Source organism: Pseudomonas delhiensis (assembly GCF_900187975.1).
In the GTDB taxonomy this organism is placed as follows: domain Bacteria; phylum Pseudomonadota; class Gammaproteobacteria; order Pseudomonadales; family Pseudomonadaceae; genus Pseudomonas; species Pseudomonas delhiensis.
This window is the reverse complement of the sequence record NZ_FZPC01000031.1, coordinates 1-54,737: the sequence shown is the minus strand read 5'-3', so window position 1 is coordinate 54,737 and position 54,737 is coordinate 1. Positions and strand designations below refer to the sequence as shown.

Annotated in this window: 57 protein-coding genes (1 of these 57 running past the window's edge); 28 read left to right on the top strand and 29 right to left on the bottom strand. The window is 68.4% G+C overall.

The annotated features are described in order from the left end of the window. Window positions 1-317: the start of an ABC transporter transmembrane domain-containing protein gene (locus CHC02_RS24520; protein ID WP_089394012.1), read on the bottom strand. It extends 1,453 nt beyond the left edge of the window; the window shows 317 of its 1,770 coding nt (coding positions 1-317); the start codon lies at window positions 315-317; the stop codon falls past the left edge of the window. A gap of 157 nt (window positions 318-474) precedes the next feature. On the opposite strand from CHC02_RS24520, the gene CHC02_RS24515 reads away from it, so the two are divergent. The 3 genes from CHC02_RS24515 to CHC02_RS24505 all read left to right on the top strand — a co-directional run bounded on the left by CHC02_RS24515 (window position 475) and on the right by CHC02_RS24505 (window position 2,725). Continuing rightward, the gene (locus CHC02_RS24515; protein ID WP_009621696.1) at window positions 475-666 is read left to right on the top strand and encodes a hypothetical protein; all 192 of its coding nucleotides are present in this window, start codon (window positions 475-477) and stop codon (window positions 664-666) included. Between the two features lie 198 nt (window positions 667-864). Further along, complete coding sequence (locus tag CHC02_RS24510; protein WP_089394011.1) at window positions 865-1,962, top strand: AI-2E family transporter; 1,098 nt, start codon at window positions 865-867, stop codon at window positions 1,960-1,962. 52 nt (window positions 1,963-2,014) lie between these two features. Beyond that, window positions 2,015-2,725: an rRNA pseudouridine synthase gene (locus CHC02_RS24505; RefSeq protein WP_089394010.1), complete on the top strand. Its 711-nt coding sequence runs from the start codon at window positions 2,015-2,017 to the stop codon at window positions 2,723-2,725. 3 nt (window positions 2,726-2,728) lie between these two features. Here CHC02_RS24505 and CHC02_RS24500 read toward each other — a convergent pair whose 3' ends face one another. After that, on the bottom strand, window positions 2,729-3,664 hold the full coding sequence (locus tag CHC02_RS24500) for a p-hydroxyphenylacetate 3-hydroxylase reductase component (protein ID WP_089394009.1): 936 nt from the start codon (window positions 3,662-3,664) through the stop codon (window positions 2,729-2,731). A gap of 171 nt (window positions 3,665-3,835) precedes the next feature. Beyond that, the gene (locus tag CHC02_RS24495; protein WP_089394008.1) at window positions 3,836-5,005 is read right to left on the bottom strand and encodes a p-hydroxyphenylacetate 3-hydroxylase oxygenase component; all 1,170 of its coding nucleotides are present in this window, start codon (window positions 5,003-5,005) and stop codon (window positions 3,836-3,838) included. A gap of 301 nt (window positions 5,006-5,306) precedes the next feature. On the opposite strand from CHC02_RS24495, the gene CHC02_RS24490 reads away from it, so the two are divergent. Further along, window positions 5,307-6,536, top strand: coding sequence for an MFS transporter (locus tag CHC02_RS24490; protein WP_089394007.1), 1,230 nt, complete (start codon window positions 5,307-5,309; stop codon window positions 6,534-6,536). A 1-nt stretch (window position 6,537) separates the two neighbouring features. On the opposite strand, the gene CHC02_RS24485 is transcribed toward CHC02_RS24490, so the two are convergent. The 3 genes from CHC02_RS24485 to hpaR form a co-directional block, all read right to left on the bottom strand. Further along, entirely contained in the window at window positions 6,538-7,743 is a 1,206-nt protein-coding gene (locus CHC02_RS24485; protein ID WP_089394006.1) for a Bcr/CflA family multidrug efflux MFS transporter, read from the bottom strand. Between the two features lie 393 nt (window positions 7,744-8,136). After that, the gene (gene hpaA / locus CHC02_RS24480; RefSeq protein ID WP_089394005.1) at window positions 8,137-9,051 is read right to left on the bottom strand and encodes a 4-hydroxyphenylacetate catabolism regulatory protein HpaA; all 915 of its coding nucleotides are present in this window, start codon (window positions 9,049-9,051) and stop codon (window positions 8,137-8,139) included. A 62-nt stretch (window positions 9,052-9,113) separates the two neighbouring features. Next, window positions 9,114-9,536, bottom strand: coding sequence for a homoprotocatechuate degradation operon regulator HpaR (gene hpaR / locus CHC02_RS24475; protein ID WP_089394004.1), 423 nt, complete (start codon window positions 9,534-9,536; stop codon window positions 9,114-9,116). A gap of 278 nt (window positions 9,537-9,814) precedes the next feature. Between hpaR and CHC02_RS24470 the strand changes: the two genes are divergently transcribed. From CHC02_RS24470 to CHC02_RS24375, 20 genes are all read left to right on the top strand, one after another. Further along, complete coding sequence (locus CHC02_RS24470; protein WP_089394003.1) at window positions 9,815-10,480, top strand: fumarylacetoacetate hydrolase family protein; 666 nt, start codon at window positions 9,815-9,817, stop codon at window positions 10,478-10,480. Between the two features lies 1 nt (window position 10,481). Beyond that, on the top strand, window positions 10,482-11,252 hold the full coding sequence (locus CHC02_RS24465) for a fumarylacetoacetate hydrolase family protein (protein WP_089394002.1): 771 nt from the start codon (window positions 10,482-10,484) through the stop codon (window positions 11,250-11,252). Window positions 11,253-11,271: 19 nt separating this feature from the next. Then, window positions 11,272-12,732 (top strand): 5-carboxymethyl-2-hydroxymuconate semialdehyde dehydrogenase, encoded by a 1,461-nt coding sequence (hpaE, locus tag CHC02_RS24460; protein ID WP_089394001.1) that lies wholly within the window; start codon window positions 11,272-11,274, stop codon window positions 12,730-12,732. 113 nt (window positions 12,733-12,845) lie between these two features. Beyond that, complete coding sequence (gene hpaD, locus CHC02_RS24455) at window positions 12,846-13,769, top strand: 3,4-dihydroxyphenylacetate 2,3-dioxygenase (RefSeq protein WP_089394000.1); 924 nt, start codon at window positions 12,846-12,848, stop codon at window positions 13,767-13,769. Between the two features lie 10 nt (window positions 13,770-13,779). Beyond that, window positions 13,780-14,172, top strand: a complete 393-nt coding sequence (locus CHC02_RS24450) for a 5-carboxymethyl-2-hydroxymuconate Delta-isomerase (RefSeq protein ID WP_089393999.1) — start codon at window positions 13,780-13,782, stop codon at window positions 14,170-14,172. Window positions 14,173-14,215: 43 nt separating this feature from the next. Next, complete coding sequence (locus CHC02_RS24445; protein ID WP_089393998.1) at window positions 14,216-15,520, top strand: MFS transporter; 1,305 nt, start codon at window positions 14,216-14,218, stop codon at window positions 15,518-15,520. A 13-nt stretch (window positions 15,521-15,533) separates the two neighbouring features. Continuing rightward, window positions 15,534-16,337 (top strand): 2-oxo-hept-4-ene-1,7-dioate hydratase, encoded by an 804-nt coding sequence (hpaH, locus tag CHC02_RS24440; protein ID WP_089393997.1) that lies wholly within the window; start codon window positions 15,534-15,536, stop codon window positions 16,335-16,337. 88 nt (window positions 16,338-16,425) lie between these two features. After that, entirely contained in the window at window positions 16,426-17,226 is an 801-nt protein-coding gene (hpaI, locus tag CHC02_RS24435) for a 4-hydroxy-2-oxoheptanedioate aldolase (protein WP_089393996.1), read from the top strand. Between the two features lie 205 nt (window positions 17,227-17,431). Beyond that, complete coding sequence (locus CHC02_RS24430) at window positions 17,432-17,872, top strand: GlcG/HbpS family heme-binding protein (RefSeq protein WP_089393995.1); 441 nt, start codon at window positions 17,432-17,434, stop codon at window positions 17,870-17,872. A 129-nt stretch (window positions 17,873-18,001) separates the two neighbouring features. After that, on the top strand, window positions 18,002-19,300 hold the full coding sequence (locus CHC02_RS24425; protein WP_089393994.1) for an NAD(P)/FAD-dependent oxidoreductase: 1,299 nt from the start codon (window positions 18,002-18,004) through the stop codon (window positions 19,298-19,300). A 36-nt stretch (window positions 19,301-19,336) separates the two neighbouring features. Then, window positions 19,337-19,702 (top strand): cupin domain-containing protein, encoded by a 366-nt coding sequence (locus CHC02_RS24420; RefSeq protein WP_089393993.1) that lies wholly within the window; start codon window positions 19,337-19,339, stop codon window positions 19,700-19,702. Window positions 19,703-19,924: 222 nt separating this feature from the next. Continuing rightward, window positions 19,925-20,593 carry a helix-turn-helix transcriptional regulator gene (locus CHC02_RS24415; RefSeq protein ID WP_089393992.1) on the top strand — a complete coding sequence of 223 codons (669 nt, stop codon included), beginning with the start codon at window positions 19,925-19,927 and terminating at the stop codon, window positions 20,591-20,593. Between the two features lie 59 nt (window positions 20,594-20,652). Further along, window positions 20,653-21,468, top strand: a complete 816-nt coding sequence (locus CHC02_RS24410; protein WP_089393991.1) for a molybdenum cofactor biosynthesis F family protein — start codon at window positions 20,653-20,655, stop codon at window positions 21,466-21,468. Continuing rightward, window positions 21,465-22,259 carry an SDR family NAD(P)-dependent oxidoreductase gene (locus CHC02_RS24405; RefSeq protein ID WP_089393990.1) on the top strand — a complete coding sequence of 265 codons (795 nt, stop codon included), beginning with the start codon at window positions 21,465-21,467 and terminating at the stop codon, window positions 22,257-22,259. Before CHC02_RS24410 ends, CHC02_RS24405 begins: the two co-directional genes overlap by 4 nt. Continuing rightward, on the top strand, window positions 22,256-23,023 hold the full coding sequence (locus tag CHC02_RS24400) for an SDR family oxidoreductase (protein WP_089393989.1): 768 nt from the start codon (window positions 22,256-22,258) through the stop codon (window positions 23,021-23,023). The genes CHC02_RS24405 and CHC02_RS24400 overlap by 4 nt, the downstream gene beginning before the upstream one ends. Before the next feature lie 143 nt (window positions 23,024-23,166). Beyond that, the gene (locus tag CHC02_RS24395) at window positions 23,167-24,153 is read left to right on the top strand and encodes a helix-turn-helix transcriptional regulator (protein ID WP_089393988.1); all 987 of its coding nucleotides are present in this window, start codon (window positions 23,167-23,169) and stop codon (window positions 24,151-24,153) included. 99 nt (window positions 24,154-24,252) lie between these two features. Beyond that, the gene (locus tag CHC02_RS24390; RefSeq protein WP_089393987.1) at window positions 24,253-25,122 is read left to right on the top strand and encodes a transporter; all 870 of its coding nucleotides are present in this window, start codon (window positions 24,253-24,255) and stop codon (window positions 25,120-25,122) included. Between the two features lie 10 nt (window positions 25,123-25,132). Next, window positions 25,133-26,287 carry an MFS transporter gene (locus tag CHC02_RS24385; protein WP_089393986.1) on the top strand — a complete coding sequence of 385 codons (1,155 nt, stop codon included), beginning with the start codon at window positions 25,133-25,135 and terminating at the stop codon, window positions 26,285-26,287. A 32-nt stretch (window positions 26,288-26,319) separates the two neighbouring features. Continuing rightward, on the top strand, window positions 26,320-27,432 hold the full coding sequence (locus tag CHC02_RS24380) for a class II histone deacetylase (RefSeq protein WP_089393985.1): 1,113 nt from the start codon (window positions 26,320-26,322) through the stop codon (window positions 27,430-27,432). A 131-nt stretch (window positions 27,433-27,563) separates the two neighbouring features. After that, window positions 27,564-27,902, top strand: coding sequence for a hypothetical protein (locus CHC02_RS24375; protein WP_089393984.1), 339 nt, complete (start codon window positions 27,564-27,566; stop codon window positions 27,900-27,902). Between the two features lies 1 nt (window position 27,903). Here the strand turns inward: CHC02_RS24375 and feaR are convergent, their stop codons facing one another. From feaR to CHC02_RS24360, 3 genes are all read right to left on the bottom strand, one after another. Further along, a complete protein-coding gene (gene feaR / locus CHC02_RS24370; protein ID WP_089393983.1) occupies window positions 27,904-28,848 on the bottom strand; it encodes a transcriptional regulator FeaR in 945 nt (314 codons plus the stop codon). Between the two features lie 153 nt (window positions 28,849-29,001). Then, window positions 29,002-29,580 carry a DUF3156 family protein gene (locus CHC02_RS24365; protein WP_089394027.1) on the bottom strand — a complete coding sequence of 193 codons (579 nt, stop codon included), beginning with the start codon at window positions 29,578-29,580 and terminating at the stop codon, window positions 29,002-29,004. Then, complete coding sequence (locus tag CHC02_RS24360; RefSeq protein ID WP_089393982.1) at window positions 29,561-31,060, bottom strand: APC family permease; 1,500 nt, start codon at window positions 31,058-31,060, stop codon at window positions 29,561-29,563. Before CHC02_RS24360 ends, CHC02_RS24365 begins: the two co-directional genes overlap by 20 nt. Window positions 31,061-31,379: 319 nt before the next feature. Here CHC02_RS24360 and CHC02_RS24355 point away from each other — a divergent pair, with 319 nt between their 5' ends. Further along, on the top strand, window positions 31,380-32,876 hold the full coding sequence (locus CHC02_RS24355; protein ID WP_089393981.1) for an aldehyde dehydrogenase family protein: 1,497 nt from the start codon (window positions 31,380-31,382) through the stop codon (window positions 32,874-32,876). Window positions 32,877-33,527: 651 nt separating this feature from the next. Here the strand turns inward: CHC02_RS24355 and CHC02_RS24350 are convergent. The 3 genes from CHC02_RS24350 to CHC02_RS24340 are packed head-to-tail and all read right to left on the bottom strand — an operon-like array spanning window position 33,528 to window position 36,427. Further along, on the bottom strand, window positions 33,528-34,850 hold the full coding sequence (locus tag CHC02_RS24350) for a TRAP transporter large permease (RefSeq protein ID WP_089393980.1): 1,323 nt from the start codon (window positions 34,848-34,850) through the stop codon (window positions 33,528-33,530). Next, window positions 34,847-35,383, bottom strand: coding sequence for a TRAP transporter small permease (locus tag CHC02_RS24345; RefSeq protein WP_089393979.1), 537 nt, complete (start codon window positions 35,381-35,383; stop codon window positions 34,847-34,849). The genes CHC02_RS24350 and CHC02_RS24345 overlap by 4 nt, the downstream gene beginning before the upstream one ends. A 12-nt stretch (window positions 35,384-35,395) precedes the next feature. Beyond that, window positions 35,396-36,427, bottom strand: coding sequence for a TRAP transporter substrate-binding protein (locus CHC02_RS24340; protein WP_089393978.1), 1,032 nt, complete (start codon window positions 36,425-36,427; stop codon window positions 35,396-35,398). A 352-nt stretch (window positions 36,428-36,779) separates the two neighbouring features. Between CHC02_RS24340 and CHC02_RS24335 the strand changes: the two genes are divergently transcribed. Continuing rightward, window positions 36,780-38,039: an OprD family porin gene (locus CHC02_RS24335; RefSeq protein WP_089393977.1), complete on the top strand. Its 1,260-nt coding sequence runs from the start codon at window positions 36,780-36,782 to the stop codon at window positions 38,037-38,039. A gap of 3 nt (window positions 38,040-38,042) precedes the next feature. Here CHC02_RS24335 and CHC02_RS24330 read toward each other — a convergent pair whose 3' ends face one another. The 13 genes from CHC02_RS24330 to CHC02_RS24270 form a co-directional block, all read right to left on the bottom strand. Then, complete coding sequence (locus tag CHC02_RS24330) at window positions 38,043-38,864, bottom strand: hypothetical protein (RefSeq protein WP_089393976.1); 822 nt, start codon at window positions 38,862-38,864, stop codon at window positions 38,043-38,045. A 125-nt stretch (window positions 38,865-38,989) separates the two neighbouring features. Next, window positions 38,990-40,126, bottom strand: coding sequence for a flagellar biosynthesis protein FlhB (flhB, locus tag CHC02_RS24325; protein ID WP_089393975.1), 1,137 nt, complete (start codon window positions 40,124-40,126; stop codon window positions 38,990-38,992). After that, entirely contained in the window at window positions 40,126-40,902 is a 777-nt protein-coding gene (gene fliR / locus CHC02_RS24320) for a flagellar biosynthetic protein FliR (RefSeq protein WP_089393974.1), read from the bottom strand. Before fliR ends, flhB begins: the two co-directional genes overlap by 1 nt. Continuing rightward, the gene (fliQ, locus tag CHC02_RS24315) at window positions 40,902-41,171 is read right to left on the bottom strand and encodes a flagellar biosynthesis protein FliQ (RefSeq protein ID WP_009621633.1); all 270 of its coding nucleotides are present in this window, start codon (window positions 41,169-41,171) and stop codon (window positions 40,902-40,904) included. Before fliQ ends, fliR begins: the two co-directional genes overlap by 1 nt. 19 nt (window positions 41,172-41,190) lie before the next feature. Beyond that, a complete protein-coding gene (gene fliP, locus CHC02_RS24310) occupies window positions 41,191-41,970 on the bottom strand; it encodes a flagellar type III secretion system pore protein FliP (protein WP_089393973.1) in 780 nt (259 codons plus the stop codon). Continuing rightward, entirely contained in the window at window positions 41,967-42,452 is a 486-nt protein-coding gene (gene fliO, locus CHC02_RS24305) for a flagellar biosynthetic protein FliO (protein WP_089393972.1), read from the bottom strand. The genes fliP and fliO overlap by 4 nt, the downstream gene beginning before the upstream one ends. Then, on the bottom strand, window positions 42,452-42,919 hold the full coding sequence (gene fliN / locus CHC02_RS24300) for a flagellar motor switch protein FliN (protein WP_009621630.1): 468 nt from the start codon (window positions 42,917-42,919) through the stop codon (window positions 42,452-42,454). The genes fliO and fliN overlap by 1 nt, the downstream gene beginning before the upstream one ends. A 25-nt stretch (window positions 42,920-42,944) precedes the next feature. Then, window positions 42,945-43,916 carry a flagellar motor switch protein FliM gene (fliM, locus tag CHC02_RS24295; RefSeq protein WP_089393971.1) on the bottom strand — a complete coding sequence of 324 codons (972 nt, stop codon included), beginning with the start codon at window positions 43,914-43,916 and terminating at the stop codon, window positions 42,945-42,947. 10 nt (window positions 43,917-43,926) lie between these two features. After that, window positions 43,927-44,439, bottom strand: a complete 513-nt coding sequence (gene fliL, locus CHC02_RS24290) for a flagellar basal body-associated protein FliL (protein WP_089393970.1) — start codon at window positions 44,437-44,439, stop codon at window positions 43,927-43,929. A gap of 298 nt (window positions 44,440-44,737) precedes the next feature. Next, window positions 44,738-46,009 (bottom strand): flagellar hook-length control protein FliK, encoded by a 1,272-nt coding sequence (locus CHC02_RS24285; protein ID WP_089393969.1) that lies wholly within the window; start codon window positions 46,007-46,009, stop codon window positions 44,738-44,740. A gap of 72 nt (window positions 46,010-46,081) precedes the next feature. Then, window positions 46,082-46,432 carry an Hpt domain-containing protein gene (locus tag CHC02_RS24280; protein WP_089393968.1) on the bottom strand — a complete coding sequence of 117 codons (351 nt, stop codon included), beginning with the start codon at window positions 46,430-46,432 and terminating at the stop codon, window positions 46,082-46,084. 53 nt (window positions 46,433-46,485) lie between these two features. After that, window positions 46,486-48,186 carry an ATP-binding SpoIIE family protein phosphatase gene (locus CHC02_RS24275; protein ID WP_089393967.1) on the bottom strand — a complete coding sequence of 567 codons (1,701 nt, stop codon included), beginning with the start codon at window positions 48,184-48,186 and terminating at the stop codon, window positions 46,486-46,488. Between the two features lie 12 nt (window positions 48,187-48,198). Further along, a complete protein-coding gene (locus tag CHC02_RS24270) occupies window positions 48,199-48,504 on the bottom strand; it encodes an STAS domain-containing protein (protein ID WP_089393966.1) in 306 nt (101 codons plus the stop codon). Between the two features lie 214 nt (window positions 48,505-48,718). Between CHC02_RS24270 and CHC02_RS24265 the strand changes: the two genes are divergently transcribed. Beyond that, the gene (locus CHC02_RS24265) at window positions 48,719-49,432 is read left to right on the top strand and encodes a TorF family putative porin (protein ID WP_089393965.1); all 714 of its coding nucleotides are present in this window, start codon (window positions 48,719-48,721) and stop codon (window positions 49,430-49,432) included. An 870-nt stretch (window positions 49,433-50,302) separates the two neighbouring features. Here CHC02_RS24265 and CHC02_RS24260 read toward each other — a convergent pair. Beyond that, complete coding sequence (locus tag CHC02_RS24260) at window positions 50,303-51,301, bottom strand: AraC family transcriptional regulator (protein ID WP_089393964.1); 999 nt, start codon at window positions 51,299-51,301, stop codon at window positions 50,303-50,305. A gap of 129 nt (window positions 51,302-51,430) precedes the next feature. Here CHC02_RS24260 and CHC02_RS24255 point away from each other — a divergent pair, with 129 nt between their 5' ends. Then, window positions 51,431-51,748 carry an Mpo1-like protein gene (locus tag CHC02_RS24255; protein WP_089393963.1) on the top strand — a complete coding sequence of 106 codons (318 nt, stop codon included), beginning with the start codon at window positions 51,431-51,433 and terminating at the stop codon, window positions 51,746-51,748. Window positions 51,749-51,843: 95 nt separating this feature from the next. Here the strand turns inward: CHC02_RS24255 and CHC02_RS24250 are convergent, their stop codons facing one another. From CHC02_RS24250 to CHC02_RS24245, 3 genes are all read right to left on the bottom strand, one after another. Beyond that, window positions 51,844-52,221, bottom strand: coding sequence for an ankyrin repeat domain-containing protein (locus CHC02_RS24250; protein WP_089393962.1), 378 nt, complete (start codon window positions 52,219-52,221; stop codon window positions 51,844-51,846). A gap of 992 nt (window positions 52,222-53,213) precedes the next feature. Beyond that, on the bottom strand, window positions 53,214-53,582 hold the full coding sequence (locus tag CHC02_RS30020; RefSeq protein ID WP_139210279.1) for a hypothetical protein: 369 nt from the start codon (window positions 53,580-53,582) through the stop codon (window positions 53,214-53,216). A gap of 516 nt (window positions 53,583-54,098) precedes the next feature. Further along, window positions 54,099-54,737 (bottom strand): RHS repeat-associated core domain-containing protein (locus CHC02_RS24245; protein WP_141137698.1); only part of this gene is annotated, 639 nt, incomplete at its 5' end.

The following is a 54,737-nucleotide window of genomic DNA, read 5'->3' as shown; positions in this document are numbered from 1 at the left end:
TGGTCGAACACGCGCTGGCGGATGTCGGCGACGAAGCGCTCGCCGATCCACGACACCAGGTAGAAGCGCACGAAGGTGCCGAAGGCCAGGCCCAGCACCAGCAGGAAGAAGATGCCGATGGAACGGTTGAGCAGGTGCTCGGACTGGGTGACGAAGCCCTGGTCCACCAGCAGGCGGATGCCCTGCCCCAGGGACAGGGTGATGGCCGCGGTGAACAGCAGCGCCAGCAGGGCGCCGAGGGCGCGCCAGCGGTAGGGGCCGAGGAAGGCTCGGGCCAGGCGCAGGGCATTGCGCTGGCGGGACGACAGCAGGGGCATGGGCGGCTCGCGGCGACCGGGAATCGGCCGAGGTTAACACCCCGCCGCGGGCCCCGCGATGGCGCTCCAATGGCCCTTCGGTCGATTTTCACCCCGAAGGACGGTCATTTCCTGTACAATGGGCGGCCATTTCGCGAATGAACAGGTAATGGCAAGCATGTCCAGCAAAACCATCTCCCGCCAGAAGTCCGCCCCGAAACCCGCTGCGGCCGTGACCAGCCGCGAGGCCCTGGAAGCCCAGGTGGCCGCCTTCCTCAAGTCCGGCGGCGAGATCCAGCAAGTCGCCAAGGGCGTCACCGGCCAGCCCAACGGCGCCGCCAGCCGCCACATCAGCCTCGGCAAGAAGTAATCCCTCCCCGCTCCCACCGCCCGTGGGAGCGAGCTTGCCCGCGAACCCCGCCCTCCCGGGCCGCCGTTCGCGGGCAAGAGCCCCAAGCCCCCCGCCCGCCTCGCTCGAACCCCATCGATTTCCCCCGCCCGACTTGCATTCCAGCGCGCACGGCCAATGCTCTGAGGAACCCCACGAGGCTTTCCAAGGAGAGATGCCATGCTGCCATCGGCGGACCGGATACTGTCGCGCAACCTGCTGGACGTGCTGATACGCGCCGGGCTCATCCTGTTCCTGGCGGTGTTCTGCTTCCGCATCTTCCACCCCTTCCTCGACCTGATGCTCTGGGCGCTGATCCTCGCCGTCACCCTCTACCCGCTGCAGGGCATGCTGCAACGCGGCCTGGGCGAACGGCCGGTCCTGGCGGCGACGCTGCTGGCGCTGTTCGGCCTGGCCCTGCTGCTGGTGCCGGTGGTGCTGATCGGCTTTTCCATCGCCGACTCGGTGGCCGACCTTGCGCACCGCTTCCAGGCCGGCGGCCTGCGCGTACCGGCGCCGCCCGAGGCGGTGGCGAGCTGGCCGCTGGTGGGGCCCTACGTCTACAACGCCTGGCTGCGCCTGGCCGAGGACTTCCTCGGCGCCGCCCAGCAGGCCGCGCCGCACCTGCAGGGCGTGGCCCGCACGGTGCTGGCCAAGGCCGCCGGCGTGGGCATGGAGCTGCTGCAGTTCCTCGGCGCCTTCCTGGTGGCCTGCGTGATCATGGCCTACGGCCCGCTGGGCACGCGCACCGCCGAGGACATCGCGGTGCGCATCTCCGGCCCCGAGCGCGGCCCGGAGCTGGCGCGGCTGAGCACCGCGACCATCCGCGCGGTGGCCCAGGGCGTGGTCGGCGTGGCCTTCATCCAGACCCTGCTGCTGGGCCTGGGCTTCATCGTCATGGGCATCCCCGCCGCCGGGCTGCTGTCCCTCGGCGTGTTGCTGCTGGGCATCGTCCAGCTGCCCACCGCGGTGATCTCGCTGCCGGCCATCGTCTACGTGTTCTGGAGCGGCGACTACGGCACCGTCAGCGCGGTGGTCTTCACCATCTGGACGGTGCTGGCCGGGCTCTCCGACAACGTGCTCAAGCCGCTGATGCTCGGCCGCGGCGTGGCCGTGCCGATGCCGGTGATCCTCCTCGGCGCCCTGGGCGGCATGCTCACCGGCGGCATCATCGGCCTGTTCATCGGCCCGGTGGTGCTGGCCCTGGGCTTCCAGCTGTTCATGACCTGGGTCCGCGAGGGCGCCCGGCCGCCGGAGCCGGGGGACGTTTCGCCCTGAACGCCCCGGCCGGGAGTACAATGGCGGCCCTTCCCGCCACCGATTCCCCGTCATGACCGAAGCCATCCGCCTGTCCAAGCGCCTCGCCGAACTGCTGCCCTGCTCCCGCCGCGAGGCCGAGCTGTACATCGAGGGGGGCTGGGTGACGGTGGATGGCGAACGCATCGAGGAGCCGCAATACCGCGTGGCGGACCAACGCATCGAGCTGCTGCCCGGCGCCACCCCAGCGCCGATACCGCCGGCCACCCTGCTGCTGCACAAGCCGGCCGGCTGCACCGCCGAGCGGGCCCTGGAGCGGCTCGACAGCGCCCACCACTGGGAAGCCGACGGCGCCGGGCAACGGCCGCTGCGCAAGCACTTCGCCCGCCAGCAGGCCACCACGCCGCTGGAGGCCGCGGCCAGCGGCCTGCTGGTGTTCACCCAGAACCACGGCGTGCTGCGCCGCCTGCTGGACGATGCGGCGAGCATCGAGCACGAATACCTGGTGGAAGTCGCCGGCAGCCTCGACGACGCCGGCCTGGCTCGCCTGCGCCATGGCCTGCAGTACCAGGGCCGGCCGCTGCCGGCGCTGAAGGTCAGCTGGCAGAACGAGACGCGCCTGCGCTTCGCCGGCAAGGGCTTCCGCCCCGGGCAGATCGCCGACATGTGCCGCCAGGTCGGCCTGGCCGTCGTGGCCATCCGCCGCCTGCGCCTGGGCGGCGTGTCCATGGGCAAGATGGAACCGGGGCAGTGGCGCTACCTGCTGCCCAGCGAGCGCTTCTGAGCCTCAGAGCGGCTGGGCCAGGCCGCGCAGCACCGTCTTGAAGGCCTCGATCTGCTCGGCGCTGAAGCGCGCGAAGACCTTGGCCTGCTGTTCCTCGGCGATGCTCCACAGCGTCTCGGCCTGGTCGATGCCGGCCGCGGTCAGCGCGCAACCACCCTCGCCCACCTGCAGCAGGCCCTTGCGTTCGAGGTTGGCGCGGGCCTCCTCGATCTCCCGCAGCGGCATGGCCACCAGCTGCTGCAGCGCCGTGGTGTCCAGGCTGGCGTCCTTCTCCATCACCATCAGCATGCGCGCCTCGCTGGTGCGCAGGCCGCTGGCCATCTGCCGCGGCTGGTAGTCGGCCTGGTAGCGGCGCACGGCCTGGGTCATCAGGTAGTAGAGGTTGTGGTTCAGGCGGCCCTGGAAGGCGGTGCGCGGCACCCCGGCCTGGGCCTCGCGCAGGCGCGGGTGCGGCAGCACGCTGGAGTACACGCCCTGGTGGTAGAGCAGCGGCGCGCGGCCGAGGTCGTCGAAGGCCAGTACGCGGCCGATGAGGATCCAGTGGTCGCCGCCGTCCAGCTTCTGCTGCAGCTCGCACTGGAAACGCGCGGCACAGTCCGGCAGCAGCGGCGCACCGCCGGCGCCCTCCTCGCAGGCCACGCCGGCGAACTTGTCGGCGCTGGGCCGGGCGAACTGGTTGGACAGGTCGATCTGGTCGGCGGCCAGCACGTTCACCGCATAGTGGCTGGCCTTGTCGAACACGGCCAGGCTGGTGGCGCGCTTGTCGATGCTCCAGAGCACCAGGGGCGGGTCGAGGGACACCGAGTTGAAGCTGTTGGCGGTCATGCCGACGCGCTCGCCGTCGGCGGCGGCGGTCATCACGGTGACGCCGGTGGCGAAGTTGCCCAGGGCACGGCGGAAGGCACGCGGGTCCAGGCTCGCTTCGTTGTTCTGGTTCATGGCGGTTCCTCCGCGCCGGCGCGGGGCCGGCGGGATTGAGAAGATTCAGCTGCGGGCAGCGCTTTTGTAGGAGCGAGCTTGCTCGCGAACGGATTCCGCAGCGGGGTCGGTTCGCGAGCAAGAACCAGGCGTCCCCCTCGCTCCTACGAAGAACAGGCTGGGCGTGGCGCCTCAGACCATGCTCGGATCAGGCTCCAGGCCCATCAGCTCGCGGCCGAGGATCTGCGCGCAGACGTCGTAGTCGGTGTAGGCGTGGGCGCCGGTCATGTGCGAGTCGCGGAACAGCCGCTGCATCTCGTTGCTCTCGAACCAGGCGGTGCCGCCGGCGGCCTCGAACAGGCGGTCCACCGCCTGGATGCACATCTTCACCGCGTAGGCCTGGTTGGTGCGCCAGAAGGCCAGGGTCTCGCGGCTGGGGTACTCGTGGCGCTCGCCGTGCTCGGCGTGGTCCTGCCAGGTCTTCTCGAGGAAGGCGCGGGCGGCGGCCACCTGGTGGGTGGACTCGGCCAGGCGCATCAGCGCCGGGGTGGCGGTGCCGACGCTGGCGCCGGTGTAGGCGCGCACGCGGTTGCGCGTCTTCTCCTTGAACGCCTCGAGCATGCGCTCGGCGATGCCCAGGCCGATGGCGGCGAAGCCGCTGGCGAAGTACGGGCGGTACGGGGTGTAGAAGATCTTGCTGTAGGGGTACAGGCCGAAACCGGCGGAGCGGCCCTCCATCATGTCCTTGGCCGCCTGGATGCGGTGGTTGGGCACGAAGGCGTCCTTCACCACCAGGGTCTTGGTGCCGCTGCCCTTCATGCCGGCGGCGTACCAGTCGTCGCGGATCTCGTAGTCGCTGCGCGGCAGCACGGCGAAGCAGTACACCTGCTCGCCCTCGGCATTCTGCCGGCGGCAGCCGAGGATGGCCCATTCGGCGTGGTCGCTGCCGCTGCTCCAGCCCATCTCGCCGTTGAACAGGATGCCGCCCTCGACCTCCTGGATGCGCCCGAACGGGGCGATGCTGCTGCTGGCGGTGGCGTCGGGGTTCTCGCCCCAGACCTCCTCCTGCAGCTGCTTGGAGAACATCGCCAGCTGGTGGCTGTGGGTGCACAGCAGGCTGAAGGCCCAGGCGGTGCTGGCGCAGGCGCCGGCCAGGGCGACCACGCAGTCGGCGAATTCCGGCAGGGATATTTCCATGCCGCCGTAGCACTTGGGCTGGAAGGCGCGGTGCATGCCGATGCCCTTGAGCAGGGCGATGTTCTCGGCGGGGGCGGTGCGCGCCTGTTCGGCCTTGGCAGCATTGGCGGCGATGGCGGGCAGGACGGATTTCAGGTCTTCGAGCAGGGGGTTTGGCTTTTTCATCTTGGCGGCCCTTGATTGTTATTGGAGGCGCGCCGCCGTCGCGATGGTGCCTGGCGACGGCGGCAGGGCTCTCGTGGCGAGAGTGGCAGGGCCGATTATGGGAGCCGTACGACGGCGCCTTGAATGCAACTTCCGCGGACTCGATTGCACTTTTCATGGGATTTCCCGGCCTCCGGAAAGGGCGAAATCGACGCCAGGCCAGGCACCGCGCGGCTTTCATTAACATCTAAACGTTCTGACGGAAAATTTCCGCTATGATGGCCGCCGTCCCTCCTTCATCCTTCGCCCGAGCGAGCCGCCGATGTCCGCTTCCCGTTCCTGGCCGAACAGCCTGCGCGCGCTGCGCCACCGCAACTTCCGCCTGTACTTCGCCGGCCACGCGATCTCCACCCTGGGCACCTGGGTCCAGCAGGTGGCGCTGGCCTGGCTGGTCTACCGGTTGACCGGCTCGGCGGCGCTGCTGGGCATCACCAGTTGCGTGGCGCTGCTGCCGCAGCTGTTCATCGGCCCCCTGGCCGGCGCCTGGATCGACCGCCACGACAAGCGCCGCCTGCTGCTCGCCAGCCAGAGCCTGATGGCCCTGCAGGCCGCCAGCCTGGCCGGGCTGACCGCCGCCGGCCTGATCACCCCGGCGCTGCTGGTGGGCATGTCGGCGCTGCTCGGGGTGCTCAGCGCCTTCGACACGCCGCTGCGGCAGTCGCTGCTCAGCCGCTTCGTCGACGACCGCGCCGACCTGCCCAACGCCCTGGCGCTGAACGCCTCGCTGTTCACCTGCTCGCGCTTCGTCGGCCCGCCGCTGGCCGGGCTGCTGCTGGGGCTGACCAGCGAGAGCCTGTGCTTCGCCCTCAACGCCCTGTCCTACCTGGCGCTGGTGGGCGGCCTGTTGCGGGTGCGCCTGGCGCCCGGCGTGCGCGCCAGCGGCAGCATGGGCAGCGTGTTCCGCGAGGGCCTGGACTACGCCCTGCGCACGCCGAGCGTGCGCCAGCTGATGCTCGGCGTGCTGCTGGTCAACCTCACCGCTTCCAGCTACGCCGCGCTGCTGCCGGTATTCGCCCGCGACGTCTTCGCCGGCGACGCGCGCACCCTCGGCTGGCTGTGGGGCGCGGCCGGCTTCGGCTCGCTGCTGTCGAGCCTGTTCCTGGCGCAGCACCAGGACCCGGCGCGGCTGCCGCGGATCATCCTGCTTTCCGCCCTGGCCAGCGCCGGCGCCCTGCTGGCGTTCGCCCTCAGCCGCAACCTGCCGCTGTCGCTGGCGGCCATGGCGGTGCTGGGCTTCGGCGTCACGGTGAACAACGTCGGCACCAACATCGTCATCCAGAGCAGCGCGCCGGAGGCACTGCGCGGCCGCGTGGTGTCGATCTACACCGCCACGCGCTTCGGCTTCGACGCCATCGGCGGCCTGCTCGCCGGGCTGCTGGCGGCGCGCTACGGCGGCCCCTGGGCGATGACGGTGGCCGGCGCCCTGCTGCTGGCCTACTGCGTCTGGCAGGGCCTGCGCCGGGCGGCGCGGGCGGAGGAACAGCCGGCCTAGGTCAGGCGGCCTCAGCCAGCGGTTGCGGGGCATGCCGGCGGGCCAGGAGGAAGGCCAGCAGGCAGCCGAGGCCGGCACAGCCGACCACCAGGCACATCGGCCAGGGGCTGCCGTCGGAAAGCGCGCCGACCAGGGCGCTGCAGGCCGCCCCCAGGGCGAACTGCCCGGCGACCGCAAGCCCGGCGGCGGCGCCGGCCTCGCGGGGGAACAGCGCCAGCAGGCTGGCCACGCAGTTGGCGCCGAGCAGGCCGGTGACGCTGACGTAGAGCAGCACGCCCAGCACCAGCGCCGGCAGCCCGCCCCAGCCGGCGAAGCCGCAGCCCAGCAGGAGCGCCCCCGACAGCGCGGCCAGGGCAGCGCCGAAGGCGAGCATCCGCTGCGGCCCGAGCCGCCCCACCAGGCGCGCATTGAGGCTGGTGGCCAGGATGATGCCGGCGATGTTCAGGCTGAACAGCCAGGCATAGGCCTGTGGCGAAACGCCGAAATACTCGATGTAGACGAAGGGCGAGGCGGTGATGAAGGCGAACATGCCGCCGAACGACAGGCCCATGCACAGCATGTAGCCCAGCGCCCTGGGCTGCAGCAGGATGCGCCCGTAGGCGCGGAACACCTGCGCCACCGACTGCCCGCGGTGCTCCGCCGGCAGGCTTTCGGGTATGCGCCACAGCACGGTCAGCAGGCACGCCGCGGCGAAGGCGAAGAGCACGGCGAACACCGCGCGCCAGCCGGCGGCCTGGGCCAGCAGGCTGCCCAGCAGCGGCGCCACCAGGGTGGCGAGCATGGTCACCAGGTGCATCAGCGAAAGCACCCGCGCCGACTGCTGCAGGGGGAACAGGTCGCGCACTATGGCCCGCGCCAGCACCGAGGCCGCCGCCCCGCCCAGGGCCTGGAAGAAGCGCCAGGCGATCAGCGCCGGGGCGCTGCCGGCGAACAGGCAGCCGAGGGTGGCCAGCAGGTACAGGCAGATGCCGCCCAGCAGCAGGCGGCGACGGCCGAAGCGGTCCGACAGCGGCCCGTAGAACAGCATGCCCAGGCACAATCCGGCGAGGAACAGGCTGATGGTCAGCTGCACCTCGCCGGCGCCGGCCCCCAGGTCGCCGGCGATCAGCGGCAGGCTGGGCAGGTAGGTGTCGATGGACAGGGGCGCGAAGGCGACCAGCGCGGCCAGGGGCAGGATCAGGCGCTGGGGGTGGGCTGGGGTGGGCATGGGGGACTCCGGGCATGGGGTGCGGACAACGTTAACAAGTTAACCAATAATCCGAAACCCAAGCATCCTTCCTTGTAGGAGCGAGCTTGTTCGCGAATGGAGTTTCCCGGTGGCCGCGGTGCTTTCGGTGGACTCCGTACCCTCTCCCCAGCCCTCTCCCTGAAGGGAGAGGGAGCTTGTCCGTGCCGAGAAGAGGGCAACTTCAGCTTGCAGCCACGGTGCTTGCCGGCTGACTCGAAACTACCCAAATGCACCGAACGGTCCCCTCTCCCTTCAGGGAGAGGGTTAGGGAGAGGGCGCTCTCAAACCCAGCCCCCATAGTCATCGACGAACCCCATTCGCGAGCAAGAACTAGGCGTCCCCCTCGATCCTACGAAAAGCAAAAGCCCCGCCCTAGCGCCAGGCCTCTTCCTTGTCACCCGCCCTACGCTGCCGATACTCCCCCGGCGCCATCCCGGCATTGCGGGCGAAGAAGCGGCTGAAGTAGGCCGGGTCCTTGAAGCCGAGCTGGTAGCAGATTTCGTTCACCGAACTGCCGCTGAACAGCAGCAGGCGCCGCGCCTCCTGCATCAGCCGCTCGTGTACCAGGCGCTTGGAGGGCAACCCGGCGACGCGCCGGCAGATGTCGTTGAGGCGCGCCTCGGTGACGCCGATGCGCTCGGCGTAGGCCGCCAGCGGCCAGTGCTCGGGGTAGTGCTGCTCGATCAGCTGGTTGAAGCGCTGGAACAGGCGCAGGTCCTCGCGCCGCATGGGCTGCGCCTTGAGCGAGCGGGCCGACAGGCGCAGCAGGCTGACGAAGATCAGCCGCACCAGGTCGGCCAGGGCGAGTTCGCGGCCCGGGCGCTCGCCGCGGAACTCCTCGCGCAGCAGGTCGAACAGCCCGTCCAGGCGCGCCACCTCGCTGGCGGAGGTCTCGTCCAGCTGGTCGAAGGCCACGCACACCGGGCCTATGTCCGGTCCGGCGGCCAGGCCCTGCTCGGGCGCCAGCAGCGGCCAGAGCAGTTGCTGGCGCACCGTCAGCACGTGGCCGTCGGCGTCGTTCTCGGTGACGAAGGCGTGGGGGATGGTCGGCGGGGTGAGGAAGAACAGCGGGCCCTGGCGGTGGTAGAGCTGCTCGTCGAGGTAGACGCGCACCGAGCCGCTCTTCACGTAGTGCACCTGGAAGAAGCGGTCGTGGCGGTGCACCGGCATGTTGCGGCCGAAGAAGTCGGCCAGCTTGCCCAGTTCCTCGTAGTGCACCTCGGAATCGCTGTAGCGCAGGTCGTAGACCTGGCCGATGTCGATGTTGGGGATGGGTGCACGGGCCATGGTGTTACCTACCTGCAGGAGCGAGGGGGACGCCTGGTTCTTGCCCGCTCCTGCGAAGCGCCTCAGGGCTTGATCTTCTTCAGCTCGTCGAGCAGCCCCAGCAACTGCTGCAGCTTGTCCTCGCCGAACTGTTCGAGGATGCGCCGGTAGTTGTTCTCCATGTCGCCGCTCATGGCCACGAAGCACTGCTGGCCCTGCTCGCTCAGGCACACCAGCACGCGGCGCTGGTCGTGCTCGGACTTCCAGCGGCGCACCAGGCCGTCGCGCTCCATGCGCGCCAGCACGCCGGTCATGCTCGGCTTGAGGATGCAGGCCTGCTGCGCCAGCTGGTAGATCTCCATCTCGCCCTGCTGGCGGAGGATGCGCACGATGCGCCACTGCTGCTCGGTCAGGTCGTGCTGGTTGAGCGAGGGGCGGAAGAAGGCCATGGCGGCCTCGCGGGCCTGTAGCAGGGTGAGGGTCAGGGACGGACGCGGCGTGGACATGGAAAGAGGCTACTCGACTGAAAGTAGGAAAGATTTTAACCAGCATAGCCCCTCCCCAGGCAAACCCGGCGAAAGCCCGCCCGGCTCCCTGGCAGCGTCGGTCAAGGCCATGGCAGCGCCGGACAATCCCAACATCTGCGTGCCTGCTCCAATGTTCGCAGCGGGATCAGGCCCCGATGGAAGAGGCTTGACCATAGTTAACATATTAACTATAACGCTAACATGTTAACGATAACCGGCCGCCCGCAGGCGGCCGGGCGAAACAGGAGAACCAAGCCATGCGTCGCGCTGTCAGCGAAGCCGCAACGGGCACCCTGTTCGGCGTCGCGCTGAACTACCGGGGCCTGTTGCAGAGCCGGCTGGAGGAATTCCAGCAACCGCCTTATCAGAAACCGCCGGTCAAGCCGGTGCTGTTCATCAAGACGCCGAACACCCGCAATGGCGACGGTGCGCCCGTGGTCTTCCCGGCCGGCGTCGAGCGCCTGCAGCCGGGCCCGGCCCTGGGCGTGGTGCTCGGCCGCGACGCCAGCCGCGTGGGCGTGGACGAAGCCATGGCCTGCGTCGCCGGCTACGTCATCGTCAACGAGTTCAGCCTGCCGGAAGACAGCTACTACCGCCCCGCGGTCAAGGCCAAGTGCCGCGACGGCTTCTGCCCCCTGGGCAGCGAAGTCGTCGGCCGCGACGAGATCGCCGACCCGCACGCCCTGCCGGTCCGCCTGCTGGTCAACGGCGAAGTGCGCCAGCAGAACAGTACCGCCAACCTGGTGCGCAGCATCCCGCAGCTGATCGCCGAGATCAGCGAATTCATGACCCTGCACGCCGGCGACGTGCTCATCACCGGCACCCCCGAGGGCCGCGTCGATGTGCGGCCGGGCGACGAGGTGGTGGTGGAGATCGAAGGTCTCGGCCGCCTGGTCAATCACGTGGTGGCGGAGGAAGCCTGAGATGAAACACGCACGCATCCGCTACCAGGGCGAAGTCCACGCGGTCACGGTGGAAGCCGACAACGCCGTGCGCCTGGCCGATGGCCGGCTGCTCGGCGAGCACGAGGTGCAATGGCTGCCGCCGGCCAGCGGGACCATGTTCGCCCTCGGCCTGAACTACGCCGACCACGCCGCCGAACTGGCCTTCAAGGCGCCCACCGAGCCGCTGGCGTTCATCAAGTCCAAGGGCACCTACACCGGCCACAACCAGGTGACCTGGCGCCCCGACGGCGTCGCCTACATGCACTACGAGTGCGAGCTGGTGGCGGTGATCGGCAAGCCGGCGCGCAACGTCCGGCGCGAGGACGCCCTCGCCTACCTGGACGGCTACACCGTCTGCAACGACTACGCCATCCGCGACTACCTGGAGAACTACTACCGGCCCAACCTGCGGGTGAAGAACCGCGACGCCACCACCCCGGTCGGCCCCTGGATAGTCGACGCCGCCGACGTGCCCGACCCGTCGCGGCTGAAGCTGCGCACCTGGGTCAACGGCGAGCTGAAGCAGGAAGGCACCACCGCGGACATGATCTTCGACATCCCCTACCTGATCGAATACTTCTCCAGCTTCATGACCCTGCAGCCGGGCGACATGATCGCCACCGGCACGCCGGAAGGCCTGGCCGACGTGGTGCCGGGCGATGAAGTGGTGGTGGAAGTGGAAGGCGTCGGCCGCCTGGTCAACCGCATCGTCAGCGAGGCCGAGTTCTTCGCGAACCGCGCCCGTACCTAATCGAGACAGAGATACAAGCATGATCAAGCACTGGATCAACGGCCGCGAGGTCGAGAGCAAAGAAGTCTTCCAGACCATCAACCCGGCCACCACCGAGGTGATCGCCGAGGTCGCCAGCGGCAGCGCCGAGGAAATCGCCCTGGCCGTGGCCGCGGCCAAGGAAGCTTTCCCGAAATGGGCCAACACCCCGGCCAGGGAGCGCGCGAAGCTGATGCGCAAGCTGGGCGAGCTGATCGATGCCAACGTGCCCAACCTGGCCGAGCTGGAAACCCTGGACACCGGCCTGCCGATCCACCAGACGCGCAACGTGCTGATCCCGCGTGCCTCGCACAACTTCGAGTTCTTCGCCGAGGTCTGCACGCGCATGGACGGCCACAGCTACCCGGTGGACGACCAGATGCTCAACTACACCCTGTACCAGCCGGTGGGGGTGTGCGGGCTGGTCTCGCCGTGGAACGTGCCCTTCATGACCGCCACCTGGAAGACCGCGCCCTGCCTGGCCCTGGGCAACACCGCGGTGCTGAAGATGAGCGAACTATCGCCGCTGACCGCCAACGAGCTGGGCCGCCTGGCCCTGGAAGCCGGCATCCCGCCGGGCGTGCTCAACGTGGTGCAGGGCTACGGCGCCACCGCCGGCGATGCCCTGGTGCGCCACCCGGACGTGCGCGCCATCTCCTTCACCGGCGGCACCGCCACCGGGCGCAAGATCATGCAGACCGCCGGCCTGAAGAAATACTCCATGGAGCTGGGCGGCAAGTCGCCGGTGCTGATCTTCGACGACGCCGACCTGGACCGCGCCCTGGACGCCGCGCTGTTCACCATCTTCTCGCTGAACGGCGAGCGCTGCACCGCCGGTAGCCGTATCTTCATCCAGGAAACGGTCTACGACCGCTTCGTCGAGGAGTTCGCCGCCCGCGCCAAACGCCTGATCGTCGGCGACCCGCAGGACCCGAAGACCCAGGTCGGCTCGATGATCACCCAGGCCCACTACGACAAGGTCACCGGCTACATCCGCATCGGCATGGAAGAAGGCGCGCGGCTGGTCGCCGGCGGCCTGGAGCGCCCGGCCAACCTGCCGGCGCACCTGGCCCGCGGGCAGTTCGTGCAGCCCACGGTGTTCGCCGACGTGGACAACCGCATGCGCATCGCCCAGGAAGAGATCTTCGGCCCGGTGGTCTGCCTGCTCAAGTTCAAGGACGAGGCCGAGGCCCTGCGCCTGGCCAACGACACAGAATACGGCCTGGCCTCCTACATCTGGACCCAGGACATCGGCAAGGCCCATCGCCTGGCGCGCGGCATCGAGGCCGGCATGGTATTCATCAACAGCCAGAACGTCCGCGACCTGCGCCAGCCGTTCGGCGGCGTGAAGGGCTCGGGCACCGGCCGCGAGGGCGGCGAGTACAGCTTCGAGGTCTTCGCCGAGATCAAGAACGTGTGCATTTCCATGGGCAGCCACCACATTCCCCGCTGGGGCGTGTAGAAAGGCGGCCCGATGAGAGCGGCCCGCAAGGCCGCCTGCATCGCCGGCGTGCAGCCAACAATCACAAGAATCCGGGCGCCCCAGCGGCGGCGCCCCGCACCAGGAGAACCACCATGGGCAAACTCGCTCTGGCTGCCAAGATCACCCACGTTCCCTCGCTGTACCTCTCCGAACTGCCCGGCCCGCGCCAGGGCAGCCGCCAGGCCGCCATCGACGGCCACCGCGAGATCGGCCGGCGCTGCCGCGAGCTGGGGGTGGACACCATAGTGGTGTTCGACACCCACTGGCTGGTCAACGCCGGCTACCACGTCAACTGCGCGCCGCACTTCCAGGGCCTGTACACCAGCAACGAGCTGCCGCACTTCATCGCCAACATGGAGTACGAGTTCCCCGGCAACCCGCAGCTGGGGCGCATCCTCGCCGAAGGCTGCAACGCCATGGGCGTGGACGTGCTGGCCCACGACGCCACCACCCTCGGCCCGGAGTACGGCACCCTGGTGCCGATGCGCTACATGAACCAGGACCAGCACTTCAAGGTGATCTCGGTCTCGGCGCTGTGCACCGTGCACTACCTCAACGACAGCGCGCGCCTGGGCTGGGCCATGCGCAAGGCGGTGGAAGAGCACTACGACGGCACCGTGGCCTTCCTCGCCAGCGGCTCGCTGACCCACCGCTTCGCCCAGAACGGCCAGGCCCCGGAATTCGCCGACAAGGTCTGGAGCCCCTTCCTGGAAACCCTCGACCACGAGGTGGTGCGGATGTGGCAACGCGGCGACTGGCAGACCTTCTGCGGCATGCTCCCGGAATACGCGGCCAAGGGCCACGGCGAAGGCTTCATGCACGACACCGCCATGCTCCTGGGCGCGCTCGGCTGGTCGGACTACGACGGCCAGGGCGAAGTGGTCACGCCCTACTTCGGCTCCTCCGGCACCGGGCAGATCAACGTGGTGTTCCCGGTGACCCCGCAGGACGGCTCGGCGATCCCCGCCGCCCAGGCCTCCAACCCCGCCGGCAACCCGTCCGGCAGCCGCCTCTGAGGACCCCGCCATGCCGCACTTCATCGCCGAGTACACCCACAACATCGAGGCCGAGGCCGACCTGCCCGGCCTGTTCGAGAAGGTCCACGCCTGCCTCGGCGACAGCGGGGTGTTCCCGCTGGGCGGCATCCGCAGCCGCGCCGTGCGCCTGGATACCTGGCGCATGGCCGACGGCCAGCACGACTACGCCTTCGTCCACATGAGCCTGAAGGTGGGCGCCGGGCGCGACCTGGAAACCCGCCGGCAGGTGGCCGACGCGCTCTTCGAGGTGATCAAGGCGCACTTCGCCGAACTCCAGGCGCGCCGCCTGCTGGCGCTGTCCTTCGAGATGAGCGAGCTGAACGCCGAGCTCAACTACAAGCAGAACAACGTTCACGCCTTCCTCAAGGGCCAGGCGCTCTGAAGCCTGCCACCCTCCCGGCCACTCGCAGAACAAAGACAAGACCATGAGCACCGCCACCCTGTCCCCCGCCGCCCTGCCCGCCGCCAGCGACGCCACCCACGCCCGCGTGGTCTGGCGCCTGATGCCGCTGCTGCTGGTGTGCTACGTATTCGCCCACCTGGACCGCATCAACATCGGCTTCGCCAAGCTGCAGATGAGCGCCGACCTGCACTTCAGCGATACCGTCTACGGCCTGGGCGCCGGGCTGTTCTTCGTCGCCTACGCGCTGTTCGGCGTGCCCAGCAACCTGATGCTGGAACGCGTCGGCCCGCGCCGCTGGATCGCCTTCCTGATGGTCACCTGGGGCCTGCTGTCCACCGCCATGCTGCTGGTGCAGAGCGCCGCCGGCTTCTACACCCTGCGCCTGCTGCTGGGGGTGGCCGAGGCCGGCTTCTTCCCCGGCATCCTGGTCTACCTCAACCGCTGGTTCCCGGCGCGCCGCCGCGCCGGCGTCACCGCGCTGTTCGCCATCGCCGTGCCCATGGCCGGGGTGGTCGGCGGGCCGCTGTCCGGCGGCATCCTCGAGGGCTTCCACGACTTCCTCGGGCTGCGCGGCTGGCAGTGGATGTTCCTCATCGAGGGCCTGCCGGTGGTGCTGCTCGGCCTGCTGGTCTGGCGCTGCCTGCCGGAGAGCTTCGAGCGCGTGGCCTGGCTGAGCGAGGCGCAGAAGGCCGGCCTGCGCGAGGAGATGCGTGGCGAGGAGCAGCGCAAGCAGATCACCTCCTTCGCCGGCATCCTGCGCGACAGCCACGTCTGGCTGCTGGTGGCCATCTACTTCGCGGTGATGCTGGCGGTGAACACCCTGGCGTTCTGGATGCCCAGCCTGATCCACGGCGCCGGCATCGGCTCCGACGGCCGCGTCGGCCTGCTCAGCGCCCTGCCGTACCTGGCCGGCTGCGTGTTCATGATCGCCCTGGGGCGCTCCTCCGACCGCCGCCGCGAGCGCCGCTGGCACCTCGCCGTGCCGCTGCTGCTGGCCGCCGCCGGCCTGGCCCTGACGGGCCTGGCGCCCACCAGCGCGCCGCTGGTGCTGGCCGGGCTGGTGCTCGCCGGCATGGGCGCCAGCGCCGCCCTGCCGATGTTCTGGCAGTTGCCGCCGGCCTTCCTCGGCAACCGCGCGCAGGCCGCCGGCATCGCCCTGATCAGCTCCTTCGGCAGCATCGCCGCCTTCGCCGCGCCCTACTTCATCGGCTGGATGCGCGACACCACCCACAGCTCCAGCCTGGCCCTGTACCTGCTGGCCATCCTCATCGCCCTCGGCGCCGCCCTGGTGCTGCGCACCCCGGCCGCCGTGGTCAACCCCCGCTGAAAGAGACACAGCCATGCTCGACGCCACCCTCATCCAGGAAGCCGCCGCCCGCCTCGACGCCGCCGAGCGTTCGCGCCAGCAGGTGCGGCAGTTCTCCCTCGACTACCCGGACATCGCCATCGAGGACGCCTACGCCATCCAGCGCGCCTGGGTGGCTCGGAAGATAGCCAACGGCCGCGTGCTCAAGGGCCACAAGATCGGCCTGACCTCGCGCGCCATGCAGGTCTCGTCGAACATCACCGAGCCGGACTACGGCGCGCTGCTGGACGACATGTTCTTCGACGAAGGCAGCGACATCCCCTTCGAACGCTTCATCGTGCCGCGGGTGGAAGTGGAGCTGGCGTTCATCCTCGGCAAGCCGCTGAAAGGCCCGGACGTCACCCTGTTCGACGTGCTGGAGGCCACCGAGTGGGTGATCCCGGCGCTGGAGATCATCGACGCGCGCATCCAGCAGGTGGACCCGCAGACCAAGGCCACCCGCAAGGTCTTCGACACCATCTCCGACAACGCCGCCAACGCCGGCGTGGTCATGGGCGGCCGCGCCGTGCGGCCCGGCGACATCGACCTGCGGCGGGTGCCGGCGATCCTCTACCGCAACGGCGTGATCGAGGAATCCGGGGTCTCCGCCGCGGTGCTCAACCACCCGGCCAAGGGCGTGGCCTGGCTGGCCAACAAGCTGGCCCCCTACGACGTCACCCTGGAGCCCGGCCAGGTGATCCTCGGCGGCTCCTTCACCCGCCCGGTGGCCGCGGCCCCCGGCGACACCTTCCATGTCGACTACGACCAGCTCGGCAGTATTTCCTGTCGATTTGTTTGAGGCGGCAGGCTTCAGGCTGCAGGCGACAGGCAAGAGCGCTCTTTGCCTGCAGCCTGTCGCCTGAAGCCTGCAGCCCGAGGAGCCCTCCATGTTCGTGAATCATTTCAAGGCCCGCCTTCTTTCCGGCGACGCGCAGATCGGCCTCTGGCTCGGCCTGGCCGACCCGTATTGCGCGGAGCTGGCGGCCAATGCCGGCTTCGACTGGCTGCTGCTCGACGGCGAGCACGCGCCCAACGACCTGCGCAGCCTGCTCGGCCAGCTTCAGGCGGTGGCGCCCTACCCGGCGCAGCCGATCATCCGCCCGGTGGTCGGCGACACGGCGCTGATCAAGCAGTTGCTCGACATAGGCGCGCAGACCCTGCTGGTGCCCATGGTGGACACCGCCGGACAGGCCGCCGAGCTGGTCCGCGCCATGCGCTACCCGCCGTTCGGCGTGCGCGGCGTGGGCAGCGCCCTGGCCCGCGCCTCGCGCTGGAACAGCATCCCCGGCTACCTCGACGAGGCGGACGCGCAGATGTGCCTGCTGGTACAGGTGGAGAACCTCGAAGGCCTGGCCAACCTCGATGCCATCGCCGCGGTGGACGGCGTCGACGGCGTGTTCATCGGCCCGGCCGACCTCAGCGCGGCCATGGGCCACCGCGGCAACCCGGGGCACCCGGACGTGCAGGCCGCCATCGAGGACGCCATCGTCCGCATCCAGCGCGCCGGCAAGGCCGCCGGCATCCTCAGCGCCGACGAGAAGCTGGCCCGGCGCTACCTGGAACTGGGCGCGAAGTTCGTCGCCGTGGGCGTGGACACCAGCCTGCTGATGCGCTCGCTGCGCGAGCTGGCCGGCCGGTTCAAGGGCGGCGCCCAGGCCCAGGCCCCCTCTGCCCCTTCGGTGTATTGAGCCCCGCCCCACCGAGAGGTCGCCTGAGCGGCCGTACGGAAAGTCCTACCAGGCCCCACGGCGGACGGGCAGTCCGCCGTGGGGCCTTTCGTTATCGGCCATGGGAAGCGACGCGGGCCGCCGGCGACGGCCCGATTCCCGCGACCTGGATAAGTTAAGATATTAACTATCATTCGCACGACCGCCCCTCCCTGGAGAACCGCCGATGTCCCACCTCCTTCGCCAGCAGACCAGCCTTACCCTGACCCTCGCCATGCAGGCCCTGCAGGCCGCGCTGAACCGCGCCGAAGAGCTGCAGGCGCGGGTCAGCATCGTCGTGGTCGACGCCAGCGGCCTGCCGGTGCATAGCGCGCACATGGACGCGGCGCCCGCGCCGTCCCGCGACATCGCCCTGAGCAAGGCGCGCACTGCCGCCGCCTTCAACCTGCCCACCCGCGACTGGCAGGCGCGCCTGGAGCGCTGCTCGGACGCGGTGCGCCAGGGCCTGCCGCTGCAACCGGGGCTGGCCCTGTACGGCGGCGGCGAGCCCTTTCGCCTGTCCGGCGAGGTGATCGGCGCCATCGGCGTGTCCGGCGCCTCCGAGGAACTGGACTGCAGCTGCGCCCGCGCCGCCGTCGAGCACGTGCGCAGCCTGCTGCAGGGCTGACGCCGGCCTGTCAGCCCCGGACAAGAAGCCGGGCAGCCTGGATCAAGACAAACAGCGTCGCGCGGGCCCTAATAGGCCATCCGCGCGACGCCAGTCGCACCCCTTTCCCTCCGGTTCCAGGCTGCAGTCATGATCAACATCGAGACCCCCACCTACTACACCGCGACCAAGAAGTACGACCTCGCCTTCCCCTCCCTGGAGGCGGACCTGGAGGCCGACGTGGTCGTGATCGGCGGCGGCTTCTCCGGCATCAACACCGCGCTGGAGCTGGCCGAGAAGGGCATCACCGACATCGTCGTGCTGGAGGCGCGCTACCTCGGCTTCGGCGGCACCGGGCGCAACGGCGGGCAGATCATGGCCGGCATCGGCCACGACCTGGAGAAGATCAGGAAAGACGTCGGCGAGGACGGCCTGCGGCAGATCTTCGAGATCAGCGACCTGGGCGCCGACATCATCAAGGAGCGCATCCGCAAGTACGACATCGACGCCGACTTCTGCCACGGCTACGGCTACATGGGCTTCAACGCCCGCCAGGCGAAGACCCTGCGGGCCTGGGAGCGCGAGTTCAAGTCGCTCGACTCGCGCCACGAGATCCGCTACCTGGACGGCTCCGAGGTGCGCCAGATCATCGGCTCCGACGCCTATTCCAGCGCCCTGCTGCACATGGGCGGCGGCCACGTGCACTCGCTCAACCTGCTGCTCGGCGAGGCCAAGGCCCTGGCCGGCCACGGGGTGAAGATCTTCGAATACAGCCCGGCGCTGGACGTGACCTACGGCGAGCGCATCACCGTGCGCACCGCCAAGGGCTCGGTGAAGGCCAGCAAGCTGCTCTGGGCCTGCGACAGCTTCCTCAACAAGCTGGAGCCGGAGCTGCACAAGAGCACCATCAACACCTACGCCTTCCAGATGATGACCGAGCCGCTGCCGGACGAGCTCATCCAGCGCATCAGCCCGATCCGCGGCGCCTACAGCGACATCCGCCCGGTCATCGACTACTACCGCGTGACCCGCGAGAACCGCCTGCTGTTCGGCGCCGCCACGCCCTTCATCGAGCACATCCCGCGCGACCTCAAGGCCTGGAACCGCAAGCTGATGCTGAAGATCTTCCCCTACCTCGAGAACGTGAAGATCGACCTCGCCTGGGGCGGCCCCATGGCCTGCAGCCCCAACCTGTTCCCGCAGATCGGCGCCCTGCCCGGCCGCCCCAACGCCTTTTTCGTGCAGGGCTATTCCGGCTTCGGCGTCACCCCCAGCCACATCATCTGCAAGGTGCTGGCCGAGGGCATGAGCGAAGGCTCGGCGCGCTACGACCTGATCAGCTCGGTGAAGCGCATCCGCGTCCACGGCAAGGACCAGGTCCGCCCGCTGCTGCTCAGCGCCGGCAAGACCTGGCACCAGGTGTCCGGCTACTGGACCGGGCGGCGCTGAAGCCTCTTTTCCCTTCACTTGCACAGGAGCAAGCACATGGCACTCACCCCCATCAAGCAAGGCATCACCCTCGACCAACTGGACGCCTGGGGCACGGTGGCCGACCTCGGCTCGGAAATCCTCGAGGGCGAGGTCCTCGCCTTCGGCAAGATGACCGCCGGCGCCCCCACCGACCCGGTCAGCGCGGCCTACTTCGGCACCACCGGCGGCAAGTTCCGCATGACCTACCCGTTCAACGAGCAGGCCACGGTGGTCAGCGGCGAGGTGCGGCTGACCGACGAATCCACCGGCCAGAGCCAGCTGTACAAGGCCGGCGACAGCTGGTTCGTGACCAAGGGCACTCCGGTGCTGTGGGAGGTGCCGGGCGAGGGGTTCGTGAAGCACTATTACGCGGTGGTTTGAGGCCTGGTTCGGGAACTTGAAGAGCCCCTCTCCCCAGCCCTCTTCCTGAAGGGAGAGGGGGCTTGTCCGTGCCGGCGTCGACAATGGTTTTAGCCGGCAGCCCTGGAGCTGCCGGCTGACGCTGGAAAACCCAGCCACTCCGAACGGTCCCCTCTCCCTTCAGGGAGAGGGAAACAAGCTCTCCTCAGGCACCTGGCCCCACCCCCACGCAGGACCCAGCCCATGCCCACCCCCGAACACATCGGCCAACGCTGCCTGCACAGCTTCCAGCAACTGGTCCCCAGCACCCGCGCCGCCTTCTACCGCATCGACGCCGACCTGCAGGCCTGCGACTTCCAGTTGCTCGGCATGGGCCGGCAGATGCATGCCGACTACCTCGACCACTACCACCGCCTCGACCCGCTGCAGCCCCGCGCCTGCCTGGCCACCGGGCTGCCGGTGGTGCCCCTGGCCGTGGGCATGGCGCAGCAGCCCGATGCGCAGCGCGAGCGCTACCACGGCTTCCTGCGCCGTCACGGGGTGATCGACGTGGTGGAAGTCATCGCCGCCGACAAGGGCCGCCCGCTGGCCGGGCTTTCCCTGCTGCGGCGCATCGGCGAATCACCCTTTTCCAGCGACGAGCTCGACCGCCTGCGGGCCCTGCAGGGGCTGCTGGAGCTGGCCGCCCAGGCCCTGCCGCGCAGCCCCGGCGCGCTCGAGCGGCTCACCCCGCGCGAGCGCGAGATCGCCCTGCTGCTGCGCGACGGCGCCAGCAACAAGGACCTGGCGCGCCAGCTCGGCCTGGGCCTGGCCACGGTGAAGACGCACCTCATCCACCTGTTCCGCAAGGCCGGCGTGGCCAGCCGCACCGAACTGCTGGCGCGGCTGTTCCTGGATCAACCATCCGGTTGATGTTCCGCCCGCGCCACACCGCGCAGCATGGGGGCTCCACAGACACAGGAGTCCCACCCATGAGCCCCTCTTCCGACTGGATCACCGTCGGCGCCCTCGCCGAGGGTTTCGCCCCCGAAGCCTTCATCCTGCCGCGCCTGGCCGACCTCGCCGGGCAGCGCCTGGAACTGCACTTCGCCAACGGCTGGCGCATCGAGCACCAGTTCGACGCCGAGACCACCCGCTGGCGCGCCGCCGACGGCCATTCCACGGGCGAGGCGCCCTACCGCGCCACCTCGGTGCGCCCCGGCATCGTCCTGGTCGACTTCATCAAGCGCGAGGATGGCCAGGCCTGGTCGGTCAGCCTGGTGCTGGACCGCCACAGCCAGTCCTTCACCGCCGTGCTCGGCCGCCTGCCCGATGCCGCGGACACCGCCGAGGGCCTCTACGCCCGCGCCCTGGCCGGCAAGGACCTGACCGGCGTGCAGGTGCAGATCCTCCACGGCAGCCTCGACCGCCCCTGGCGGGACGGCGCCTGCCCCCACGCCCCGACCCGCGAGCTGGTGGGCCTGCGCAACCGCTACCGCTACAGCCCCAGCGAGGTCTACGAGCACATCTACCTGAACGACGGCTTCTACACCTGGCAGTGCCTGGGCGGCGTCGAAGCCGGGCTGTGCGACACCGACCGCTGCCACTACTACAAGGTCGCCGACCAGCTGTACCTGTTCGTCTGGCGCGAGAAGATCGTCCCCACCCTCGGCCTGGTGATGATCGACCTGCAGCAGCACCGCAGCGACGGCAAGATCTTCGGCTATGCCGGCGCCGCCTTCGACGAGCTGTCCAACTTCCCGGTCGCCTCCTACTGCGACGAGCTCAACCGCACGGTGTACGCATGAGCGGCCGGGTCGTCGTCATCACCGGCGCCGGCACCGGCATAGGCGCGGCCTGCGCGCGGCGCTTCGCCGAAGCGGGCGACCAACTGGTGCTGATCGGCCGCCGCCACGAGGCGCTGGAACAGGTGGCCGCCAGCACCGGCGGCCTGGTGCTGGCCGGCGACGCCGCCGACGGCGAAACCTGGCAGGGCTTCGTGCAGCGCATCGAGGTGGCGTTCGGCGGTATCGACGTACTCGTCGCCTGCGCCGGCGGCCACGGCCTGGGCGCGGCCGGCGAGACCAGCGATGCGGCCTGGCGCGAGGCCCTGCGCGGCAACCTCGACAGCGCCTTCGCCAGCGCCCGCGCCTGCCTGCCGTCGCTGCTGGCGCGGCGCGGCAACATGGTGCTGGTGGGCTCCATCGCCTCCCTGGTGGCCGGGCCCGGCGTGTGCGGCTACACCGTCGCCAAGCACGCCCTCATCGGCCTGATGCGCTCCCTGGCGCGGGACTACGGCCCGCGCGGCGTGCGCGTCAACGCTCTGTGCCCGGGCTGGGTGCGCACGCCCATGGCCGACGCCGAGATGCAGCCGCTGATGCGGCACCATGGCGAAAGCCTGGACGCCGCCTACGCGCGGGTCACAGCCGAGGTACCGCTGCGCCGCCCGGCCACGGCGGACGAGATCGCCGGGCTGTGCCGGTTCCTCGCCAGCGACGCGGCGGCCATCGTCACCGGCGCCTGCCTGGTGGCCGATGGCGGCGCCGGCGTGGTGGACCTGCCGACGCTGGCCTTCGAACGCCTGGAGGATGGGCCATGACGCGCTTCGACTTCGGTGGCAAGCGGGTGCTGGTCACCAGCGCAGCCCAGGGCATCGGCCGCCGCATCGCCGAGGGCTTCGCCGAAGCCGGTGCCAGCCTGCTGCTGCTCGACCGCCAGGCAGGCGCCGTCGAAGCCCTGGCCGGCGAACTGCGCAGCCAGGGCCGCGAGGCGCGGGCGCTGGCCGTGGACCTGGCCGATCCCCCGGCCATCGCCGCCGCCCTCGCCGGGCTGGACGGCCTGGACGTGCTGGTGCACAACGCCGCCCACTTCCCGCTGACCGACTTCGCCGCCATCACCCCGCAGCTGCTGCAACGCACCCTGGCGGTGAACCTGGGCGCGCTGTTCTGGCTGACCCAGGCCGCCCTGCCGCTGTTCGCCGCGCGCGACGGCGGCTGCGTGCTGGCCACCTCGTCGGTCACGGGCCCCCGGGTGGCCTACCCGGGGCTGAGCCACTACGCGGCGTCCAAGGCCGGGGTCAACGGCTTCATCCGCAACGCCGCGCTGGAACTGGCGCCACGCAAGGTGCGCGTCAACGGCGTGGAGCCGGGTATGATCCGCACCCCGGCCATGGCCAACCTCGGCGACCAGGCCCTGGAGGCGCGCATCGCCGCCGGCATCCCCCTGGGCCACCTCGGCCAGCCGGCGGACATCGCCAACGCCATGCTCTTCCTCGCCTCCGACGCCGCCGCCTACATCACCGGCCAGACCCTGGTGGTGGACGGCGGCGCCACCCTGCCGGAAAGCACCGCCGCGCTGGCCTGAAGGGCCCGCCATCCTGCATCTGCAGGATGGCGGGCGCGCAGCGCAGCGAAGATACTCGACCCCAGGCCCTGCCCTGTCGTTCCGACACCCGGCCGCTCACTGATGACTGACAACAACAACTAAAGTCGCAGCAGGGGGACCCCATGAGCAGCACCCTCGACCTGACCTTCGGCGCCCAGCGCTTCAGCGAATTCAACGCCCTGGTCCTGGACCTCCAGCGCCTGGCCCAGGAATGCGCGCTAGCCGGCTTCCACGCCGCCGCCATGCACCGCCTGCGGCAGCTGCTGGACTTCGACATGGCCTGGTGGGGCCGCGCGGCGCTGGTCGACGGCCTGCCGCTGGAGCACAGCAGCCACCTGTTCCGGCTGCCGGACAGCTACCTGGCCGACTGGCAGGCGATCCGCCACCAGGACATCACCGTCAAGCGCGTCTACGCCACCCCCGGCCGCTCGGTGCGCATCGACACCCGCGCCGCCGACTGCACCCCGGGCCTGCGCTGGCTGGCCGAGCGCCACGGCTTCGGCGAGTTCCTCTGCATCATCCACATCGACCCGCGCACCCAGCTCAGCCTGCACCTGAGCCTGTACCGCCGCGCCGGCGCGCGCCCCTTCGACGCCGCGGAACGCTTCCTGGTGGACCAGATGATGCCGCACCTGGTGGCCGCCGAAGGGGCCAACCAGATCCGCGCGCTGGTGGCCCTGCGCGAGCGCCTGGACGCCCCCAACCCGCTGGCCCTGGCGGTGTGCGACCGGCGCGGCATGCTGCACTATGCCGAGCGCGGCTTCGTCGAACTGCTGCTGCACGAGTGGCCGCGCTGGACCGGCCCCTGCCTGCCCGAGGCGGTCGACCCGGCCGCCGGCTACAGCGGCCAGCGCCTGCAGCTGCAGGCCACCGCCGTGCACGACCTGCTGCTGCTCAGCGCCCGCCTGTGCCCGGCCATGGCCCGCCTGAGCACCCGCGAGGCCGAGGTGGCGCAGCGCTTCGGCCTGGGCAGCACCTACAAGGAAATCGCCCGCGAGCTGGGCCTGGCGCCGAACACCGTGCGCCACCACATCCGCAGCATCTACAGCAAGCTCGGCGTCAACGGCAAGGCCGGCATCGCCCAGCTGCTGCACCACCCGCCCGGCTGACGCCGGCCGCTTCCCTCCACCGCCTCCACATCCCGACGCCGCGCCCCCGCGCGGCGCCAGGGGAGGCTTTCGCCCGCCTCACAGAAGAAGAAAACCACCATGAAGCTGCACCCAAGCCTTTCGCTCTGCGCCCTTGGCGCGCTGTACCTCGGCCAGGCCCAGGCCGCCGACCTCAACGCCCGCGACTTCTTTTCCGCCCCTGTGGGCACCAGCCTGGGGGTGGCCTACCTGCCGCTGACGCGCTCCGACGACTACCACGGCGCGGCGGACAGCACCGGCAAGGCCGACCTGAAGGTCAATGCCCTGGCCTACCGCCAGCTGTGGTTCAGCGACATCTGCGGGCGCCTGTGCACGCCGCAGTTCATCGTGCCCTACGCCGACATCGAGGCGCGCGGCCCCGGCGCCCTTGAGCACAGCCGCGAGCGCGGGCTGGGCGACCCGCAGGTGGGCGGCACGCTGTTCTTCATCGACGAGCCGCAGACGCGCACCTACAGCGGCCTGCTGGCCCTGGTCAGCCTGCCCCTGGGCGAGTACCACGCCAAGGACCCGGGCGTGTCGCCGGGGGCCAACCGCTGGGCCCTGCACCTGAACTACAACTACACCCGGGGCGTCGGCGAGAACTGGGTGCTGGAAGCCAACCTCGAGGCCCAGCTCTACGGCGACAACGACGACTACCTCGGCGCCACCCTCGAACAGAAGCCGCTGTACCGCCTGCAGGCGTTCGCCTCCTACGACTTCACCCCCGCCACCTACGCCGCGCTGCGGCTGATCGCCGCCGACGGCGGCGCCCTGCGCCTGGGCGGCCACGACATCGACGACAGCCACCAGCGCTACACCCAGGCCGGCTTCGAGGTCGGCCACTGGCTGGACAAGCGCAACCAGGTGCTGCTCGGCCTCACCCGCAATGTCTCCACCGCCAACGCGTATGCCCAGGACAACCTGCTGCTGCGCTTCGTCCACGCCTTCTGAGGTCGCCGCCATGCCCCTTCCGCGCAATCCCTCCCCGGCCCTGCTGGCGGCCGTGGTGCTGTTCGCCGCCATCACCCCGGCGGTGCTGCTCACCGCCCCGGCCATCGCCAGCCAGCTGGCCACCCAGCTGCAGCTGGCGCCGGCGCGCATCGGCGACCTGTTCGCCGTCGAGCTGGGCGCCATGAGCCTGGCCACCCTGCCCTCGCTGTTCTGGCTCAGGCGCGTGGACTGGCGCCTGGCCGGGCTGCTGGCGGCGCTGGGCTTCATCCTAGCCAACCTGGCCTCGGCCAGCGCCAGCGGCTACCAGGCGCTGCTCGCCCTGCGCGCCCTCAGCGCCTTCTGCGGCGGCTCGCTGATGATCCTCTGCCTGTCCTGCGCCGCCGGCATGCCCAACCCCAGTCGCGCCTACGGCATCTGGGTGCTCGGCCAACTGGTGCTCGGCGCCGTCGGCCTGGCCGTGCTGCCGCGGCTGTACCAGGCCTACGGCCTGGGCGCCGGCTACCTGGCGCTGGCCGGGCTGATGCTGCTGGCGCTGCCGCTGGTGCGCGCCTTCCCCCGCGGCGCCGTGGCCAGCGCCGGCAGCCGCGGCGGCGTCGAGGCGCCGCGCTGGAAGATCGCCGCCGCCATCCTCGGCCTGCTCGGCTTCTACGTCGCCCTCAGCGCGGTCTGGACCTTCGTCGGCGCCATCGGCGAACGCGCCGGGCTGGCCGCCACCCTGGGCGGCGAGGTGCTGGCCGTGGCCACCCTGGCCGGCATCGCCGGGGCCGCCTGCGCCAGCCTGGCGGGCGAGCGCTGGCGCCGCGAACGCCAGCTGGCCGGCGGCTTCGCCCTGATGGCCGTGGCCATCCTGCTGCTGCTCGGCGCCCCGGGCCTGGCGCGCTTCGCCCTGGCCGCGCTGCTGTTCAAGTTCACCTGGACCTACGCCCTGCCGTTCATCCTCGCCTGCCTCGCCGAGCTGGACGCCAGCGGCCGGCTGATGAGCCTGAGCAACCTGGTGATAGGCGCCGGCCTGGCCCTCGGCCCGGCCCTCGGCGGGCGGCTGATCGGCGCCGACGGCGGCTTCCACGGCCTGCTGCTGGGCGCCGCCGCGCTCACCGCCCTGTCCCTGCCGCTGATCCTCGGCAGCCGCCCGCGCGCGGCGGCCGCCACTGCGCAACCCCTGTGAATCCCTGAGAACACCTATGAATGGAGCCTTCCATGACCCGACGCACCGCGTTCTTCTTCGACGAACTGAGCCTCTGGCACAGCGCCAGCCAGCACGCCCTGTTCCTGCCCGTGGGCGGCTGGGTGCAGCCGCCGGCCGGCGGCGGCCACGCCGAATCGCCGGAAAGCAAGCGCCGCCTGAAGAACCTGATGGACGTTTCCGGCCTCACCCGCCAGCTGGACCTGCGCAGCGCCGAGCCGGCCAGCGAGCGGGACCTGCTGCGCGTGCACCCGGAGCGCTACCTGCAACGCTTCAAGGCCCTGAGCGACGCCGGCGGCGGCGAACTGGGCGACCACGCGCCCATCGGCCCGGGCAGCTACGAGATCGCCAGGCTCTCCGCCGGCCTGGCCATGGCCGCGGTGGACTGCGTGCTGCGCGGCGAGGCGGACAACGCCTACTCGCTGTCGCGCCCGCCGGGCCACCACTGCCTGGCCGACCAGGCCATGGGCTTCTGCATGCTGGCCAACATCCCCATCGCCATCGAGGCGGCCAGGGCGAACCACGGCATCGAGCGGGTGGCGGTGGTGGACTGGGACGTGCACCACGGCAACGGCACCCAGGCCATCTACGAGGAACGCGGCGACGTGCTGAGCCTCTCGCTGCACCAGGAGAACTGCTTCCCGCCGGGCTACGGCGGCGTCGCCGACCGCGGCCGCGGCGCCGGCCTGGGCGCCAACCTGAACATCCCGCTACCGGCCGGCAGCGGCCACGACGCCTACCTGCAGGCGCTGGACGAAATCGTCCTGCCGGCCCTGCGGCGCTTCCGCCCGCAGCTGATCGTCGTCGCCTGCGGCTACGACGCCAACGCGGTGGACCCGCTGGCGCGCATGCTGCTGCACAGCGGCTCCTTCCGCGCCATGACCGCGCGCCTGCGCGAGGCCGCCGAACAGCTCTGCGACGGGCGCCTGGTGCTGGTCCACGAGGGCGGCTACGCCGAGGCCTACGTGCCCTTCTGCGGCCTGGCGGTGCTGGAGGAAATGAGCGGCATCCGCACCGCGGTGGACGACCCGCTGCTGGAGTTCATCCAGCTGCAGCAGCCGGGCGCCGAGGCGGCGGCCTTCCTCCGCCAGCGCGTGCGGGACCTGGCGCGCCAGCTCGCCGACTGAGCCCCGATGGCCGGTGCCCCGCACCGGCCATCGCTCCGTCTGTCCAGGCGCCGCAGCAGGTACGGCGCACGCGTGGTCCAATCGGGACAGGCCGGGCGATTGCTGCCGGCCAGCGAAACGGAGGCCACGCCATGAGCACCCTGACCATCGAAGGCTGGTGCAAGACCAACCCCGACGCCCAGCCCATGCCCATCGAGGACATCCACTTCTACCTCAGCGGCACCGACCGCCGGCACCTGGAAGACGCCGAGGAGGAACTGCAGCGCACCCATGAGCCCGAGCGCTGGGTGGACGTCGACATGAGCACCCTGGAGCTGAACCTGCCCGAGGAATACAGCCCGCTGTCCGACTGCCGGATGCGCGTCTACCTGGACCGCGACGAGCGCGGCCACTTCCACCTGGTGGGCCACCGCGCCAGCGACGGCAGCCTGATCTACAGCAACGCCGTGCTCATCGACCAGCTGCTGTGACTCAGGCCGCGCCCAGGGCGCAGGCGCGGTAGTCCTTGGGCGAGCGCTCGAAGTGCTTCTTGAAGGCGCGGCTGAAGTGCGCCGAGTCGGTGAAGCCCCACTTGTAGGCGATGGTGGTGATCGACTCGCCCCTGAGGATGGGGTTGGCCAGGTCGTCGGCGCTGCGCTGCAGGCGTGCCCGCTGGATGTAGCGGCAGACGCTGTCGCCCTGCTCCTCGAACAGGCGGTACAGGTGGCGCACCGAGATGTTCAGGCGCTGCGCCAGGCCCTGGGGGTTCAGGCCCGGCTGGGCGAGGGATTCGTCGATGACCTTCTGCACGTAGCTGCGCAGGTTGCCGCCCTGCAGCGCCTCGCCGCCGGCCGGCGCTTCGTCGCTGGCGCCCAGGGCCGTGGGCAGCAGGGCGATGAAGGCGTTCACCAGGGCCTCGCTTTCGGCGCCGGCGGGGCTCGAGCCGGACTCGCGGCACAGCTGGTCCACCAGCAGGTGCAGCATGCGCCCGCTGGCGCAGGCGGCGGAGACCTTGCCGAACTTGCTGCGCCCGGGCAGCACCTTGTCCAGCGCCGCGCGCGGCAGGTGCAGGGAGGCGTGCTCGATGAGGCCGAAGGGGGTGATCTCGCAGCTGCCCACCGAATCCATCAGCAGCAGCTCGCCGGGGGCCAGCTGGATGTCCACGCCGTTCTGGCTGACCTGGGAGAAGCCGCTGCGCTGGCTGATCAGGAAGCAGTGGCGGTCGTCGTCCTGGTCGGCATTGAGGCGCTTGCGGGCGATCAGCCCGGCATTGGTGCGCAGGTGCGCCATGGTCAGGCCGGAGTGCGATTGCGCGTGGATCTCGCCGATGAACAGCGAGCGGCTGAAAGCCAGCTGGGTCTCGAACTGGCCGCAGATGGCGCGCAACGCCGCGCTCCAGCCTTCCAGCCCGACCTGGGCCGCGTGATGGGCTTGCATACGCACCTCCGTGGGGTGGCCTTGTTGTTGTCGCGAAACAGTTAACATGTTATCTAATTGCCCGCAACGAATTTCTGACAGCCGTTTCCCATGCAGCCGGCATGCCAGTGGCCTTGGATAAACAGTGAATGAAAGAAGCGCGGCAAGCCGCGCTCAGAGGTCGCCGAGCAGGCGCCCCAGGTGGAACAGCGCGCGCAGCAGGTGGTCGCGCTGTTCGCGGTCCAGGCGCAGGTAGCGGCGGAAGCTGGGCAGGCGGTTGACCACCTCGCTGGCGGCCATGTGCTCCAGGCGGATGCGCCAGCGCCCGGCGCCGAACTCCAGTTCCAGGCGCTTGAAGTCCAGCGGCGGCAACGCCCGCTGCAGGTGCTCGTCGGCCGCCAGGCGCCCGGCCAGGCGCGCGCCCAGGGCCGCATCGCCGCTGCGCTGCCGGCATTCCACGCCCCGGCGCCGCAGCACGCCCTGGTGGCGCAACTCGAAGCGCGCCTCGCCAGGCGCCAGGGCCGGCCCCTCGACGACGAACTCGGTGAGCACCAGGTGCATGAGGAACTGCGCCTGGGGCCGCTCGCGCAGCTCGAAGACCAGCCCGCCGTCCACCGTGCTGAAGCGCCCGGCGCCGGGCGCCAGGGCCTCGAAGGCCAGGCCGCCGAGGTTGCGCCGGGCCTGCTCCAGGGTCACCCCCGGGCGGTAGCCCGAGGGCGGCCGGCGCAGCCAGTCAGACAGCCTTGGAAGCATGGCCATAGAACTCGCTGGAATGGATGCCGGGTTCGGCGCGGAATTCCTTCTCCAGCACCTCTTCCACCGGCACCGGGCGGAACGGGTTGACCTTCTGCACCAGCAGCGTCCAGACCAGCGCGTAGGCGGCGGTCAGGCCGAGCATCACGGCGAAGGGCAGGTAGATGTCGGCGGGGTTCATGCCCGGCGGGGTGATGTACCACATGCCGATGAGGATGCCGGCGCTGGAGACGATCTGCGGCAGCGGGAACAGCGGCGAGCGGTAGGCCCGCGGCAGGTCCGGGCGGCGGATGCGCAGCAGCACCACGGAGAGGGTCACCAGCAGGTAGGCGGTGCTCCAGGCGCAGACCGCGGCCAGCACCAGGTTCATGATGTGGTCGGTGTTGCCGCGCAGCCAGAGGGCGTGCAGGCAGGGGATCAGCACCGCCGCCAGGATGCACAGCACCGGGGTCTTGAAGCGCGGCTGCAGGTAGGCGAAGCATTTGGGCAGCGCGCCATCCACGGCCATGCCGTACATGATCCGCGGCACGCCGGCCATCAGCGTGTTGATGGTGGCGGCGCCGGCGAACAGGAAGCCCACGCCCAGCCACAGCGGGCCGACCTGGCCCATCACCTGCTCGGCGAAACGCGGGATGGCCATGGGGGTGTCCAGCAGGTGCACGCCGGCGGCCGGGTCGAGCAGCACGTTCTCCACCTGGCGCTTCATCGCCGCGCCGTAGATGAACATGCACGAGGCCACGCCGAACAGGCCCAGGGCCATGGCCCGCGGCATCACCCTGGCCGAGTTGCGCAGGTCCGGCGCCAGCGGGGTGACGAACTCGCAGCCGACGAACATGAACATGGCCATGCCCACCAGCGAGAGGATGGTCTGCAGGTCGGTGCCGACCAGGGAGGCGCCGAACCAGCCGTCCAGCTGCACCGCCGGTGCGGCCAGCAGGCCGAGCACGCCGAACACCATCAGGGTGGTCCACATGCCGAAGGTCAGCACCACCTCGGCCTTGCCGAAGGCGTTGACGCCGAACACGTTGAGGATGCCGAACACCACCACGAAGCCCACGCCCAGCAGCCAGGAGCCGCCGGCGGACTCGGCCAGGGTGTTGAGGTGCTCGAAGTTCACCAGCGCCATGACCCCGGCGAGGATGGTCTCGGCGGTGCCGGCGAAGACGTGGACGATCAGGTAGGCGGCGATGGTCCCGGTGATGGCGAAGAAGCGCCCCATGCCGCAGGAGATGTAGTCGTACACCGAGCCGCTGGTGGGCAGCATCGAGGCCGCCTCGGCGAAGGTGGTGGACTGCGCCAGCATCATCAGCATGGCGATCACCATGGCCGCGGCGAAGGCGCTGCCGCCGATGCCGAAGCCCATGGTGGCGGTGAGGATGACGGGGCTGGCCATGATCAGGCCGATGGTGCTGGCCAGGGCGGTGGGAAAACCGACCGAGCCGCGCCTGAGGTGGGCGTCGAGCTGCTGCTGGATGGACATGGTGGTGGGCCTCTAAGCAGATGTTCTGGTTTGTTGTGGCTTAGGCATGCAAGGGGCGATGCCCCGTCGCGGCCGCTTATTGTTGGATTGGCCGCGCCCCACCCTCCCCTGCGCCGGGGCGCCGGCAAGCGGCGCGGTGGAGCCTGGCGCCCACTGTGCGCCCGCGGCCTGCTGGCGTCTTGCCCAGGCTTGCCGGCGGACTTGTCCACGGCTGCCACGCCGGCAGCCGGGGTCATGCCCGCCTGGCAGCCTCGGACAAGCCGCCGGCGCAGGCCGCCGCTAGCCTGGGCCATCGACCATCGCAGCCCAGGAGCCGCCCATGTCCAGCCCGCTGACCCCGATCCTCCCGGAGGTGCAGGCCCGCCTCGCCCGCCCCCATGCCTCTTTCATCGACGGCGAACAGCGCACACCGGCCGGCGACGCCCGCCGCACCCTGCGCAACCCCGCCGACGACAGCCCCCTGGCCGAGGTGCGCCTGGCCGACCTGGAGCAGGTGGATGCCTGCGTGCAGTCGGCCCACCGCGCCTTCCGTTCCGGCGCCTGGAGCGGCCTGGCGCCCAGCGAGCGGGAACGCGTGCTGCTGCGCTTCGCCGACCTGGTGGAGCGCCACGCCGAAGAGCTGGCGCAGCTGGAAACCCTGGAACAGGGCAAGTCGATCCACATCGCCCGCGCCATCGAGGTCGGCGCCTCCCTCGGCTACATGCGCTACATGGCCGGCTGGGCCACCAAGATCGAGGGGCAGACGCTGGACGTCTCCATCCCCATGCCGGCCGGCGCGCGCTTCAACGCCTACACCCGCCGCGAGCCGGTGGGCGTGGTGGCCGGCATAGTGCCGTGGAACTTCCCGCTGATGATCGCCCTGTGGAAGGTGATGCCGGCCCTGGCCTGCGGCTGCACGGTGATCATCAAGCCAGCCGACGAAACGCCGCTGACCGCCCTGCGCGCGGCCGAGCTGGCCATCGAGGCGGGCATCCCCGCCGGCATCTTCAACGTCCTGCTGGGCGGCGCCGAGGCCGGCGCGGCGCTGGTGGCGCACCCGCTGCTGAACAAGGTGTCCTTCACCGGCTCCACCGCGGTGGGCAAGCTGGTCGGCGGCGCGGCCCTGCAGAACATGACGCGCTTCACCCTCGAACTGGGCGGCAAGAACCCCATGCTGGTGCTGCCCGACGCCGACCTGGACAAGGCCGTGGCCGGCGCCATCGGCGGCGGCCTGCTGAACCAGGGCCAGGTCTGCGCGGCGGCCTCGCGGCTGTTCGTCCACAGCAGCCGCCACGCGGAGTTCGTCGAGCGCCTGGCCGACCAGGTGGGCGGGCTGGGCATCGGCCCGGGCCTGGACCCGCAGGCCCAGGTCAACCCGCTGGTCTCGCGCCGCCAGCAGGACAGCGTGCTGCGCCACCTGGCCCTGGCCCGCGAACAGGGCGCCCGCTTCGTCTGCGGCGGCGGCCGCCCGGACCTGCCCGGCTACTACGTCGAACCGACGGTGCTGGACGGGGTGGACGCCGGCATGGCCTGCGCCCGCGAGGAAATCTTCGGCCCGGTGCTCTCGGTGCTGAGCTACGACGACCTCGACACCGCCGTGGCGCAGATCAACGACAACCCCTACGGCCTGGCGGCGAGCATCTGGAGCAACGACCTGGGCCGGGTGATGGACCTGATCCCGCGGATCGAGGCGGGCACGGTGTGGGTCAACAACCACGTGCCGGTGGACCCCAACCTGCCGTTCGGCGGCTACAAGCAGTCGGGCCTGGGACGGGAGTTCGGGCGGGCGGCGATCGAGGGGTTCACGGAGGAAAAGTCGGTGTGCATCACCTATTGAACTGGTGAGCCCGATCGCGGACGGAGTCCGCTCCTACGCCGCCCCGCCCACACCATCCCATGTAGGGCGCATAACGCCTACGGCGTTATCCGCCGTTTAACCGTGATCTTCGGCGGCTCCGGGGTTGGGCTGGGCATTGGCTGTGGCCCCGGCGTATCGGCGGATAACCGCGAACGGTTATTCGCCCTACGTCATGGTCGGGCCTGGCGTAGGGCGCATAACGCCTACGGCGTTATCCGCCGTTTGACCGTGATCCCCGACGGCTCCGGGGTTGGACTGGGCATTGGCGGTGGCCCCGGCGTATCGGCGGATAACCGCGAACGGTTATTCGCCCTACGTCATGGTCGGGCCTGGCGTAGGGCGAATAACGCCTACGGCGTTATCCGCCGTTTGACCGTGACCTTCGGCGGCTCCGGGGTTGACCTGGGCATTGGCGGTGGCCCCGGCGTATCGGCGGATAACCGCGAACGGTTATTCGCCCTACGTCATGGTCGGGCCTGGCGTAGGGCGCATAACGCCTACGGCGTTATCCGCCGTTTGACCGTGATCCCCGACGGCTCCGGGGTTGGACTGGGCATTGACTGTGCCCCCCGCGTATCGGCGGATAACCGCGAACGGTTATTCGCCCTACGGTCGAGCGGGCTCTCCGGTTCAGAAACTCAGCAACCAGAGCGACAACCCCGGCACCAGCACCAGCAGCACGATGCGCAGCAGGTCCGAGGCCAGGAACGGCAGCACGCCCTTGGCCGTTTCCATGTAGGGCACGTCCTTCGCCAGCCTGTTGACGATGAACAGGTTCATCCCCAGCGGCGGGTGGATCAGGCCGATCTCCACCACCATCAGCGCCAGGATGCCGAACCAGATGGACTTCTCCCCGGCCGTCAGGTCGAAGAACTCCAGGCCCATGATCATCGGGTAGAAGATCGGGATGGTCAGCAGGATCATCGCCAGCGAGTCCATCACGCAGCCCAGCATCAGGTAGATCAGCAGGATCACCGCCAGCACCAGCAGCGGCGCCAGGCCGCTGTCGCGGACCCAGGTGGCCAGCTCCACCGGCATCTGCGTCAGGGCCAGGCCGGAGTTGAGCAGGTCGGCGCCCAGCAGCACCAGGAAGATCATGGCGCTGGCCTCGGCGGTGCCGGTCAGGCTCTTGCCCAGCCCGTCCCAGCGCATGCCGCCGCGCAGCACCGCCAGCAGGCCGCAGGCCGCGGCGCCGATGGAGGCCGCCTCGGTGGGGTTGGCCCAGCCGCCGTAGATGCCGACGATCACCACCAGGAAGATCGCCAGGATCGGCAGGATCTGCACGAAGGCCGCCAGCCGCTCGCGGCCGCTGGCCTTGGGCGCCGGCTGGCAGGCGTTGGGGTCGCGGGCGACCTGGATGCGGATCACCAGCATGTAGCCGATCACCGCGACCAGCGCCGGCAGCATGGCGGCGACGAACAGCTTGGCGATGGATTCCTGGGTCAGCACCGCGTAGATGATCAGCGGCACCGACGGCGGGATGAGGATGCCCAGGGTGCCGCCGGCCGCCACCGAGGCGGTGGCCAGGCGCCCGGAGTACTTGTGCCGCTGCAGTTCCGGCAGGGCCACCTGGCCCATGGTCGCCGCGGTGGCCAGGGACGAGCCGCAGATCGCCCCGAAGCCGGCGCAGGCGCCCACCGCCGACAGCGCAAGGCCCCCGCGCCAGTGGCCGATGAAGGCCGAGGCGCAGCGGAACAGCGCCTTCGACAGGCCGCCGTGGGTGGCGAACTGGCCCATCAGCACGAACAGCGGGATGACCGCCAGGTCGTAGTTGGACAGGCGCGCGTAGGCCAGGTTGTTGAGGGTGTAGAGCAAGGCGCCGAGGTCGCCCTGGTTGATCACCAGGAAGCACAGCGCGCCGGCCAGGAACATCGCCACGCCGACCTGCACGCGCAGCACCAGCATCGCCAGCAGCCCGGCGAACATCCACAGGCCAAGGGCCATTCCGCTCATCGCACGGCTCCTTCATCCAGCAAGGCCAGCAGGCTGCGGCACAGGGCGCACAGGCACAGTAGCGCCAGGCTCGGCACCACCAGCGCCAGGGGGATCCAGTGCGGCACCGCCAGCAGGGTGCTGCTGTCCTGGTTGGCGTGGGCCTCCAGCACCTGCAGCCCGGTGCGCCAGGCCAGCACCGCGGCGACCGCGGCGAACAGCAGGTGCGCCAGGGCGTCGAGGCCGCGGCGCACGGCCAGGGGCATCCAGTTGGAGAACATCTCCACGCGAATGTGGCCGTTGCGGATCTCGCACAGCGGCAGGAAGGCGGCGATGGCCACCGCCGCCCCCATCTCCAGCAGCTCCATGTCGCCGGTGACCGGCGTCGACCACAGCTTGCGGCCGATGATGGACACCAGGGACATGCCCACCAGGGCCAGCAGCACGGCGCCGCCGGCGTAGGCGAAGCCCTGCGCCACGGCCTCCAGCAGGCGCACCGGCAGGCCCTTGCTGCGTACCGGCACGGCGCCTTCCAGGGACAGCATCTCGCTCATCGCGGCCACCCCTTACAGCTCGACGCCGGCGGTCCGGGACAGCTCGCGCAGCTGCTCGGCCAGTTGCCTGCCCGCCAGCCCCTTGCCCTCGGCATCGGCCACCCACTCGGCGGTGACCTTGTCGCCCGCCTCGCGCAGGCGCTGGTAGGCCGCCGGCTCGAAGCTGGCCACGCTGTCCCTGGCGACCATCTCGCGGGCCCTAGCCAGCTCGCCGTCCCAGGCTTCGCCGAAGCGCTGCACCAGGGCCTCGCCGCTGTTGCGGTCGAGGATTGCCTTGAGGTCGTCGGGCATGCGCTCGTAGCTGCGCGGGTTCATCAGCATGCCCAGCAGGGTGATGGAGAAGGTCGGGCGGCCCTGCGGCACGTCGGTGTGATGCTGCGTCACCTCGTCGAGCTTCAGCGCCGGGATCAGCTCCCAGCTGGCCAGGGCGCCGTCGATCACGCCCTTGGACAGCGACTCGGTGAGCTGCGCCGCCGGCATGCTCACCGGCGCCGCGCCCAGGCCCGTGACCAGGCGGGCGCTCATGCGCGAGGAGGCGCGCAGCTTCAGGCCCTTGAGGTCTTCCAGCTGGCGCACCGCCTTGCCGGTGGTGTGCAGCTGCATGCCGCCGTCGCTGTGCAGGGCCAGCACGCGGTAGCCCTTGTAATCGTCCTGCAGGGCCTGCTGGTAGAACTGCCAGATGATCTTCGAGGCCTGCACGCCGTTGGCCGGCAGCATGAACGGCAGCTCCACCGCCTCGCTGCGCGGGAAGCGCCCGGGCGAGTAGCCGGGGGCGGTCCAGACGATGTCCACCACGCCGTTGCGCACCTGGTCCGGCAGTTGCCCCGGGGTGCCGCCGAGCTGCATGGAGGGGTAGATCTGGCACTGGATGCGCTGCTCCGACTCGCGGGCCAGGGTGTCGCACCAGGGCTGGATGACGTGCTGCTGGGCGTTGGAGCTGGCCGGGAGGAAGTGCGCGATCTTCAGCGTCACGCGCTCGGCCGCCAGGGCCGGGGCCAGGCTGCCACAGGCGAGCAGCAGGGCCAGGAAGGAGGATTTCTTCATGCCGTTACCTCGGTGTTGTTCTTATCGTCGGGCGGACACCTGGCGGCGTCCGGGAAGGGCTAGATTCAGGCACATCGTTAACACTTTAACAATATGCTCATTTCGTGGGGTGGCGCAATGCCGTCGTGATAAATGTAACAAGATGTCAGCCAGCCACTACGGAATGCCAGTTATTCCGCGGGTTTCGACTTTATAGAACAGGCGCTTCCGGCCCCCCATAGGAAAATGCCCGATCTGCGGGGCGAAAGCTCCCGCTCGCTCATGCATATCGTTAACAAATTAATTATGTGATAAAACCCCTTCCCGCAGGCCCCCGCCGGGGGTGCAGAACAAGAACAACAAGGGAAGAACCATGTCCGCCACACACACTCAGAAGCGCATTCCATTCCATTACGGCCTGCTGGCCGCGAGCCTGCTGCCGCTGGCCGCCCAGGCCGACTTCATCGATGACAGCAGCGGCCGCCTGGACCTGCGCAACTTCTACCAGCTGCGCGACTACCGCCAGGACAACGCCGCGCAATCCCAGGCCGGCAACTGGTCCCAGGCCTTCGTCCTGCGCCTGCAGTCGGGCTTCACCGAGGGCCCCATCGGCTTCGGCCTGGACGCCACCGGGCTGCTCGGCGTCAAGCTCGATTCCGGCCGCGGGCGCAGCGGCGACGGCACCCTGCCCTTCGGGCCGAACTCGCGCGAGCCGGTGGACGACTACAGCCATGCCGGGCTGACCGCCAAGCTGCGCTACTCGAAGACGCAGCTGAACATCGGCCTGCTGGAGCCGCAGCTGCCGGTGGTGTTCCGCGACGACGTGCGGCTGATGCCGCAGACCTTCGACGGCGCCCTGCTGACCTCCAACGAGGTCGACAGGCTGACGCTCACCGCCGGCCAGCTGTGGAAGTCGCGCACCCGCGAGTCGGCGGGCAGCGACGACATGTACATCATGGGCCGCAGCAAGGCCTTCGCCAGCGACGAGTTCAACCTCGCCGGCGCCAGCTACGCCTTCACCCCGAACCTGACCGCCAGCTACTTCTACGGCCAGCTCAAGGACATCTACCAGCAGCACTTCTACGGCCTGGTGCACACCCTGCCGCTGGCCGAGGGCGTGTCGCTGCGCAGCGACCTGCGCTACTTCGACAGCGACGACGACGGCCAGGCGATCTCGGGCCCGGTGGACAACCGCAACCTCAGCGTGATGTTCACCCTGCGCGCCGGCGCCCATGCCATCGGCGTGGCCTACCAGGACATGATGGGCGACGACGGCTTCCCCACCCTCAACGGCTACACCCCGCCCTACTCGCACAACCTGATGACCATCCAGACCTTCACCCAGCCCGGGGAGAAGTCCTGGCAGCTGCGCTACGACTACGACTTCGCCTCCCTCGGCCTCCCCGGCCTGAGCTTCATGACCCGCTACACCCGCGGCGACGACATCCGTCGCGGCGCGGGGCTGGAGGACGGCCACGAGTACGAGCGCGACACCGACCTGGCCTATACCCTGCAGGACGGGCCGCTCAAGGGGCTGTCGCTGCGCTGGCGCAACGTCACCGCGCGCAGCAGCCACGGCGCGGACATGGACGAGAACCGCCTGATCGCCAACTACAGCATCCCCATCTGGTGAGCCTCAGGCGGCCGCCCGCCGCCGGGCGCGCGGGTCACCGGGCAGGTAGCCGCCGGTGACCAGCCGCCAGGCCTCCGAGGTACGCTTGCCGGGCACCCCGTCGATCTTGACGAAGACGCCCGGGAAGCTGTTCAGCCAGGTCTGCAGTTCCTCCACCCGGCGCACCTCGGCCGCGTCTTCCGACAGGCTCATGGAGTAGTTCACCAGCAGCGGCCGGGCCGCGCTCGGCTTCGGCTGGTCGACGAACTCCAGCAGGCCGCGCTCGGCCATGCGCCGCAGCAGCACCGCGGCGCCGCACTGCCTGGACTGGGCGCTGTCGGACCAGGTGCCGTCCTGCACGTACTTGCCGCCCTGGTAGTGGTTGCAGTAGCTCCACAGGTAGGGCGAGAGCACATGGGGGTGGTACAGCCGGTAGCCGAAGCCGTTGTAGGCCTCCAGTTGGTAGAGGGTGCCGGCCAGGCTCCAGTCGGTGCCCGCGCCCAGGCGCTTCAGGCGCAGGGCGTCCTCGGCGCTCTCCTCCCAGGTGAAGGGCGGCTTGCCCTCCTTCGGCCGCCCCGCCGGCACCTGCACGGTGCGCGCCGTCAGCGGGTCGCCGTTGTGCAAGTGGCGGTCGAAGCGCAGGCCGCTTTCCATGCAGTGCACCACGCCGATGAAGCCCCAGGGGATGCCCAGGGCCTTGCCGACCTCGGCGTAGCGCGGCTGGTTGTCCTCGATGCGCTCGACCAGCGCCTCCACCTCGGCGGCGCGCGCCGGGCGGATCTGGCAGCTGTTGAAGAGCTGTTCGTATTCGCCGCGCAGCGCGGCGGTCAGCAGTACCTTGGCCATGGCAGCAATCCCGTGATTGTGGTCCGACTCCGTTCAGGTCGTACCACGGCAAGCGCCACCGGCCCTCAAGGGAAAGTGAAGGCCGCCAGCGGCAGCCGTCAATGGCCGGCGACGAACGCGGTGCGTCATTCGTCGCGGCGCAGGTCCGGCGGGATGGGCACCTCGGGCATCGGCCCCGGGCGCTTGCCCTTGCCGGCGCGGAACTGCTTGAGCTGGTAGACGTAGGCCAGCACCTGGGCCACCGCCAGGTAGAGGCCGGCGGGAATCTCCTGGTCCAGCTCGGTGGAGTAGTAGACCGCACGGGCCAGGGCCGGCGACTCCAGCACCGTGACCTTGTGCTCCTGGGCCACCTCGCGGATCTTCAGGGCCAGGAAGTCGTTGCCCTTGGCCAGCAGGCGCGGCGCGCCGCCGGCCTTGGCGTCGTACTTCAGGGCCACGGCGAAGTGCGTCGGGTTGGTGATCACCACGTCGGCCTCGGGCACCGCCTGCATCATGCGCCGCTGCGCCATCTCGCGCTGCAGGCGGCGGACCTTGGCCTTGACCTCGGGCTTGCCCTCGGAGTCCTTGTACTCGTCGCGCACTTCCTGCTTGGTCATCAGCAGCTTCTGGCGGTTGTCCCAGAGCTGGTAGGGCACGTCCACGCCGGCGATCAGCAGCAGGCTGCAGGCCATCCAGAAGGCGCTCCAGCCCACCACCTTGACGCTTTCCACGATGGCCGTGTGCAACGGCTGGTGCAGCAGCGCCAGCAGGGCCTCCTTGTCCGAGCGCAGCACCAGCACCGCCACCGCCAGCACCACCACGAACTTGATCAGCGCCTTGAACAGCTCCAGCACCGACTTGCTGGAGAACATCCGCTTGATCCCTTCCAGCGGGTTCATGCGGCTGAACTTGGGCGCCAGGGCCTGGCCGGAGAACAGCCAGCCGCCCAGGGCGATGGGGCCGACGATGGCGGCGAAGAGCAGCACCAGCAGGATCGGCCAGAGCCCCTCGGCGGCGGCGCGCGCGGCGGCGCCCAGCAGGCGCAGCATGCTTTCGCTGTTCATCGCCGTCTCGCGGGACAGCTCGAAGCTGCCGCGCATCACCCCCATCAGCACCTCGGCCAGGTGCGCGCCGTAGGCCAGCAGCGCGCCGGCCCCGGCCATCAGCACGGCCAGGGTGTTGAGTTCCCGGGAACGCGGCAGCTGGCCTTTCTCGCGGGCCTCGCGGCGGCGTTTCTCCGTGGGTTCCTCCGTCTTGTCCTGGCCGCTCTCGCTTTCCGCCATCAGCGCGCTCCCACCAGTTCACGGAGCAGCGCCAGGGCCTCGCGGACGAGGTCCTGGTACTGCGAGAGGATTTCGGCGGTGCCGATCCAGACGATGACGAAGCCCATCACCAGGGTCAGCGGGAAGCCGATGGAGAAGATGTTCAGTTGCGGCGCGGCGCGGGTCATGGCGCCGAAGGCGAGGTTCACCACCAGCAGCGCGGTGACCGCCGGCAGGGCGATCAGCAGACCGCCGCCGAGCACCCAGCCGAGCTTGCCGGCCACGGTGTACAGGTGCTCGCCGGACAGGCCCTGGCCCACCGGCAGGGTGACGAAGCTCTCGGCGATCACCTCCAGCACCACCAGGTGGCCGTTCATGGCCAGGAACAGCAGGGTCACCAGCAGGCTGAAGAACTGCCCCATCACCGGCACCGAGATGCCGTTGGCCGGGTCCACGGTGGAGGCGAAGCCCAGGCCCATCTGCATCGACAGCAGCTGCCCGGCGACCACGAAGACGTGGAAGAACAGCTGCAGGGTGAAGCCGAGCATGGCGCCGATCAGCACCTGCTCGCCCACCAGCAGCATGGCGCGCAGGTTCAGGGCGTCGACCTGGGGCATCGGCGGCAGGGTCGGCACCAGCACCACGGCGATGGCCAGGGACAGGTACAGGCGCACCCGCGCCGGGACCATCTGGTTGCTGAAGATCGGCATGGTCATCAGCAGCGCGGCGATGCGGAACAGCGGCAGCACGAAGCTGCCGACCCAGGCGCCGATCTGCGCGTTGCTCAGCTCCAGCATCAGCCGATCAGCGTGGGGATGCTGGTGATCAGGCCCTGGGTGTACTCCATCAGCTCGCGCACCAGCCAGGGGCCCAGGACGATCAGCGTGCCGAGGGTCACCAGCAGGCGCGGCAGGAAGCTCAGGGTCTGCTCGTTGATCTGCGTGGCGGCCTGGAACATGGCCACCACCAGGCCCACCAGCAGGCTCGGCAGCACCAGGATGGCGACCATCATGGCGGTCAGCCAGAGTGCCTGGCGGAACAGGTCGACGGCGACTTCCGGGGTCATGGCGCGCCCTCCTCTCTAGTCAAACGGTGCCGAAGCTGCCGGCCAGGGTGCCGATGATCAGCGCCCAGCCGTCCACCAGGACGAACAGCATGATCTTGAACGGCAGCGAGATGATCAGCGGCGACAGCATCATCATGCCCATGGCCATGAGCACGCTGGCCACCACCAGGTCGATGATCAGGAACGGGATGAAGATCATGAAGCCGATCTGGAACGCGGTCTTCAGCTCCGAGGTGACGAAGGCCGGGACCAGGATGGTCAGCGGCGTGGCGTCGGCGTTGGCGATGTCGGTGCGCTTGGACAGGCGCACGAACAGGTCCAGGTCCGACTGCCGGGTCTGCGCCAGCATGAACGACTTCAGCGGCACCTCGGCGCGGCTCAGCGCCTCCGGGGCCTGGATCTGCTCGTTCAGGTAGGGCTGCAGCGCGGTGCTGTTGACCTTGTCGAACACCGGCGCCATGACGAACAGGGTGAGGAACAGCGCAAGGCCCACGAGGATCTGGTTCGACGGCGTGGTCTGCAGGCCCAGCGCCTGGCGCAGGATGGCGAAGACGATGATGATCCGGGTGAAGCTGGTCATCAGCATGACGAACGCCGGGATGAAGCTCAGCGCCGTCATGATCAGCAGGATCTGCAGGCTGACCGAGTATTCCTGCTGGCCCTGCGGGTTGGTGGTCACGGTGATCGCCGGCACCTGCAGCGGGTCGGCGGCGAAGGCCTGGGGCGCGAGCAGCGCCAGCAGCACGGCCAGCAGCGGCAGGCAGCGGCGCAGCGCCTGCGGGAAGGCGGGGAAGCTCATTGCGGGCGGCCCTTGTCCTTGTTCAGCAGCTCCAGCAGGCGCTGGGCGAACTCCGGCGGCGCCGGCTGCTCGCCGGCCTCGACGCCGCGCACCGGCTCCTTGAGCACGTGCAGCGGGGTGATGCGCCCCGGCGTCAGGCCGAGGAGGATCTGCTCCTCGCCCACCTGCACCAGCAGCAGGCGGTCACGCGGGCTCAGGGCCTGGCTGGCCACCAGCTTGATCGCCTGGTTGCCGCGCGGGCCGATCTGCTGCACGCGGCGCACCAGCCAAGCGAGCAGGAAGATCAGCGCCACCACCAGCACCAGGCCGAACAGCAGCTGTAGCAGCTGGGCCCCGGCGCTGCCGGTGATCAGGCTCGGCGAGGCGCTGGCGTGGACGATGGCCGGCGCCGGCGCGGCGGCCGGCTCGTCGGCGGCCTGGGCCAGCGGCAGCAGCCCCGCCAGCGGCAGGGCGCAGAACGGTGCGAGCAGGCGGGCCATCATCAGCGCAGCTTCTTGATGCGTTCGCTGGGGCTGATCACGTCGGTCAGGCGGATGCCGAACTTCTCGTTCACCACCACCACCTCGCCGTGGGCGATCAGGGTGCCGTTGACCAGCACGTCCAGCGGCTCGCCGGCCAGGCGGTCGAGCTCGATCACCGAGCCCTGGTTGAGCTGCAGCAGGTTGCGGATGGTGATGTCGGTGTGGCCGACCTCCATGGAGATGGTCACCGGGATGTCGAGGATGACGTCCAGGTTCGGCCCTTCCAGGCCGGCGATGGTCGGCGCCCGCGGCGCCATGCCGAACTCCTCCATGGGCGCGCGCGGCGCCACCGGAGCGGCCGGCGCGGCGTTGCCGGCCATCATCGCGTCGATGTCGTCCTGGCTGGCGTCGCCCGCCTCGGACAGGGCCGCGGCCCATTCGTCCGCCAGGGCCTGCTCCTCGGGGGTCACTTTGTCTTCATCTGCCATTGTCGGGTCCTCTGGGGGGATGCGCTCAGCGCGGGCGCTCGAGCGGATCGAGAATCTGGAAGGCCAGGTTGCCCTTGTGCGAACCCAGCTTGACCTTGAAGGAAGGCACGCCGTTGGCGCGCATCACCATGAATTCGGGCATCTCCACCGGGATCACGTCGCCCGGCTGCATGTGCAGGATGTCGCGCAGGCGCAGCTGGCGGCGCACCACGGTGGCGTCCACCGGCACGTTGACGTCGAGGATGTCCTCGCGCAGGGCGTTGAGCCAGCGCTCGTCCTGGTCGTCGACGTCGGACTGGAAGCCGGCGTCGAGCATCTCGCGGATCGGCTCGATCATCGCGTAGGGCACGGTGATGTGCAGGTCGCCGCCGCCGCCGTCCAGCTCGATGTGGAAGGTGGAGACCACCACCACCTCGCTGGGGCTGACGATGTTGGCCATGGCCGGGTTCACTTCCGAGTTGACGTACTCGAAGGTGATCGGCAGCACCGCGCTCCAGGCCTCGGCGAGGTCGACGAAGGCCTGCTCGATGACCATGCGCACCACCCGCAGCTCGGTGGGGGTGAACTCGCGGCCCTCGATCTTGGCGTGGCGGCCGTCGCCGCCGAAGAAGTTGTCCACCAGCTTGAACACCAGCTTGGCGTCGAGGATGAACAGCGCGGTGCCGCGCAGCGGCTTCATCTTCACCAGGTTGAGGCTGGTGGGCACGTACAGCGAGTGCACGTACTCGCCGAACTTCATCACCTGCACGCCGCCCACGGCGACGTCGGCCGAGCGCCGCAGCAGGTTGAACATGCTGATGCGGGTGTAGCGGGCGAAGCGCTCGTTGATCATCTCCAGGGTCGGCATGCGACCGCGGACGATGCGGTCCTGGCTGGTCAGGTCGTAGGACTTGACCGCCGTGGGGTCGGAATCGGCTTCGGTTTCCACCAGGCCGTCGTCGACGCCGTGCAGCAGCGCGTCGATTTCGTCCTGGGAGAGCAGATCTTGCACGGCCATGGCGGCTTACCTACTGGAGTACGAAATTGGTGAAAAGCACCTGTTCCACGGTCAACTGACCGGTGGCCTTCTTGGCCAGTTCCTGGATGCTGGCGGTCGCCTGCTGTCGCAGCATCTCCTTGCCCACCGGGGTGGTCAAGGTGTCGAAATTCTGGCTGGAGAACAGCATCACCAGCTGGTTGCGCACCAGCGGCATCTGTTCGCGCAGGGCGTCCAGCTGGGCCTGGTCGCGGCCCATCAGGGCCACGGCGACCTGCAGGTAGCGCTGCCGCCCGCCCTGGTTGAAGTTGACCACGAAGGACGGCGCCAGCACCTCGTAGAGCGCCGGTTTCTTGCCGCTGCCGGCCTCGGCCACCGGTGCCTCGGCCGGCTTGGCGCCGCGGCTGAGGAAGAACCAGGTGCCGCCCACCGACGCCCCGACCGCCAGCAGGAAGGCCAGGCCCAGGATGATGATGAGCTTGAGCCGGCCCTTGCCGGCGCCGCCCTCGGCGGGTGGAGTGGTCTGCTGATCGTTCTTAGCCATGCCAGAAATCCGTCACTTGCGCGGTCCGTTGCCTGTCTGGAAAGACAGGAGCAAGGGCTGTGCCAGGTCATGCCCGGCCGCCGCGGCGGATATTACAGGCTGCCGATGGGCGGAGCGAGGGGGGACAGGTGAAGCGGCGGATAACCATTCGCCCTACGTCATGGTCGGGCCTGGCGTAGGGCGCATAACGCCTACGGCGTTATCCGCCGTTTGGCCTGCAAGGCGCCCCTGTAGGAGCGGGCCCTGCCCGCGATTCGCGCGCAGGGCGCGCTCCTACAAGGGAACGGCGGGGCCGGCGTCAGGCGTAATAATCCACCATCCCCAGCCCGCCCAGCTGCGGCCGCGCGCGGATCTCGCTGACGCCGCTGAGCATGGGCTCGTCGTCACCCTCCGCCGCCGTGGCCGAACCGCCGCGGCCATTGCCCTGCTGCTGGCCCTGCCCTTGCCAGCCGCGGGCCAGGGACTGGTCGGAGACGTTGACGTTGACCTGGTTCATGCCCTGCTGGCCGAGCATCTCGCGCAGGCGGTGCTGCTGGCTGTCGAGGGCCTCGCGCACGCCGGCGCTGGCGCTGGCGAAGGTCACCTGGGTCTGGTCGCTGGTCATGTGGATGCGCACTTCCAGGCGCCCGAGGTCGGCCGGCTCCATCTGGATGTCGGCGGACTTCAGGTTCTGGCTGGACATCCACATCACCCGGTCCACCACCTGGTCGGTCCAGCCGTTCTGCTGCATGGCCACCGGCTGGCCGGGCACCTGCGGGTTGACCGGGCGGCTGGTGAGCGCCTGCTGGGTGCCGTTGAGCGCCTGGGTCATGGCCTCCAGGCGATGGGCGAAGGCCTCGTTGCGCGGCTCGGCCTTGGGCTGGCCGACGCTGTCGGCCAATTGCCCGGCCAGCTCGCCGGCTGCGTCGGCGGTCTTGGTTTGCGTCGAACCCTGGGCGTCCTTGAGGCCGGCCAGCAGGCTGCCCATGTCCAGCTTGGCGTCGCCCTTGCCCTGGCCGTCGGCCAGCTTGAGGTTGAGCTCGCCCTTGCCGGCAGTGGGCAGCTGCAGGGCCTGGGTCACCTCCTCGGCGCCCGCTTCCGGCAACAGGGCCACGCCCTGGGCCTGGTTGAGCTTCTGCAGGTCGCCGTCGCTGTTGGCAGCATCGAGCTGGCCCTGGCCGAGTTGCGTGGCGCCGTCCTGCACCGTCGGCTGCACGCCCATGGCCAGCGCCAGCAGCGGGTCGAGGCTGGGGTCGGGCGGCTGCTGGCCGTCGTCCGTCGACGCCTGCTCCTGGGCCGGCAAGGGCTTGCCGCCTTCGGCAACCTTTGGCTGCTCGCTGCCGGCTTCCGGCGCCTTGGCGCTGTCCTTGGCGGGCGCGTCATCCTGAGCGCGCGGCTTGTCGCCCTTGGCCTTGGCCTGGGCCTGCGGGCGCTCCTTGGCGGCCGGCCGGCTTTCCTGGGCGTACACGTCGGCGAAGCTGGAACCCTTGTCGTTGCTGGTGTTGGCCGAATCCTGCGCGGCCCTGGACGGGGATGTCCGGGGGCTTGGCGGCGGGGTCGGCGAAAGTAGGATGTCCGGGGCGACAGCCATCGGCGATCTCCGTTTCGTTTGCGTCGATGACACGGAGATAGCAAGGGCCGGGCCAGTTTCCCGGGTCGCTCGTCAGGAGCGTTGCAGGCGCTGCTGGCGCAGCAGGATGCGGACGATGGCGAACTCGCGCTCGACCTGCTCGATCAGCCCGGCGGCCTTGGCCATGTCGCCCTGCCGGGCGGCGTCTTCCAGGCGCTTGCACAGGGCGGCCAGGGCCGGCGCGCCCATGTTGCCGCAGCTGCCCTTGAAGCTGTGCGCGGCGTGGCGCAGGGCCGGGCCGTCGAGTTCGGCCAGGGCCTCGTGGAGGTTGCGCAGGCGCTCCTCGGAGTCGCCGATGAAGGTGTCGAGCAACAGCGGAAACTCTTCCGCCATCACCTCCCGCAAAGCCTTCAGTACCGCATCGTCGAGATGCACATCGGACATTCGCTCGCTCCCTGGCCACCCATGGCCAGGGCCGGCGCACGGGAAGTGCCGGATTATGCCTGAGCGGACCAGAAAAACTCCACGGACACCGACTTGCCATCCCCCGACCACTGGCAGCGGTCGGCCAGGCTGCGTATCAAGGTCAGGCCGCGGCCGCTGAAGGCGCCCGGCACACAGTGCGCCTGGGCCTGCAGCACGGCATTGACGTCGAAACCGTTGCCGCTGTCGTCCACCCGCACCAGCAGGCGGCCGCCATCGCCATGGGGGGCGAGGTCGACGTGGAAGCGCACGAAGCCGTGGTCGAGGCTTTCCAGGCGCTTGCGGCGCTCCTCATAGTAGCGGGCGAAGCCCTGGGCGTCGCACTTCAGGCGCGACTCCAGGCCCATCACGCCGTGCTCCAGGGCGTTGGAGTACAGCTCGGCGAGCACCGTGTAGAGGGCACCGCCGCGGGGGCGCAGGTCATGCACCTCCATCAGCAGCTGCAGCAGGAACGGCAAGGGGTTGAAGTGGCGCAGCGTGGGGGCGCGGAACTCGAAGCTGCAGGACCAGTCCTGGGTGCCGCCCAGCCCGCTTTCGGAAAACGCCAGGGGCGGCCGCTGCAGGCTGGCGTCAGGCACCAGGGCCACTTCCAGCATGCTCAGGTCGTCCTGGGCCTCGCCGCGGAAGCGCACCAGCGCCGCCTTCACCCCCTCGAACAGCCGCGAACCGTCGCGCTGCGCCTCGAACACCTGGCGCAGGCGCTGCTCTCCGAACATCTCGCCCTGCGGGTTGCGGGCCTCCAGCACCCCGTCGGAGAACAGCAGCACGCGGTCGCCATCCTCCATGGGGAAGACCTCGCAGCCCTCGTCGAAGGCCGCCGGCTCGAGGATGCCCAGCGGCAGGTGGCGCGACACCAGGGGCTGCAGCTCGCGGCCCTGGCGGAACAGGTAGCCGTCGGGCAGGCCGCCGTTCCACACCTCCAGCAGGCCGCGCTGGAAGCTCAGGTTGAGCATGCTGGCGCAGCAGAACACCCCCACCGGCAGGATGCGCTTCAGCTTGGCGTTCATCTCGCGGAGGATGTCGGCGATCGGGTAGCCCTTGGCGGTCATGCCGTAGAACACCTCGGCCAGCGGCATGGCGCCGATGGCCGCCGGCAGGCCGTGGCCGGTGAAGTCGCCGAGCAGCACGTGCATGCCGCCGGAGGGCTTGTAGGCGGCCAGCAGCAGGTCGCCGTTGAACAGCGCGAAGGGCGACTGCAGGTAGCGGATGTTCGGCGCGTTCAGGCAGCCGGAATGCGCCACCTTGTCGAACACCGCCTTGGCCACCCGCTGCTCGTTGAGCAGGTGCTCGTTGTGCCGGGCGATCAGGTCGCGCTGCGCCAGCACCTCGCGCTGCAGGTGGTGCAGGCGGCCCATGGCGCGGATCTTGGCTTCGAGGATCACCCGGTTGTAGGGCTTGGAGAGGAAGTCGTCGCCGCCGGCCTCCAGGCTCTGCACCAGCGCCTCGGTCTCGGTCAGCGAGGTGAGGAAGATGATCGGCACCAGCTCCTCGCCGGCCTGGCGGCGGATCCGCCGCGCCGCCTCGAAGCCGTCCATCACCGGCATCAGGGCGTCCATCAGCACCAGCTGCGGGCGCTCCTGCTCGAACAGCGCCAGGGCTTCCAGGCCGTTGGCGGCGGTCAGCACGCGGTGCCCCTGGCGGCTGACGATGGTGGACAGCAGCAGGCGGTCGGCGGCGTTGTCGTCGGCGATCAGGACCGTGAGGAAGTTGGCCATGACCGCCACGGCTCAGGAAATGCGGAACAGCTGTTCGAAGTTGGAGATGGAGAGGATCTTGCGCACGTCCGCGCTGCAGTGCACCAGGCTGATCTGCGCATGTTCGCCGCCGGCGTGGTCGCGCAGCAGCAGGAGCATGCCCAGCGCCGAGCTGTCCAGGTAGGTGGCGCCCTTGAGGTCGACGACGTAGCGTTGGGGGGTGGTCTCGACGCGCTCGTAGGCGTCGCGGAATTCCTGGTGCGCACCGAAGTCGAAGCGGCCCTGGACCACGATGGTCAGTTCCTGGCCGTCGGCCGAGGGTACGGATGTGATGGCCATGGAGGCCTCCCTGCTGAATGGAGTGCGCATGCTGGGGAAGATTTAGCAGCTAGGCCGCGGCCCGGCAACCTCCACGAGCGCCGGCACGAAAAGGTTCGATCCGGCCGACAAATGGACCGCCGGTCATTGCCTGGTCGACGAATGGATTTAACCTGTAAAGGTGCGGAGGGGACCGCACCTGCCAAGGAGCATTTCGAAGACCAAGGGGGGAGCCATGATCATCCAACGTCTGCTGCTGGGCGCCTCGCTGTGCGCCAGCCTGGCCGCCAACGCCCAGGTCATGCAGCGCCAGCTGGGCGACTTCGACCTCAAGTTCGCCAACTCGCCGACCCGCAGCATGGCCCAGGGCCTGGTCCAGCCCGGCGGCCTGGACAGCCTGCACGGCGGGCTGGACGCCAGCCACGCCTCGGGCTGGTACTTCGGCGGCTGGGCCGCCAACCTGGAACCGGACAAGCCCACCGAAGTCGACTCCTACGCCGGCTTCAAGCGCCCGCTGGGCAATGGCCGCCTCGGCTACGAGCTGGGCAGCATCCGCTACGTGCATCCGCAGCGGCCGGACCTGGACACCCAGGACGTCTACGGTGGCCTGTCGATCTTCGGCAGCCGCCTGGGCGCCGCCTACAGCAACAGCGCCGGGCGCAGCAGCGCCACCCTGTTCGCCGACCTGGGCCTGACGCCGCCGCTGGGCTTCGACCTGACGCTGAAATACGCCAGCTACAGCCTGGAGAGCCCGGTGAGCGTGGCCAATGGCTACGTCAGCGGCTTCAACGACTGGTCGGTGAACCTCAGCCGCCCCTGGCTGGGCCTGGACCTGAACTTCTCCTACAGCGGCAGCAGCCTGAGCGGCACGGACTGCAGCGCCTACTCGGGGCACAACGCCTACTGCGACAGCGCGGTCACCTTCAAGGCGTCGCGGTCGTTCTTCTGAAGCACGGTGGATGAACTATCCCTCGTCATTCCCGCGAACGCGGGACGCGGCTCCATCGCGAACAGCGCTTGCGCTGGCCCGAAGGGGTATAACCCAGGCCGTGCCACCGGGGCGTCCGGCGTGGCCGGTGAATCCAATCGCGGACGGAGTCCGCTCCTACGACCGTGCTTCCTGGAACCGTAGGAGCGGACTCTGTCCGCGATTTGGCGGATAACGCCGTAGGCGTTATGCGCCCTACGGGGAGCCCGGGAGCTTCGCGGTTTCGCATCACTCCGAACGGTCCCCTCTCCCGCTTGCGGGGGAGGGTTAGGGAGGGGGACGGAGTCAGGGTTCGCGAGCAAGCTCGCTCCTACGAAGAGCAGTGCCGCTCTTGCTTTTTGGACTTCCAGAGAAACAACCGAGCGTACCGGAACGCCCCTTCAGAAGGCCGAGCGAAACCGGCGCTCAGGAGGTCATGCGACATGGATGTCGCTAGAGCCCCGATGGGCTACAGGGACGTACCCTCGGGGCGGGCCTCCGTGGCGGGGGAATTCGTGAGGGGAGCCCGGCTCCATCGGGCCCGTATGTCGGGGCAAGCCTTTTTGGTTACTTTTTGCGGGGGTGGCCTTCCACCGATTGACAAAAGTGACTCGCCCGAGGGGGCGAAACAAGAGACATCAACGCACTCGGTGCGGCGCGCTACACCCAACCCCGACGTATTTTTTTGGGGTTTCCGCATTCGCGGGAATGACGATGAGCTTCACCGGCCACACCGGACGCCCCGGAGGCACGGCCAACGGCGGATAACCGCGAACGGTTATTCGCCCTACGGTCGAGCACAGCCGTAGGAGCGGACTCCGTCCGCGATTATCCCCGCCCCCGCGAGCCCCCCTACAACCGCTCCCGATACTCCCCCGGCGTCACCCCGAACCAGCGGCGGAACGCGCGGAAAAAGTTGCTCGGCTCGGAAAACCCCAGCAGGTAGGCGATCTCCAGCAGCGTCATGTGCGGCGTCGCCAGGTACTGCTGGGCCAGCTCGCGACGGGTATCGTCGAGCAGCTGCTGGTAGCTGCTGCCCTCCTCCTGCAGGCGCCGCTGCAGGGTGCGCTCGGACAGGTGGAGAATCTCCGCCACCACCTCGCGCCGCGGTTCGCCCTGGGGCAGCAGGCGGCACAACACCTGGCGCGTCTGGTGGCTGAAGCGGCTGCTGGCGAAGCGCGCCAGGTACTCGCCGGCGAAGCGGTCGTGCAGGTGCGCCAGCTCGGCATTGGCCGTCGGCAGCGGGGCGTTCATGTCCTCATGGGAAAACAGCAGGGCGCACTGCTCGTGGCCAAAACTCATCGGCGCCTGGAACAGCGCCTGGTAGGGCGCCGGGTCCAGCGGCGGCTCGCCGGCCAGGCGCACCTCCAGCGGGCGGATGTCGCGCCCGGTGATCCAGCGCACCAGGGCGGTCATGCTCGCCAGGGCGCTCTCCGCGCTCTGCCGCGGTGGCAACAGGCGGTCGCCATGCACCTGCACACTGTACAGGCAGCCCTCGGGCAGGCGGCGGAAACTCACGTCCGCCCCCTCGGCGATGATCCGCTGGTAACGCTCCAGGCGCTCGAAAGCCTCGGCCAGGGTGCGGCTGGACATCATCGAATAGCCCAGCACCGGGAACGCCGGGGTATGCACGCGGGCGAAGTTCAGGGCGATGGCCGGGTTGCCGCTGCGCTGCACGGCCAGGTGCCACAGGCGCGTCATGTCGTCCTGGGGAAAACGCGCGTCCGGGTCGGCCAGGGCCGCCAGGTCCAGGCCCAGCTCGGCGAACAGCTCGCGGCTGTCCAGCCCCTCCAGCTCGATGGCGAGGAGGATTCCACGAACCCAACTGGACAGGGTGGTACGCTCAGGCATCTCGGTTCTTCTTGTTGTCAGGGCGCGCAAGGAATGGCGGGGATGGATACTAAACTGGCTGCAGGGGTCATCTGCAAGTCACCGGCCGCCTTCGTAGACTGCGGCCATCACAACAACAGGAGGTGCGCCATGGCCACCGACACCGCCGAGCGTTTCCACAGCTTCGCCGAGTTCTACCCCTATTACCTGCAGGAACACAGCAACCCCACCTGCCGCCGCCTGCACTACGTGGGCAGCCTGCTAGTGCTGGCGATCCTCGCCTACGCCATCGCCAGCGGCAACCTGCTGTGGCTCATCGCCCTCCCCTTCGCCGGCTACGGCTTCGCCTGGGTCGGCCACTTCGTCTTCGAAAAGAACCGCCCGGCCACCTTCAAGTACCCGCTGTGGTCGTTCATGGGCGACTGGGTGATGCTCAAGGATGCCTTTACGGGGCGGATTCGGTTCTGAGGCGCTCTTTCGAGAAGCGTCAGTGAAGGAAAAGTAGCCCGGAGCACTACAACCTGTTGCAGGGAGTAGCGCTCCGTATGGATCATGAACCGATCCTAAAAACTATCCTTCTCGAGCAGATGAAGAATCTCACCTTCATCTAAAAGCTTGGCAAGACCTACAGGTGAAACCCCATCATCATTTAGAATTCCAGCATTTGCACCATGCTTTAAAAGATAATTGACTGCATCTATATGACCCTGCTCGACTGCATCGTGCAAGGCTGTATACCCATGTTCTCCCTTGCAATTTATATCTGCTCCCTGGCTCAATACCAAGTGAATCTCATCAATACTTCCCCGTGTTGCAGCAACGTGGATCGGCCTATCCCCGAATAGGCTAACACTATTAACATCAACACACTCCACCCCACTAAACTCGGGAAGACTAGAGTATTCTGCGAGCAGCAACGAAATTTTCTGTTGATCAATCATGTTGCTCACTGCCTCCCCAGAAATCCTTTCAGCGCCTCAACCTCCATTTAGCGCTATTGATCTCAGTACTTTTTCAACTGAGACCAGTGAGTGCTAAAGCGCTCACACAACGTCACAAGCAAGATCCTCTCACCTTTGTACTTTTGCTTTTCTAGGCACATCGAGCCAATCGAATTCACCTCAATCAATTCACTCCCTATCATGAAAAAGTCTTTTTAAGAAATAATCAGAAAACCCAGCCAGAATAAAAAACACTACAAACCCTACCCATCTAGCGTTAGAATGAAAAATAGACTCAAAAATTGGCCTACTCATATAGATAACAAGCGCAATCGCCACAAAAACCAAAACATAAACGACTCTAACCCTCATCGCATCACCAATATGCTAAAAAACTTCATATATAAAAATTTACCATATTTGATATTGTTTTTCTTTGGAGCGCTACTCCTGACGAATGAATCCGAACTAAATATATCCATACACAGCAGAATACTAGAGAAAAATGATCCTGAAACCCTCAAAATAGAGGGCCAGTACATCCTAGGATTACTGGCCTTATTTTTCTCAATTTACAAAACCCTAAAGAATCGATAATCAGCCATCAAGCGGGCAAGATTTTCTTTCCTCCAGGCTCTCACATTCAAAGGAGCACAGAGAGGACTGGTAAGCAAACTCACACCCCTGAGAAGCTGCCACACCTATTTTTTTCTTTTCTTGTAAGAGCCGCAACCCCTGCACCAGGCACAAGACAGACGGCCGAAACATTTGCTGGCGCATCTCCTCTCGCCATACAGGAGGAGTAACACTGGCTGTATCTTTCATTATTAAAGCTCGCCGAGCTCCAACTATTATCCCCTGTACTCCAAGAAGGTGCGTAAGGACTTCCACTATCACAGATATACTGTGTATTCCCCCATTCAGCCTTAAAGGCTGTACATTTCAGTCCCATTTGGTCAAACAGCGTTACCTATAGACTCGAACTCCAAAGCCTAAACGAATTGAAACGAGAGCGTCACACCCAAAAGACAGAGTTCTGCCAACGTAGAAGTTGATAAAAAACCTCCCTCCTGCTCCTCTGAACCCTTGATTGGTAAAACCAAATCAACCTCAAGACATTCAGGCTTGATCTTTTCTTTGATCTCACAAATGCGGTCCATACCTCCGAGATGAATCCAAAGCGCTGGAATCATTTCGTCCATCCGGCAAGAGTTTGGAAACATCAATGAGAACCTGACAAACGATCGCTTCAGTCGGGTTTTTACGGTAGGTCTAGCGAGCTCGCCACGGATACCTAACTCTGACGCCGCGACTCCAAACATAAGCTCCACCTGTTTCGGATTGAGCTCAATCCCACGCATGCATAGAGCCGCTGTTCTTGGGCTCATAGACATCGTATGCCCCGCACTACCACAGAATGCAAACCGTAGTCAAAAATCACATTACGGACTACGAATAGAAAACTACGGCTCAGATAAACCGAGCCGTAGCAATCCCCTCCAATAATTGAGCAATGGCATTCTCACATTTGCATTTTTTACTTTTTCCGGCACATAAAGCCAACCGAACTCCACTTCAACTAACTTTATTCCCTACACCCTGAACCGGATAGCCTGAACACCCTGTTGGGAAAATTGATACAGCAGTTCGCTAACTTCCAGGATCGATGTAAAGCTCCAACTGGCTCTCAGCCACTTCCGCTGAAGCACCGTCCTCAAACTCGATTACATATACAACCCCTTCCGGAAAGGACCTCAAAAACTCGCCTCTTCGAGTTTCAAATACCCCAACAATCCAAGCCTTATTTCCTGGGCGCGCATTTAAAGGAGCTGTGCTGTTAGCTGTAACGATGTCGTCGTAGTTAAACTTAGGCATAGTCAATATATCGGTAGGTGAGGATTGCCATCAGGAGTTGTCACTCCTGGCCTGTGTCCATGAGGCCCCTGAGCACGAGGGTCAGATTGATTCCGATGCCCTCCTCGATCTAGTCGGTCTCCCGTTGGTTTACCGTCTGCACCCACGACTTGTTGGTAGTCGCCATTCGGTGAGCTGTTAACACTCTGCCCAGGCTCAACGGGGATTGCGTTTCCGTTCCCATCAACAACGATTACCGGTTCATCGATGGGGCCTGCATACGGGTTAGTGTTGCCTTCGCCACCGCTTGCATCATCACCGCCAGCTACTTCGTTCCATACGTTGCTACAGGCTTCCGCAAATCGCTGACAGGTACCAGTGATATAGCAAGCTAGCCCAGCTATACCTGCTCCGGCAGCTGCTGCACCACATCCAACCCAGCCAACACCGGGGATAAAACACAACCCAGCGGCGGCAGGCGTCAAGCCTTCAGGATCCGAGTATTTCAGCGGGTTCCCGTAGACATACCCATACGTATTCAGCCCACCCCGCAACCCAATCGGATCACTCTCCACATACCGCCCGGTCTGCGGGTCGTAATCGCGGAAGTAGTTGTAGTGCAGGCCGCTTTCGGCGTCGTAGTACTGCCCGGGGAAGCGCAG

Coding starts and splice junctions, on each gene's coding strand:
- CHC02_RS24515 (WP_009621696.1), top strand. CDS start 475: ATGTCCAGCAAAACCATCTCCCGCCAGAAGTCCGCCCCGAAACCCGCT.
- CHC02_RS24510 (WP_089394011.1), top strand. CDS start 865: ATGCTGCCATCGGCGGACCGGATACTGTCGCGCAACCTGCTGGACGTG.
- CHC02_RS24505 (WP_089394010.1), top strand. CDS start 2,015: ATGACCGAAGCCATCCGCCTGTCCAAGCGCCTCGCCGAACTGCTGCCC.
- CHC02_RS24500 (WP_089394009.1), bottom strand. CDS start 3,664: ATGAACCAGAACAACGAAGCGAGCCTGGACCCGCGTGCCTTCCGCCGT.
- CHC02_RS24495 (WP_089394008.1), bottom strand. CDS start 5,005: ATGAAAAAGCCAAACCCCCTGCTCGAAGACCTGAAATCCGTCCTGCCC.
- CHC02_RS24490 (WP_089394007.1), top strand. CDS start 5,307: ATGTCCGCTTCCCGTTCCTGGCCGAACAGCCTGCGCGCGCTGCGCCAC.
- CHC02_RS24485 (WP_089394006.1), bottom strand. CDS start 7,743: ATGCCCACCCCAGCCCACCCCCAGCGCCTGATCCTGCCCCTGGCCGCG.
- hpaA (WP_089394005.1), bottom strand. CDS start 9,051: ATGGCCCGTGCACCCATCCCCAACATCGACATCGGCCAGGTCTACGAC.
- hpaR (WP_089394004.1), bottom strand. CDS start 9,536: ATGTCCACGCCGCGTCCGTCCCTGACCCTCACCCTGCTACAGGCCCGC.
- CHC02_RS24470 (WP_089394003.1), top strand. CDS start 9,815: ATGCGTCGCGCTGTCAGCGAAGCCGCAACGGGCACCCTGTTCGGCGTC.
- CHC02_RS24465 (WP_089394002.1), top strand. CDS start 10,482: ATGAAACACGCACGCATCCGCTACCAGGGCGAAGTCCACGCGGTCACG.
- hpaE (WP_089394001.1), top strand. CDS start 11,272: ATGATCAAGCACTGGATCAACGGCCGCGAGGTCGAGAGCAAAGAAGTC.
- hpaD (WP_089394000.1), top strand. CDS start 12,846: ATGGGCAAACTCGCTCTGGCTGCCAAGATCACCCACGTTCCCTCGCTG.
- CHC02_RS24450 (WP_089393999.1), top strand. CDS start 13,780: ATGCCGCACTTCATCGCCGAGTACACCCACAACATCGAGGCCGAGGCC.
- CHC02_RS24445 (WP_089393998.1), top strand. CDS start 14,216: ATGAGCACCGCCACCCTGTCCCCCGCCGCCCTGCCCGCCGCCAGCGAC.
- hpaH (WP_089393997.1), top strand. CDS start 15,534: ATGCTCGACGCCACCCTCATCCAGGAAGCCGCCGCCCGCCTCGACGCC.
- hpaI (WP_089393996.1), top strand. CDS start 16,426: ATGTTCGTGAATCATTTCAAGGCCCGCCTTCTTTCCGGCGACGCGCAG.
- CHC02_RS24430 (WP_089393995.1), top strand. CDS start 17,432: ATGTCCCACCTCCTTCGCCAGCAGACCAGCCTTACCCTGACCCTCGCC.
- CHC02_RS24425 (WP_089393994.1), top strand. CDS start 18,002: ATGATCAACATCGAGACCCCCACCTACTACACCGCGACCAAGAAGTAC.
- CHC02_RS24420 (WP_089393993.1), top strand. CDS start 19,337: ATGGCACTCACCCCCATCAAGCAAGGCATCACCCTCGACCAACTGGAC.
- CHC02_RS24415 (WP_089393992.1), top strand. CDS start 19,925: ATGCCCACCCCCGAACACATCGGCCAACGCTGCCTGCACAGCTTCCAG.
- CHC02_RS24410 (WP_089393991.1), top strand. CDS start 20,653: ATGAGCCCCTCTTCCGACTGGATCACCGTCGGCGCCCTCGCCGAGGGT.
- CHC02_RS24405 (WP_089393990.1), top strand. CDS start 21,465: ATGAGCGGCCGGGTCGTCGTCATCACCGGCGCCGGCACCGGCATAGGC.
- CHC02_RS24400 (WP_089393989.1), top strand. CDS start 22,256: ATGACGCGCTTCGACTTCGGTGGCAAGCGGGTGCTGGTCACCAGCGCA.
- CHC02_RS24395 (WP_089393988.1), top strand. CDS start 23,167: ATGAGCAGCACCCTCGACCTGACCTTCGGCGCCCAGCGCTTCAGCGAA.
- CHC02_RS24390 (WP_089393987.1), top strand. CDS start 24,253: ATGAAGCTGCACCCAAGCCTTTCGCTCTGCGCCCTTGGCGCGCTGTAC.
- CHC02_RS24385 (WP_089393986.1), top strand. CDS start 25,133: ATGCCCCTTCCGCGCAATCCCTCCCCGGCCCTGCTGGCGGCCGTGGTG.
- CHC02_RS24380 (WP_089393985.1), top strand. CDS start 26,320: ATGACCCGACGCACCGCGTTCTTCTTCGACGAACTGAGCCTCTGGCAC.
- CHC02_RS24375 (WP_089393984.1), top strand. CDS start 27,564: ATGAGCACCCTGACCATCGAAGGCTGGTGCAAGACCAACCCCGACGCC.
- feaR (WP_089393983.1), bottom strand. CDS start 28,848: ATGCAAGCCCATCACGCGGCCCAGGTCGGGCTGGAAGGCTGGAGCGCG.
- CHC02_RS24365 (WP_089394027.1), bottom strand. CDS start 29,580: ATGCTTCCAAGGCTGTCTGACTGGCTGCGCCGGCCGCCCTCGGGCTAC.
- CHC02_RS24360 (WP_089393982.1), bottom strand. CDS start 31,060: ATGTCCATCCAGCAGCAGCTCGACGCCCACCTCAGGCGCGGCTCGGTC.
- CHC02_RS24355 (WP_089393981.1), top strand. CDS start 31,380: ATGTCCAGCCCGCTGACCCCGATCCTCCCGGAGGTGCAGGCCCGCCTC.
- CHC02_RS24350 (WP_089393980.1), bottom strand. CDS start 34,850: ATGAGCGGAATGGCCCTTGGCCTGTGGATGTTCGCCGGGCTGCTGGCG.
- CHC02_RS24345 (WP_089393979.1), bottom strand. CDS start 35,383: ATGAGCGAGATGCTGTCCCTGGAAGGCGCCGTGCCGGTACGCAGCAAG.
- CHC02_RS24340 (WP_089393978.1), bottom strand. CDS start 36,427: ATGAAGAAATCCTCCTTCCTGGCCCTGCTGCTCGCCTGTGGCAGCCTG.
- CHC02_RS24335 (WP_089393977.1), top strand. CDS start 36,780: ATGTCCGCCACACACACTCAGAAGCGCATTCCATTCCATTACGGCCTG.
- CHC02_RS24330 (WP_089393976.1), bottom strand. CDS start 38,864: ATGGCCAAGGTACTGCTGACCGCCGCGCTGCGCGGCGAATACGAACAG.
- flhB (WP_089393975.1), bottom strand. CDS start 40,126: ATGGCGGAAAGCGAGAGCGGCCAGGACAAGACGGAGGAACCCACGGAG.
- fliR (WP_089393974.1), bottom strand. CDS start 40,902: ATGCTGGAGCTGAGCAACGCGCAGATCGGCGCCTGGGTCGGCAGCTTC.
- fliQ (WP_009621633.1), bottom strand. CDS start 41,171: ATGACCCCGGAAGTCGCCGTCGACCTGTTCCGCCAGGCACTCTGGCTG.
- fliP (WP_089393973.1), bottom strand. CDS start 41,970: ATGAGCTTCCCCGCCTTCCCGCAGGCGCTGCGCCGCTGCCTGCCGCTG.
- fliO (WP_089393972.1), bottom strand. CDS start 42,452: ATGATGGCCCGCCTGCTCGCACCGTTCTGCGCCCTGCCGCTGGCGGGG.
- fliN (WP_009621630.1), bottom strand. CDS start 42,919: ATGGCAGATGAAGACAAAGTGACCCCCGAGGAGCAGGCCCTGGCGGAC.
- fliM (WP_089393971.1), bottom strand. CDS start 43,916: ATGGCCGTGCAAGATCTGCTCTCCCAGGACGAAATCGACGCGCTGCTG.
- fliL (WP_089393970.1), bottom strand. CDS start 44,439: ATGGCTAAGAACGATCAGCAGACCACTCCACCCGCCGAGGGCGGCGCC.
- CHC02_RS24285 (WP_089393969.1), bottom strand. CDS start 46,009: ATGGCTGTCGCCCCGGACATCCTACTTTCGCCGACCCCGCCGCCAAGC.
- CHC02_RS24280 (WP_089393968.1), bottom strand. CDS start 46,432: ATGTCCGATGTGCATCTCGACGATGCGGTACTGAAGGCTTTGCGGGAG.
- CHC02_RS24275 (WP_089393967.1), bottom strand. CDS start 48,186: ATGGCCAACTTCCTCACGGTCCTGATCGCCGACGACAACGCCGCCGAC.
- CHC02_RS24270 (WP_089393966.1), bottom strand. CDS start 48,504: ATGGCCATCACATCCGTACCCTCGGCCGACGGCCAGGAACTGACCATC.
- CHC02_RS24265 (WP_089393965.1), top strand. CDS start 48,719: ATGATCATCCAACGTCTGCTGCTGGGCGCCTCGCTGTGCGCCAGCCTG.
- CHC02_RS24260 (WP_089393964.1), bottom strand. CDS start 51,301: ATGCCTGAGCGTACCACCCTGTCCAGTTGGGTTCGTGGAATCCTCCTC.
- CHC02_RS24255 (WP_089393963.1), top strand. CDS start 51,431: ATGGCCACCGACACCGCCGAGCGTTTCCACAGCTTCGCCGAGTTCTAC.
- CHC02_RS24250 (WP_089393962.1), bottom strand. CDS start 52,221: ATGATTGATCAACAGAAAATTTCGTTGCTGCTCGCAGAATACTCTAGT.
- CHC02_RS30020 (WP_139210279.1), bottom strand. CDS start 53,582: ATGCGTGGGATTGAGCTCAATCCGAAACAGGTGGAGCTTATGTTTGGA.